Genomic DNA, 57,671 nt, shown 5'->3' with positions numbered 1-57,671 from the left:
ACCAGCGGCGGCATCGCCTTGCCGGCGACGAGCCGGTAGCCGCCGTCCGCGCCGAGGGTCGCCTGCACGGGGTAGCCGAGCTCGCGCAGCCGGTCGATGTCCCGCCGCACCGTGCGCCGGGAGACCCCGAGCCGGTCGGCCAGCTCGCCGCCGGGCCATTCGCGGGGCGTCTGGAGGAGGGAGAGGAGCGTCAGGAGCCGGGCCGGCGTGTCCGTCGTCATGAAACGAGGATGCCGCGCAATTAGGACACGATCTGACCTACTGGGGGAATAACTTCCGGGGCATGAACTCCACCGACACCCCGCAGGCACCGCGGCCCGTCGCGGGCGACCGCCGCCGCTGGTTCGCGCTGGCGATCGTGATGACCGCGGCCTTCATGGACCTCGTCGACGTCACGATCGTCAACATCGCGATCCCGTCGATCCAGCGCGACGAGGGCGCGACCTTCAGCCAGATCCAGTGGATCACCGCCGGCTACGCGCTGGCCTTCGCCGCCGGGCTGGTCACCGGCGGCCGGCTCGGCGACATCCACGGCCGCAAGCGGATCTTCCTCCTCGGCATCGGCGGCTTCACCGTCGCCTCCGCGCTGTGCGGATTCGCCGTGAACCCCGAGATGCTGGTCGCCTCCCGCATCCTGCAGGGCGCCATGGCGGCGCTGATGGTGCCGCAGGTGCTGTCGATCGTGCACGCGACCTTCCCGGCGCACGAGCGCGGCAAGGTGTTCGGGCTGTTCGGCGCGATCGTCGGCCTGGGCGCGGTGTCCGGGCCGTTGCTCGGCGCGCTGCTGACCGAGTGGAACCTGTTCGGCCTGGAATGGCGGCCGATCTTCCTGATCAACCTGCCGGTCGGCGTCGCGGGCCTGGTCCTCGGCAGCCGCTTCATCACCGAGTCGAAGGCGCCGCGCGCCCTGAAGCTGGACCTGGTGGGCGTCGCGCTGGTCACGCTGGGGCTGCTGATGCTGCTCTACCCGCTGACCCGCGGGCGTGAGCTGGGCTGGCCGCTGTGGGGGTACGTGTCGATGGCCGGCGCGCTGGTGGTCTTCGGGGCGCTGGTGGCGTACGAGCGGGTCAAGGGGGCGCGGGACGGCTCCCCGCTGATCGAGCTGTCGCTGTTCCGGGTGAAGAGCTTCGCGGCGGGCATCGCGGTGCAGACGGTGTTCGGGGTCGGCCTCGGCGTCTTCTTCCTGGTCTGGACGCTGTACATGCAGATCGGCCTGGGCTGGAGCGCGCTGCGGGCCGGGCTGACCGGGGTGCCGTTCTCCGTCGCGGTCTCCGTGGCGGCCGGGATGTCGGTGCAGCTGCTGGTGCCGCGCTACGGGCGCAAGGTGCTCCAGGCGGGCGCGCTGGTGATGGCGGCGGGCGTCCTGCTCTACATCTGGGAGTCCGAGCACTACGGCATGGACATCACCTCCTGGCAGATGGCGCTCCCGCTGGCGGTCATGGGCGTCGGCATGGGCCTGATCGTGGCCCCGCTGACGGACGCGGTGCTGTCGGAGGTGCCGCGTGAGCACGCCGGGTCGGCGTCGGGGCTGATCAACACCGTGCAGCAGATGGGGAACGCGCTGGGGCTCGGTCTGGTGTCGGTGGTGTTCTTCGGAGTGATCGACGAGCACCTCGCCCCGGCCGAGGTGGGCCCGGCCTTCGCGGACGGCTTCCAGCACGCGCTGGGCTGGGTGGCCGCGGTGCTGGGTGTGATCTTCCTGCTGATGTTCGCCCTGCCCGAGCGCCCCGCCCAGCACGTGGAGGGGGCGCAGGAGGACCCGACGGTGAAGAAGGAACCGGAGCCGGTGTCCTGAACGGACGCGGGCGACGGACGGGAGGGGCCCGGCACCCAGGGGGTGCCGGGCCCCTCCGGCGTCTCCCGGCACAGAGAACGGACACAATCGGAAGTCCGTTCATGCCCGATCCCTCTTTCTTCCGTTTACTTTCCGGACATCCCCACGTACTCTCCGAGTGAAACCACACGTTCGGGCATGAAGGGACGGGAGGCGGCGGACATGTACGCACCGGAACGCCAGCAGGAGATCCTCCGGCTCGCCCGCGACAGCGGCCGGGTGGACGTGGTCTCGCTGGCCGAGGCGTTCGAAGTGACCGCGGAGACCATCCGCCGGGACCTGAAGGCGCTGGACCGCGCCGGCCTGGTGCGCAGGGTGCACGGCGGGGCCATCCCGGCCGGACGCCTCGACTTCGAGCCGGACCTCGCCGAGCGGGAGACCACCGCGGCCGACGAGAAGGACCGCATCGCCAAGGCCGCCCTCGCGGAACTCCCGGCCGACGGCACGCTGATCGTCGACGCCGGTTCGACGGTCGCGCGGCTGGCCGGATCCCTGCCGGCGGAGGTCTCCCTCACCGTCGTCACCCACAGCCTGCCCATCGCGGCCCGGCTCGCCGACCACCCCGGCATCCAGCTCCACCTCGTCGGAGGTCGCGTACGGCACCGTACGCGCGCCGCCGTGGACGCCTGGGCGCTGCGCGCGTACGCCGAGATCCGCGCGGACGTCCTGTTCGTGGCCGCCAACGGCTTCTCCGCCGAGCACGGGCTGACCACGCCCGACCTCGCCGAGGCCGCCGTGAAGCGCGCGGCCGTGGCCGCCGCCCGCCGCGTGGTGCTGCTCGCCGACTCCTCCAAGCACGGCCAGGAGCACTTCGCCCGCTTCGGCGACCTGAGCGACGTGGACCTGCTGATCACCGACACCGGGCTCGACCCGCGGGACGCCGCCGCGATCGAGCGCGGCGGCACGGAAGTGGTACGCGCATGATCCTCACCGTCACCCCCAACCCGTCGCTGGACCGCACCTACGAGGTCCCCTCGCTGAGCCGCGGCGAGGTCGTCCGGGCCACCGGCGAACGCGTCGACCCCGGAGGCAAGGGGGTCAACGTCTCGCGCGCCGTCACCGCGGCCGGCCGGCGCACGGTCGCCGTGCTGCCCCTGGGCGGCGCGCCGGGCGCGCTGGTCGCCGACCTGCTCGACGCGCAGGGCATCGAGGTCGCTCCGGTCCCGGTCGCCGGCGCCACCCGCTCCAACATCGCGCTCGCCGAGGCGGACGGCGTGCTCACGAAGATCAACGCACCGGGTCCGGAACTGACGCCGGCCGAACAGGAACTGCTCCTCGACACCGTGCGCCGGCAGTCCCCGGGCGCCGACTGGATCGCCTGCTGCGGCAGCCTGCCGCGCGGACTCGCCCCCTCCTGGTACGCCGAACTGGTCGCCCGGGTGCACGCCGCCGGCGTACGCATCGCGCTGGACACCTCCGGGCCCGCGCTGCTCGCGGCCCTGCGCGAGCGGCCCGACGTGGTGAAGCCGAACGCGGGGGAGCTGGCGGAGGCCGTGGGGCGGCCCCTGGTCACCGTGGGCGACGCACTGAAGGCGGCGGAGGAGCTGCGGGGGATGGGCGCCCGGGCCGTCCTCGCGAGCCTCGGCGCCGACGGGCAGCTGCTCGTGGACGACGACGGCGCCTGGTTCGGCACCGCCGCGGTGGACGCCGTCCGCAGCAACGTGGGCGCCGGCGACTCCTCGCTCGCCGGGTTCCTCCTCGCCGGCGGACGCGGCTCCGAGGCGCTCGCCTCCGCCGTGGCCCACGGAGCGGCAGCCGTCCAGCTCCCCGGCAGCGTGATGCCGACCCCGGCCGACCTGGACCCGGCCGCGGTGACCGTCACGGCCGAGGTGCCCGCCGACCGCCCGCTGCGGGAGCCGGCGTCATGAACCACCCCCTCCTCACCCCCGTCCCCCCTTCCGCCCACCCCGCTGCACGGGCGATACGCGTGCGAAGGAGCCCGCGATGAGTGACATGATCACCGCGGAACTGGTCGATCTCGACCTGTCCGCCGAGACCAAGGAGGCGGCGGCGCGCGCCCTCGCCGAGCGCATGGCGGCCCTGGGCCGGGTGACCGACCTGGACGGCTTCCTCGCCGACGTCGCCGCCCGCGAGGCGCAGATGCCGACCGGCCTGGACGGCGGCATCGGCATCCCGCACTGTCGCAGCGAGCACGTCACCGAGCCCACGCTGGCCTTCGGGCGCAGCGCCGCCGGGATCGACTTCGGCGCGGCGGACGGGCCCGCCGACCTGATCTTCCTGATCGCGGCCCCGGCCGGCGCCGACGACGCCCATCTGACGATCCTGTCGTCGCTGGCCCGGCAGCTGATGAACGCCGAGTTCACCGATGCCCTGCGGTCGGTGGGCGACGCGGGGACGGCAGCGGCGCTCGTCCGGGGCGAGGGGACCGGCTGTGAGGACTCCGTGGCGGCGCCGGCGGCGGCCTCCGCCGGCGCCGCCACGGGCACCACCGACCCCGAGGAGGACCGCCCGTTCCGGATCGTCGCCGTCACCTCCTGCCCCACCGGCATCGCCCACACCTACATGGCCGCCGAGTCGCTGCAGAACGCCGGCCGGGAAGCCGGCGTCGAGATCACCGTCGAGACCCAGGGCTCGGCCGGCTTCACCCGGCTCGACCCGGCCGTGATCGCGGCGGCGGACGGCGTGATCTTCGCCCACGACGTCCCCGTGCGGGAGAAGGACCGCTTCGCGGGCAAGCCGACCGTCGACACCGGCGTCAAGGCGGCCATCAACCGCCCTGCCGACCTGATCACCGAGGTCCGCGACAAGGCCGAGCGCGGCGAGGTCACCGCGGCGGCCGCGTCCGGCGGCACGCCCGTCGAGCGGGCCGGTGACAGCGGCGAGGGCTACGGCACCAAGCTGCGCACGTGGCTGATGTCCGGCGTCAGCTACATGGTGCCGTTCGTCGCGGCGGGCGGTCTGCTCATCGCCCTGGGCTTCGCGATCGGCGGCTACGAGATCAACGAGGCGCCGTCGGTGATGGACCACTTCGTGTGGACCCAGGCCGCCAGCTGGGGCGCGCTGCTCTTCCAGATCGGCGGCGTCGCCTTCGGCTTCCTCGTCCCCGTGCTGGCCGGCTACATCGCCTACGGCATGGCCGACCGGCCCGGCCTGGTGCCCGGCTTCGTCGGTGGCGCGATCTCGCTCACCATCGGCGCCGGCTTCCTCGGCGGCCTCGCGGCCGGCCTGATCGCCGGCGGTGTGGTGACCGCGATCCAGAGGGTGCGCATCCCGGCGGCGCTGCGCGGCATCATGCCGGTGGTGGTGATTCCGCTGATCTCCACGGCGGTCGTCGGCTTCCTGATGTTCGTCGTCATCGGCAAGCCCATCGCCGAGGCGCAGCAGGCCATGACGGACTGGCTGAACGGTCTGACCGGCACCAACGCCGTCCTGCTCGGCGCCCTCCTCGGCCTGATGATGACGTTCGATCTGGGCGGTCCGGTCAACAAGGTCGCCTACACCTTCGCCACCGCCGGCATCGCCGTCGCGAGCCCCGGCGACTCCGCGATGAAGATCATGGCCGCGGTGATGGCCGCCGGCATGGTGCCGCCGCTGGCGATGGCCCTGGCCACCACGGTCCGCGGCAAGCTCTTCGACCGCACCGAACGCGAGAACGGCAAGGCCGCCTGGGTCCTGGGCGCCTCCTTCATCTCCGAGGGCGCGATCCCGTTCGCCGCCGCCGACCCGCTGCGGGTGATCCCCGCCTCGATGGCGGGCGGCGCGGTCACCGGCGCCCTGTCGATGTCCTTCGGCGCCACCCTGCGCGCCCCGCACGGCGGCGTCTTCGTGGTCCCGCTGATCGGCAACCCGCTCCTCTACCTGGTCGCCATCGCCGCGGGCGTCTGCGTCACGACGGCCCTGGTGATCGTCCTCAAGGGCCTGCGCAGGCCGGCCCCGGTCACCACGGGCGCGGGCGGGGGGACGGCGGCGCCGCCGACGGAGACCAAGCAGCCGGTGGCCGCGTAGCGGCGCGACGGTGCGTCCGTTTGGGTAGGTGTGCGCGGTTCATGCCTACTGCGATATAGATCACGATCATCACGATCCGGGGTCAAGGCCCCGGATCGTGGTGTGTACTGGGCCGCATGCCTGAGTACACGACGCTCTCGCGGACGACGGGAGCCACCGTCCTCACCCTGGTGGCCGTGGCCTGTGCGGCGGGCCTGGCCGACGCCCTGCGGCGTCGACGCGGACGGACGCGCGCATCCGAACCCCTCGACGAGGCGGTCCGCCCGCGGCACACCGGCCACATCCCCCACGGCACCCCGGTGATCCCGCGCCAGCGGCGGACCGGCTCCCACGGGGAAGCCGTACGGCTCACCCCGGCGGAGCGCGACGCGTTCGCCGTGCTGGTGCGGCGCTTCAGCGAAGGGGAGTGAACCGCGGCCCCGGCCGCCGCGTCAGGAGACCTGCGCCGCCCGGCGCTCCATCGCGTCCCGCGCCGCGTCCTCGCTGGCGTACACCTCGCACATGTGCCGCCCGTCCGGCGTGACCGTGTGCTCGACCTCCCACACGGACAGCTCCGCGCCGTCACCCAGCAGGAACGCGTGCTCGTAGAGCGAGAAGGACAGTCCCGGACGCCCCGCGCGGGACGGGCGGCCGAAGGCCTGCGTGATCCGGTGCGCGCACGCCGTGGCCAGCAGTGCGGCCGTCTCCGCACCCGGCCGGTCCGTGTTCTCCGCCCTGCGCAGTAACCGGCGCGCGTGATCCGCGGAACCGTCCGGCACGTACATGTGCCGCAGCACCGGCGGCGGCGACAGCTGCACCGTCACCGGCAGCTCGAAGTCCGGTGCGTCCGGCGGCAACGGCAGCCTGGCCGTGGCCGTCCTCAGCTCCTCCTCGTCCACGTACACCTCGTGCTGCGGCTCGTCCCCCGGCGCCGTGTTGTGCACGAGCTCCCAGAGCGTCAGCGCCGAACCGTCGGCGAGCAGCCAGGTGTGCCGGTACGTCTCCCGGTGCAGACCCGCACTGTGGTGCGCGGAGTGCAGCGAACCGTCGTGCGCCAGCGCGCAGTCCAGCGACCGGACCGTCTCGTCCGGCAGCTCGAAGGAGTTCAGGGCGCGGCCGAGGAGGCGCGCGAGGTGCTCCTCCGGAGACTCGGGCGAGTCGGATGGTTCGTACGCTGCGGTCTCGTACGGAACGCTCAAGGTTTCTCCCGGCGTTGCTGCATGTCACCTTGTGGGTGCATAACGTAGCCCCTCGGCCGGACGTCGTGTCCAGGAACCGAGAAAACGTATGGCCAAAAACGAGCGGGGCACACGAGGAATTCCCGACGCCGCCCGGACGTACGTCAATTGTTCCTGATCGAACGGTACTTCGGCAGCCGGTCGCCGTCCCCTCCTTTCACCGCCCGCTCACCGCCCGCCGTACAACTCCCCGTACGACGGCCACGAACCGCCCGGACCGTCCACCGGGGTGGCGGTGCGCACCGCCCGTACGATCGCGCGGGTCACCAGGTCCGCGCCCGCCGCGAGGACCTCGTTCAGAGCGAGGGGGTCCGCCGCGTCCAGCGGACGGGCGCCCGTGGCCAGGGTGAAGACGGTGTCGCCGTCGCTGAGCAGATGCACCGGCCGTACGGCCCGCGCGATGCCGTCGTGCGCGGTGCCGGCCAGCTTCTGCGCCTGCGCCTTGGACAGGTCGGCGTCGGTGGCGACCACCACGAGCGTGGTGTTCAGCGGCGGAGCCGCGTTCCGCTCGGCCACCTCCGCGAGCCGTCGCAGCGCGGCGCCGTGCACCTCCGGCTCCGGGTGACGCACCCGGCCCTGGAACAACTCCCCGTACAGCACCCCCGTCCCCGGATCCACCGCCGACCCCGCCGCGTTGGCCACCACCAGCGCGGCCACCGTGATGCCCGACTCCAGCACCGTGCTCACGGTGCCGACGCCGCCCTTCAGCTGCCCGACCACCGCGCCCGTACCGGCGCCCACGCACCCCTGCGGCACCGCCGCGCCCCGCTCGCTCGCCGCCGCCGCCTCGACCGCGGCACGGCCGGTGGCCGCGTCCGGCCGGGCCCGGAAGTCGCCGCCCCGGCCAAGATCGAAGACACAGGCCGCCGGCACCACCGGCACCACCTGCGTGGGATCCGGCCCGACGCGCACCCCGCGCCCCCGTTCCTCCAGCCAGGCCATCACCCCGGACGCCGCGTCGAGCCCGTACGCGCTGCCCCCGGTCAGCACGACCGCCTCGACCTTCCGCACCAGGTTGCGCGGGTCGAGCGCGTCGGTCTCCTTGGTGCCGGGTCCGCCGCCGCGCACGTCCACCGCGGCCACGGCCCCGCCCTCGGGTGCGAGCACGACCGTGGTGCCCGTGAGCCATCCGTCGCCGGTGCGCGTCGCGTGCCCCACGCGCACCCCGGCCACATCCGTCAGAGCGTCAGCTGTCATGGGCCAGTACTGCCCGGTCGGTGACGGCCGTACCCTGGACGCATGAGCACCGCCCCCGATCCCCGCCCGAGCGAGACCGAGCCGGCGCTGGTCTTCGACGACCCGCTGGACCAGCGGTCCTCGGACGACACGGACCGCGGCTGGGGCGAGCGCCCGTCCGGCGACAGCGCCGCCGATCTGAGGCGCTTCCTCGACGAGAAGCCGCCCCACCACCTCTGACCCGCCCGCCGACGGGCCGCCGCTACTTCGGGCCCTGCCCCGTGCCGCGCTGCGCGACGAGGGTGTCGCGGATCTCCTTGAGCACCTCCAGTTCGGTGATCTCGACGACCTCGCGCGTGCCCTCCTTCGCCTTCCGGCGGGCCTCCACCCGGGCCAGGTACTTCGCCATGGGCAGCACCATCAGGAAGTAGACGACCGCCGCGGTGATCAGGAACTGAAGCGTCGCCCCGAGGACCGAGCCCCACAGGATCCTGACCCCGGTCGCGGCATCGCCGGCGCCCTCGCAGGGGCCCTTGAGACACGAGCTGTAGCCGTCCAGGTTCTGGGTGCCGAAGGCCCCCACCAGCGGGTTGATGACGCCCTTCACGACCGCGTTGACGATGTTGGTGAAGGCGGCGCCGATGACCACCGCCACGGCCAGATCGACGACGTTGCCGCGCATCAGGAAGGCCTTGAAGCCCTGCAGGACGCTCGTCTTCTCCTGGTCGCTCACTTCGGGGCCTCATCTCTCGTGCGTAGGTTGCGGAAGAAAGCGCTCCGCAACCTACGTCACGCCGGTGCCGGTCCGTCCAGCCGGGCCGTCCGGCGAAAGGGCCCCGCTCGCGGGCGAGGACCGGAAGGACACCGGTCACCACATCGTCACCGCCAGCCGTGCCGTGGCGCCCGCGCCGACCAGGTCGGCCGCGGTGGTGCGCGGCACCGACAGCACGAGCAGCGCCCCGCCGTCGCCCGTCCCGTCGGCCGTTTCCGGCACCTCGGTCACCCGTACCCCGCGCGCGACCACGCGGGCCTCGCCCCCGGACGCCGTCTCCCCGGCGGCGATCACGTCCACCCGGTCGCCGGGCCGCAGCAGCCGTACCGTGGCCGCGTCGGCGATCCGCACCGCCGCCGTGACCGTCGTGTCCGCGTGCCGCGTGGGGCGGTCTCCGGAGGACGCCGGGGCGGCACGGGCCGCCTCGGGCCCGCGGGGGTGCCCGCGGGACCGGTCCGCGTCCCGCGGTCCCGCCGCCACCAGCGCCGCCGCCGTGACCGCGAGGCCGAGCGCCAGGGCCCGCCTCCGGTGCCGTACCAGCCGGCCGGGGAGGGGCAGGGCGCCGCGCACCCGCACCGGGGCGAAGTGCGGCACCTCGCACGGAGGAGGGACCTCAGGGCTGGGCGGGCGGGGGGAAGTGGCGCCGGGCGGGCGGGGGGAAGTGGCGCCGGGCGGGCGGGGGGAAGTGGCGCCGGGCGGGCGGGGGCCGACGGGGGAGGGGGAGCGGAGTGAGGAGGGAGGACGGGACACGGGGACCACCACCTGCGACGAGGAACCGGTTTGCGACTCCCACGATGAGGCCTGGCGCCGCGCCCCGCAGGGCCCTGTGGACGCACCACGGCCCTGTGGAGAACTCCCCCACCCGAACGGGAAACTCCTCCACCCGAACGGGACGTTCCACCCCGCGAGCGATTACGGCAGCGCGATCCCCGGGTCCATCCCGCCCAGCGCCGACGTGCACAGACAGTTCCGCTCCTCCGTCGCCGGCAGCGCGGCCACCGCGTCGAAGAGCACGCCCCGCAACCGGTCCAGGTTGGCGGAGAACACCCTCAGCACCTCGTCGTGGGAGACGCCCTCACCGGTCTCGGCGCCGGCGTCCAGGTCGGTGACCAGGGTCAGGGAGGTGTAGCAGAGCTCCAGCTCACGGGCGAGCGCCGCCTCGGGGTGGCCGGTCATGCCCACCACCGACCAGCCCTGCGCCCGGTGCCACGACGACTCGGCGCGGGTGGAGAAGCGCGGCCCCTCGACCACGACCAGCGTGCCGCCGTCCACCGGATCCCAGTCCCGGCCCCGTGCCGCCTTCAGCGCCACGGCCCGCCCGGTGGGGCAGTAGGGGTCGGCCAGCGACACGTGGACCACGTGCGGCACCGTGCCGTCGGGCAGCGGCAGCCCGTCGAAGTAGGTGCCCGCCCGGGACTTCGTACGGTCCACGAGCTGGTCCGGCACCAGCAGCGTGCCCGGCCCGTACTCGGGCCGCAGGCCGCCGACCGCGCACGGCCCGAGGACCTGGCGTACGCCGACCGACCTCAGCGCCCACAGGTTGGCCCGGTAGTTGATGCGGTGCGGCGGCAGATGGTGGCCGCGTCCGTGCCGGGGGAGGAAGGCGACCCGACGGCCGGCCACCTCGCCGAGGAAGAGGGAGTCGCTGGGCGCCCCGTACGGGGTGTCCACCTGGACCTCGGTCACGTCGTCGAGGAAGGAGTAGAAACCGGAGCCGCCGATCACGCCGATCCCGGCGTTCGCCTTGTTCGCCATGCTCCGCACCCTAACCGCACCGGGAAACGCCGAGGACCCCGTCGTCGGACGACGACAGGGTCCCGCGAGGAAGCGGCCTTACGCGGCGGTGGTGCCGGCGGTGCTGCTCGAACCGGCGGAGCCGGCCGAGCCGGACGACGAGCTCGAACCCGAGTCCGAGGAGGAGGAAGACGTCGACGACGAGGCGCTCGACGACTTCGACGACGCCGGCGAGCTGCTCGACGAGGAGCCGCGGCTGTCGTTGCGGTAGAAGCCGGAGCCCTTGAAGACGATGCCCACGGCCGAGAACACCTTCTTCAGGCGGCCCTGGCAGCCGGGGCACTCGGTCAGCGCGTCGTCGGTGAACTTCTGCACCGCCTCGAGGCCCTCGCCGCACTCGGTGCACTGGTACTGGTAGGTCGGCACTGTCTTCCTCCTGGCACTCTCACTCGATGAGTGCTAACGACGGTCCATCTTGACGTATTCCGCGGGTTCAGTCCACTGCGGCGGACTCGCGGTGACCGACGCCACGTGCGACGGTGCGCCCGCGCGGGCCCGCGGCCAGCCGCGACCGCAGCGCCAGCAGCGTCACGAGGGCCAGTACCGTACCGGCCATCGGGACCAGGAAGCCGGCGCCGCCCCACAGGCGGTCCTCCAGCTGTCCGGCGACCGTGACGGCCGCCGCCTGGCCGAGCGCGACGGCGCCGGTCAGCCAGGTGAAGGCCTCGGTGCGGGCGCCCGCCGGGACCAGGTTCTCCACCAGCGTGTAGCCGGTGATCAGGGCCGGCGCGATGCACATGCCGACCAGCAGGCCGAGGCCGGCCAGCAGCAGCGCCGAGTGGGCGGTCCACAGGGCGGACGCGGTCAGCGCGAGCGCCGTGTAGCCGATCACCAGGCGCCGCTGCGGGGCGGTCTTCCAGGCGATCGCGCCGCAGGCGATGCCGGAGAGCATGTTGCCCGCGGCGAAGACGCCGTAGAGGACGCCGTTCAGGCCGGGCTCGCCGATCGACTCGGTGAACGCGGCCAGCGAGACCTGCATGCCGCCGAAGACGGAACCGATGCCCAGGAAGGTCACGATCAGCACGCGCACACCGGGGACGCGCAGCGCGGAGACGTGCTCCGCGCGCGCGTGCCCGTCGCGGCCCGCCTCGGGCTGAGTGCCCTTCTGCGCGGCGAACAGCAGACCGCCGACCAGCGTCAGCCCGGCCTCGGTGAGCAGGCCCGCGGCCGGGTCGACGGCCGTGCACAGGGCCGTGGCCAGCAGCGGTCCGACGACGAAGGTGAACTCGTCGGTGACGGACTCGAAGGCCGCCGCGGTGGTCATCAGCGGGGAGTCCTTGAGCCGCACGCCCCAGCGGGCCCGCACCATGGGCCCGATCTGCGGCACCGAGGCGCCCGTGGGCACGGCGGCGGCGAACAGCGCCCACAGGGGTGCGTGGGACAGCGCCAGCGCGGTGAGGGTCAGTCCGGCCACCGTGTGCACCAGGACGCCGGGCACCAGGACGGCGCGCTGCCCGTGACGGTCGGCGAGACGGCCGCTGTAGGGCGCGAACAGCGCCATGGAGACGCCGGTGACGGCCGCGACGGCGCCGGCCGCGCCGTACGAGCCGGTGGTGTGCTGCACCAGCAGCACGATGGAGAGGGTGAGCATCGCGAACGGCTGGCGTGCCGCGAAGCCGGGGAGCAGGAACGTCCACGCGCCGCGCGTGCGCAGCAGTCGGCCGTATCCCGGTCGGGAGGTGGCCGCCGGGTCCTTCGACGTGGTGACCGTGGATGCCACGGCCCGTGCCTTTCCGCCACCTGGTAGCGGCCCGCGCGGTGTACGGGCACGCCGAGAGCTGTCCTCTTGCGCTGACTGCGGTAGATGCCGGCGCCACAGCTCAGGGCGCTCCGGCCGCCATACGGTCGCGCCAGCTCTGCGTCAGGCAGAGTTGGTTCGATCTGGGGTCCCTCGCATCTTACAGGGATCACCTGCCGCCCGCTGTGAGGCCGGGCACCTCGCCGGCGTCCCCCCGCGAGCCGTCAGCCTTCCGTCCGCGGTCCGTCGGAGATCAGCCAGCCGGCCAGCTTGCCGCCCCGGCCGACCGCGCGCAGACGCCGTTCGGCGGCGTCCCGTACCGGGTCCGTGGCGACGACCAGCAGTTCGTCCCCGCGGCGCAGCACCGTCGACGGCAGCGGCACGAAGGACGTGCCCTCGCGCACGACGAGGGTGACGGCGGCCCCGGCCGGCAGCCGCAGTTCGGCGACCTCCACGCCGTGCATCTTCGACCCGGCCGGGATGGCGACCGACAGCAGGTGTCCGCGCAGCCGCTCCAGGGGGGCCGACTCGATGCCGAGGTCGGCTGCGGAGTCCGCGCCCAGGCGCAGTGTGCGGGCCAGCCAGGGCAGGGTCGGTCCCTGGATGAGGGTGTAGACGACGACCAGGACGAAGACGATGTTGAAGATCCGCTCGCTCCCGGCGACGCCCTGCACCATCGGGATCGTCGCCAGGATGATGGGCACGGCGCCGCGCAGTCCCGCCCAGGACATCAGCGTCTGCTCCTGCCAGGGCATCCGGAACGGCAGCAGGCAGACGACGACGCTCAGCGGGCGGGCCACCATGGTGAGCGCCAGCCCGATGACCAGCGCGGGCACGATGTCGTCGCCCAGTTCGTGCGGGGTGACGAGCAGGCCGAGCAGGACGAACATGCCGATCTGGGCGATCCAGCCGAGCCCTTCGGCGAAGCCGCGGGTGGCGGGCCAGTGCGGCAGTTTGGCGTTGCCCAGCACCATCGAGGCGAGGTAGACGGCGAGGAAGCCGCTGCCGTGGGCGATGGCGCCGGCCGCGTAGGCGGCGATCGCGATGGCCATGACGGCGATCGGGTAGAGGCCGGAGGCGGGCAGCGCCACGTGCCGCAGCCCCCAGGCTCCCAGCCAGCCCACCGCGAGTCCGATGGCGGCGCCGATGGCCAGCTCCAGCACTATCTCGCCGACCAGGACGTACCAGTGCTCGACGGGTCCGGCCGTGGAGAAGGCGACGACCAGGATGACGACGGGTGCGTCGTTGAAGCCGGACTCCGCCTCCAGCGCGCCCGTCACCCGCGCGGGGAGCGGTATCCTCCGCAGCACCGAGAAGACGGCCGCCGCGTCGGTCGACGACACCACCGCGCCGATGATCAGTGCCTGCCGCCACTCCAGTCCGACCAGGAAGTGCGCGGCCGACGCCGTGACGCCGACGCTCACCGCGACGCCGGCCAGGGCGAGCGCGGTGGCGGCGGGCAGGATCGGTTTCACCTCCGTCCACTTCGTGCCCAGACCGCCCTCGGCCAGGATCACGACCAGGGCCGCGTATCCGATGACCTGGGTCAGTTCGGCGTTGTCGAAGTGGATGTTGCCGAAGCCGTCCTGGCCCAGGGCGATGCCGATGCCCAGGTAGACGAGCAGGCTGGGGAGCCCGCTGCGCGAGGAGATCCGGACCGCTGCGACGGCGACGAGCAGGACGATCGAGCAGACGAGCAGGAGCTGGTTGAGGTGGTCGACAGTCAGCGGCCGTTCCCTTCCCTGACTCAGGCGCACCGCGCGTGAGCTCACGTACATCGCATGCGATCCACCGCTTCCGCGGCAAACTACTTCGTTACCTTACCTAACTCTTGACGCGTTCTTGACGCTCGCGGGTGCATGATCGAACGTCCGTCCGGGCTGGTTCCCCACTCCGGGTCAAGTGCCGCGGGGCCCTGCGCCTATCGTTGCTCCAGCGCTCAGTTAAAAGCACAGCCCGACCTGCCGCTCGCGTTAGGACAGCAAGGACAGCGATGCCCACCGACACCACCGCCTCCACGGGTCAGCAACCCGGCAAGTCCGGCAGGAAGAAGGGGCGTAAAGCCCGACTGATCGTGCTCGTCCTGGTGCTGGCCCTGATCGGCGGTGTCGCCTACGGGGGGTACTGGTCCGTCAGCACCGTGCGCGCCTCCTTCCCGCAGACCAAGGGCTCGATCACGCTCAAGGGCCTGACCGGGACCGTCGACGTCAAGCGGGACGGCTACGGCATCCCGCAGATCTACGCCTCCTCCGACGAGGACCTGTTCATGGCGCAGGGCTACGTCCAGGCGCAGGACCGGTTCTACGAGATGGACGTGCGCCGGCACATGACCGCAGGGCGCCTGTCGGAGATGTTCGGCGAGGGCCAGGTCGACAACGACGAGTTCCTGCGCACCCTGGGCTGGGACCGGGTCGCGAAGGAGGAGTACGAGAAGAAGCTCTCCCCCGCCACGAAGAAGTATCTCGAGGCGTACGCCAAGGGCGTCAACGCCTACCTGGAGGGCAAGGACGGCGAGGAGATCTCCCTGGAGTACGCGGCCCTCGGCTTCGAGAACGACTACAAGCCCGGGAAGTGGACCCCGGTCGACTCCGTGGCCTGGCTGAAGGCGATGGCCTGGGACCTGCGCGGCAACATGCAGGACGAGATCGACCGCGCGCTGATGACCAGCCGCCTCGGCCCGCAGCAGATCGCCGACCTGTACCCGGCGTACCCGTACAGCCGGAACAAGCCGGTGGTCCAGGAGGGCGGGTACGACCAGCTCACCGGGGCCTACGAGCAGGGCGAGAACACGGACGGGACGGGCACCGGCATGGGTACGGGCACCGGCACCGGCATGGGTACGGGCACCGGCACGGGCACCGGCACAGGCACCGGCACAGGCACCGGCACCGGAGGTTCCGCCCTGGAGGGCCAGCTGACCGGCCTCCAGCGGGTCCTGGAGGACCTCCCCACCGCCGTGGGCGTCAACGGCGACGGCATCGGCTCCAACTCCTGGGTGGTCTCCGGGAAGCACACCATCACCGGCAAGCCGCTGCTCGCCAACGACCCGCACCTGTCGGCCTCGCTGCCGTCCGTCTGGTACCAGATGGGCCTGCACTGCCGCAGCGTCTCCGCCGAGTGCCAGTACGACGTCACCGGCTACACCTTCGCGGGCATGCCGGGCGTGATAATCGGCCACAACCAGGACATCGCCTGGGGCCTGACCAACTCCGGCGTCGACGTCACCGACCTCTACCTGGAGAAGATCACCGGCGACGGCTACCAGTACGACGGCAAGGTGGTGCCGTTCAAGACCCGCGAGGAGACCATCGAGGTCGCCGGCGGCAGGGCGCGGAAGATCGTCGTGCGGGAGACCAACAACGGCCCCCTGCTCTCCGACCGTTCCGACGAGCTGGTGAAGACCGGCAAGAAGGCCGCCGTCGACAGCGCCGCCCCCGACCGGGGCGACGGCTACGGCGTCGCGCTGCGCTGGACCGCGCTGGACCCGGGACGCACCATGGACTCCGTCTTCGCGATCAACCGCGCGAAGGACTGGGAGGACTTCCGCGAGGCCGCCGCCCTGTTCGAGGTGCCCTCGCAGAACCTCGTCTACGCGGACACCGAGGGCAGCATCGGCTACACGCTCCCCGGGAAGATCCCCGCCCGTGCGGAGAACCACGACGGTTCCCTCCCCGCCCCCGGCTGGGACCCCGACTACGAGTGGGCCGGCTGGATCGACCAGGACGCGCTGCCCTACGAGTACAACCCGGAGCGCGGCTACATCGTCACCGCCAACCAGGCCGTCGTCGGCGAGGACTACCCGTACACGCTGACCACCGACTGGGGTTACGGCGCCCGCAGTCAGCGGATCACCGAACTGATCAAGTCGAAGATCAAGGACGACGGCAAGATCTCCACCGACGACATGCGGCAGATGCAGCTCGACAACTCCAGCACCATCGCCAAGCTGCTGGTGCCGCACCTGCTCAAGATCGACACCGAGGACGCGGACGTCCGCGAGGCGCAGAAGCTGCTGGAGGGCTGGGACTACACCCAGGACGCCGACTCGGCGGCCGCCGCCTACTTCAACTCCGTCTGGCGCAACATCCTCAAGCTCGCCTTCGGCCACAAGCTGCCCAAGGAGCTGCGGGTCAAGGGCCAGTGCCTGTGGGTCGAGCCGGTCAACACCACCGGGCCCGCCGACGAGGCGGGCAAGGTCCGCGAGTGCGGTCAGCGCGACGCCGACCAGGCGCAGCCCGACGGCGGCGACCGCTGGTTCGAGGTGGTCCGCAAGCTGATGGACAAGGAGGACAGCGACTGGTGGAAGACCCCCAAGTCGGGCACCCGCCCCGCCGCGGACAACCGTGACGAGCTGTTCAAGCGCGCCCTGATCGACGCCCGCTGGGAGCTGACCGCCAAGCTCGGCAAGGACATCGACAGCTGGAGCTGGGGCCGGCTGCACCGCCTGTTCCTGAAGAACCAGACCCTCGGCACCGAGGGCCCGGGCTTCCTGCAGTACCTCCTCAACCGCGGCCCGTGGAAGCTCGGCGGCGGCGAGGCCACCGTCAACGCGACCGGCTGGAACGCCGCCGGCGGCTACGGCGTCGTGTGGGTGCCGTCCATGCGGATGGTGGTCAACCTCGGCGACCTCGACAAGTCCCGGTGGATCAACCTCACCGGCGCCTCCGGACACGCCTACAGCTCCCACTACGTCGACCAGACGGACAAGTGGGCCGAGGGCGAACTGCTGGAGTGGCCGTACTCGGAGAAGGCGGTCGCGGACAGCACCGGCGACACCCTGCTGCTGAAGCCCTGATCCCGGTCCCCGCCGTCGGAAGCGGCCTCCGCGCGCACGCGGAGGCCGCTTCCGCGTGTGCGGGGGCGCTCAGTTGAACCGGCGCACCCCGGACGGCGTCACCACCGCGTGCACCGGCCGGTCGTGCGGTTCCACGGGGACGCGCGCGACGACCTCCGCGTCGTACAGCAGCACCACCAGCGCCGGATGCGCGCCCGCGCGGTCCAGCCGGGCGAGGACCCGGTCGTAGGAGCCGCCGCCGCGGCCCAGGCGCATCCCGTGCGCGTCGACGGCGAGGCCCGGCAGCAGGACGACGTCCGTCTCCGTGACGGCCTCCGGTCCGAGGCGCGGCCCCGCGGGCTCGAGGAGCGCCGTCTTCGCGCCGTGCCGCACGCGCACGAGTGATTCCCCGCCCTCGTACACCCCCCAGTCCAGGTCGTTGTCGGGCAGCAGGGCGGGCAGCAGGACGCGTGCGCCCCGCGCGCGCAGCGCGTCGAGCAGCGCGAGCGTGCCGGGTTCGCTGCCCACGGAGACGTACGCCGCCACCGTGCGCGCGTGCGCCAGCTCGGGCAGTCCGAGCGCCTGCCGGGCCAGGGCGGCCGCGGATTCCCGCACGTCGTCCGCCGTCAACCCGTTCCTCACCGTGAGGAGATCCCGGCGCCATCTCCGTTTGTCAGGCTCGTTCGTGCTCTCTTCGTGTCTCAAGTCTGTTCCCGTACCGTTCCAATATGCTCATATGATCGGTAATTGACCGGAGCCTCAGATTCGAAGCAAAGCGGCCCGATATGGTGTCGGGCATGTCTCAGTCACACCCTCGGATCAGCAAGGCTGTCATCCCCGCGGCCGGCCTCGGCACCCGGTTCCTGCCGGCCACCAAGGCCACTCCCAAGGAGATGCTGCCGGTCGTCGACAAGCCGGCGATCCAGTACGTGGTCGAAGAGGCCGTCTCCGCCGGTCTCGACGACGTCCTCATGGTGACGGGCCGCAACAAGCGCCCCCTGGAGGACCATTTCGACCGCAATTACGAGCTGGAGTCCGCCCTCCAGAAGAAGGGCGACGCCGACCGTCTCGCCAAGGTCCAGGAGTCCAGCGACCTCGCCACCATGCACTACGTCCGCCAGGGCGACCCCAAGGGCCTCGGCCACGCCGTGCTGTGCGCCGCCCCGCACGTCGGCGACGAGCCCTTCGCCGTCCTCCTCGGCGACGACCTGATCGACCCGCGCGACCTCCTGCTCCAGCGCATGATCGAGGTCCAGCAGCGGCACGGCGGCAGCGTCGTCGCGCTCATGGAGGTGGCCCCCGAGCAGATCCACCTCTACGGCTCCGCCGCCGTCGAGACCACCGCGGACACCGACGTCGTCAAGGTCAGCGGTCTGGTCGAGAAGCCCGCCGCCGAGGACGCCCCCTCGAACTACGCCATCATCGGCCGTTACGTCCTCGACCCGGCGGTCTTCGACGTCCTGCGCAAGACCGAGCCCGGCCGCGGCGGCGAGATCCAGCTCACCGACGCCCTCCAGCAGCTCGCCACCGACGAGAAGGCCGGCGGCCCGGTGCACGGCGTCGTCTTCCAGGGCCGCCGCTATGACACCGGCGACCGCGGCGACTACCTGCGTGCCATTGTCCGGCTCGCGTGCGAACGTGAGGACCTGGGCCCGGACTTCCGGACCTGGCTCCAGCAGTACGTCACCGAGGAGATGCAGCGACGTTGAGCACCGCAGCGCCCCGCACCGCAGGACCGGACCGCCTCTGGTCGGTGGACGAGCACCTGGACGACATCCTCGCGACCGTCCGGCCCCTCGAACCCATCGAGCTGCACCTCCTCGACGCCCAGGGCTGCGTCCTGGTCGAGGACGTCACGGTGCCGGTCTCCCTGCCTCCGTTCGACAACAGCTCCATGGACGGGTACGCGGTACGGGTCGCGGACGTCGCGGGCGCGAGCGAGCGGTACCCGGCGGCCCTCGAGGTCGTCGGGGACGTCGCCGCGGGCGCGGACGGCCTCCTCCGGGTCGGCCCCGGCCAGGCCGCCCGCATCATGACCGGCGCCCCGCTCCCGCCGGGCGCCGAGACCGTCGTCCCCGTCGAGTGGACCGACGGCGGCCTCGGCGAGGGCCCGGCCACCGGGATGCGCGCCCGCAGTCTCGCCCCCGAGGGCGCCACCGGGCAGGTGAACGTGTACCGCCCGGCCGAGGCACGCGCGCACGTGCGCGCCGAGGGCAGCGACGTCAAGGCCGGCGACCGCGCCCTGGCGGCCGGCACCGTCCTCGGCCCGCCGCAGATCTCCCTGCTCGCCGCGATCGGCCGCGGCACGGTGCGCGTACGCCCGCGCCCGCGCGTGGTGGTGCTCTCCACCGGCAGCGAACTCGTCCAGCCCGACGGGGAACTGGGCCCGGGGCAGATCTACGACTCCAACAGTTTCGCCCTCACCGCCGCCGCACGGGACGCGGGCGCGATCGCCTACCGCGTGGGCGCCGTCGCCGACGACGCCACGACCCTGCGGGACACCATCGAGGACCAGCTGGTGCGCGCCGACCTGATGGTCACCACCGGCGGCGTGAGCGTCGGGGCGTACGACGTCGTCAAGGAGGCGCTGTCGTACGCCGGGGACGAGGACGAGCCCGGCAGCGGTGTCGAGTTCCGCAGGCTCGCCATGCAGCCGGGCAAGCCCCAGGGCTTCGGCTCCATCGGCCCCGACCACACCCCGCTGCTGGCCCTGCCCGGCAATCCGGTCTCCAGTTACGTCTCCTTCGAGCTGTTCGTCCGTCCCGCCATCCGCACCCTGATGGGCCTGACGGACGTCCACCGGCCGAGGACCCGCGCGAAGCTCACCGCGGACCGGGCGCTGACCTCGCCCAGGGGCCGCCGCCAGTTCCTGCGCGGCCGGTACGCCGACGGCGCGGTGACGCCCGTGGGGGGCGCCGGTTCCCACCTGGTGGCGGCCCTCGCGCGGGCCGACGCGCTGATCGTCGTCCCCGAGGACGCCGAGTCCGTCGTGCCCGGCACCGAGGTCGAGGTGGTCCTGCTCGGCTGAGCGCGACCGGTTGGCGGTACCGTGTCGCGCACAGCAGGCCCGTGCGCCGCACCGCGACGGGCCAGGACCGGGAGCGCCACACGATCATGACCGTGCCTTCCCGGGGGGAGACCCCCGGACCCTCCGAACCCGCCGGGCAGTCCCGTCTGACCCACATCGACGCGGCGGGCGCCGCCCGCATGGTCGACGTGTCCGGCAAGGACGTCACCGCGCGCACCGCGCGGGCCACCGGCCGCGTCCTCGTCTCACCGCGCGTGATCGAGCTGCTGCGCGGCGAGGGCGTCCCCAAGGGCGACGCGCTGGCCACCGCGCGCATCGCGGGCATCATGGGCGCCAAACGCACCCCCGACCTGATCCCGCTGTGCCACCCGCTGTCGGTCTCCGGTGTGAAACTGGACCTGTCGGTCGCGGACGACGCCGTGGAGATCGCGGCCACGGTGAGGACGACGGACCGTACGGGCGTCGAGATGGAGGCGCTCACCGCGGTCTCCGTCGCCGCGCTCACCGTGATCGACATGGTCAAGGCGGTCGACAAGGAGGCGGTCATCACGGACGTCCGGGTCGAGGAGAAGACGGGCGGCAAGTCGGGCGACTGGAGCCGGGCATGACTCCCGACGCGACTGCCGGCGGCGCGCTGCTCGCTCCGTACAGCGCGCTCGTCGTCACCGCCTCCAACCGGGCCGCCGCCGGCGTCTACGAGGACAAGGGCGGCCCGCTGGTCGCGGAGGGCCTGCGGCGCTTCGGTTTCGCGGTCGACGGCCCTCGGGTGGTCCCCGACGGCGACCCCGTGGCGACCGCCCTGCGCGCGGGCGTCGACGCCGGGTACGACGTCGTCGTGACCACCGGCGGCACCGGCGTCTCACCCACCGACCGCACCCCCGAGGCGACCCGCCGGGTCATCGACCGCGAGGTCCCCGGCATCGCGGAGGCCATCCGGGCGTACGGCCGGGACAAGGTGCCCACGGCCGCCCTCTCCCGGGGCATCGCGGGGGTCGCGGGCTCCACGCTCATCGTCAACCTGCCGGGGTCCAGCGGCGGGGTGAAGGACGGTCTCGCCGTCCTGGAGCCGCTGCTGAAGCACGCCGTGGACCAACTGCGCGGCGGGGACCACCCGCGACCGGACGCCACGGGCGGGGGTGCGAGCTGAACACCCCGCACTGGCCGGCCGAGCTGGTGGACGGCGACATCGTCCTCCGGCCGATAAGGCTGCGCGACCAGAAGGCCTGGCGCGAGGTCAACCGGCGCAACCGCGACTGGCTGCGGCCCTGGGAGGCGACGATCCCGCCGCCCACGCCCAGCGGACCGGTCATCCACCGGCCGACGTACCGTCAGATGGTCCGCCACCTGCGCTCCGAGGCGAACGCGGGCCGGATGCTGCCGTTCGTCATCGAGTACCAGGGACGTCTCGTCGGCCAGTTGACGGTCGCCGGGATCACCTGGGGCTCGATGTGCTCGGGCCACGTCGGCTACTGGGTGGACGAGGCGGTGGCCGGCCGAGGAGTGGTGCCGACGGCCGTGGCGATGGTCGTGGACCACTGTTTCCGCACGGTCGGACTGCACCGCATCGAGGTCTGCATTCGCCCCGAGAACGGACCGAGCCGCAGGGTCGTGGAAAAACTCGGATTCCGCGAGGAGGGCCTGCGCGCGCGTTATCTGCACATCGACGGGGCCTGGCGCGACCATCTCGTCTTCGCGCTCACGGCGGAAGAGGTCCCCGACGGTTTGCTCGCCCGGTGGCGCCGGGCACGCTCCCAGGGGCCCTCCGGCCACGAGCGGCGCAACCCGGAAATCCCGCACGGCCCCGGAATTGAATAAACGTTCGAATTCAAGGGGGAGGCGACCGTCTTCGGGCGCGGAATTCCCGGTTCAGGTGGTTCCCTGATCGCGTCGATCACAAGAAAAGTTCGAAATATCAGCCAGATCGTGCGACACACCGGTCCAATTGGCGGATGCCCCCGTGCACATCCCTCTACCGTGTGGGACGTGAGCAGCAGCGGCCTCATCTACGCAGTCATCGTCGGGGCCTGGGCCGCCTACTTGGTGCCGATGTGGCTCCGTAGGCAGGACGAGCTGAACGAGGCCCGTCCGACGGAACGCTTCAGCACCGCCATCCGATTGCTGTCCGGACGGGCGGGCATGGAGCGCCGGTACGCCAAGGACCTGCGGGCGCGCTCCGCCGACGAGGGGGAGCGGAGCGTCCACGACCCGGACGCGGTCACCGACACGGTGGACGTCCGGGCCTTCGCCGTGTCCCAGACCCGCCCGCAGACCCAGGCGCCCCTACCGTCACCCTCCGAGGAGCGGCCGGAACCGGCATCCGGCCGGCCCCCGCGCGAGCACGCGGAACGGCGGGCGCCCGAACCGGCCGCCGCGCGGGGACGTGTTCCGGCCGCCCGCCGCGGACCGGACGCCCAGCGGGCCCGGGCGGCGCAGGCCGCCGCACGCGCCCAGCGCTCGAAGGCGCTCGCCCGCCGCCGGCGCACCACCACGATGCTGTTCATCGCCTTCACGCTCGGCGCGGTCGTCGCGGCGGTCGGCGGACTGGCCTTCCTCTGGGCGCCCGGCGTGCCGGCCGTACTGCTGAGCGCGTACATCGCCTATCTCCGCTCCCAGGAGCGCCGCCGCTTCGCCTACCAGATGGACCGCCGCCAGGCCGAGATCGCGGCGCAGCGGCTGCGCGAGCGGGAGCGCCAGCCGCGCCGCCGTCCCTCCGTGGAGGACGCCGACCCCGACGAACCGGAGGGGCCGGAGGCGGGAGTCGATCCCGACCCGGGCCTGACCGCGCTCGCCGCGGACCGGCGCGCGCTCGTCGAGCAGACCGACCACGCCGAGTGGGTCGACCAGCAGCGCGAGCGGCAGCGGCGGCCCGGCCAGGGCGGCGACAGCTGGGACCCGGTCCCGGTACCGCTCCCCACGTACGTCACCGCCCCGGTCGCCCCCCGCGCCTCCGGCGACGTGGACCTCGGCGCCCCGGACACCTGGAGCTCGGCCCGCTCCAGCGCCGTGCCGGCGGACGAGACGCAGGATCCGTCCGACGAAGCGGACCCGGACCCGGAGGCCCCCGCGGACGCCCGCAGCGACGCCCGCCGGGCCGCCTCCGCCCGACGCTCCCGCGAACGCGGCCGCACCCCCCTCTTCGACCAGTACGAGGACGGGGAGCGCCCGAAGGCCGCCAACGAGTAGGGCCGGGCCGATGGATTTCCGGGCACCCCGATCGGGATGCTAAAGTTTCACTCGTTGCAAGGGCCTGTGGCGCAGTCCGGTAGCGCACCTCGTTCGCATCGAGGGGGCCAGGGGTTCAAATCCCCTCAGGTCCACGCAGCTCGAAGCCCCGGTCGGTATTCACCGACCGGGGCTTCGACATGTGGTGCGGGAGGTGTTCCGGGCCCTGCTGACGCCCCACCACTTCCGGGCCGGCGCCCGGTCGCACCGGCCGGCCGGATGCCGAACGCCCCCGGTCCGGGATCGGGCCGAGGGCGTGGTCACGGCGGGCCGTGGGGTCAGGCGACCGTCCACTTCTGGTTGGCGGCGCCGGTGCACGTCCAGATCTGCAGGGGCGTGCCGTCGGCAAAGGAGCCGCCCTTGGCGTCCAGACACTTGTCCGCACCGATGTTGACCAGATCACGGGCGGAGGTGTGGGCCCACTGCTGGGCCTTGGTGCCGTTGCAGGTGTAGAGCTGTACGGGCGTCCCGTCCGCGGTGGAAGCGTCGCGGACGTCGAGGCACTTGCCGAGGGCGCGTACGGTGCCGTCGCCGCCCAGGGTCCACTTCTGCGCGTCGACGCCGGTGCAGTCGTGCAGCTGGATCGGGGTCCGGTCCGCGGTCGAGGCGCCGGCGACGTCGACGCACATGCCGCCGATGCCCTCGACGGCGCCGGTCCGGGCGGTGCCGCCGTCCCCGGAGGAGCCGCCGGAGGCGGAGACGCGTACGTAGTCGACGGTCATCGTCTGCGGGAACGCGGTGGAGGCGTCCGGGCTGCCGGGCCAGTCGCCGCCGACGGCGAGGTTGAGGATGAGGAAGAACGGGTGGTCGTAGACCCACTTCCTGCCGCCCAGGTCGGCCGGGGTGCGGGTCTGGTAGGTCTGCCCGTCGACGGACCAGGTGATCTCCTCGGGGCTCCAGTCGACCGCGAAGACGTGGAAGCCGTCGGCGAAGGCCGCGCCGCCCGGGAGCGTGTACGAGGCGCCGATGCCGCCGCCACCGGAGTAGCCGGGGCCGTGGACGGTGCCGTGGACGATCCCGGGTTCGTGGCCGACGTTCTCCATGATGTCGATCTCGCCGCTGTCGGGCCATCCGGCCGTGCCCAGGTCGTCGCCGAGCATCCAGAACGCGGGCCACATGCCCTGACCGCGGGGCACCTTGATGCGTGCCTCGAAGCGACCGTAGGCCTGGGTGAAGGTCTTGGCGGTGTTGAGGCGGGCGGAGGTGTACTGGCAGGGGCCGTACCAGCACCGGAGCCCGGTGTCGGTGTTCTTGCGGGCGGTGATGACGAGGTTGCCGTCGCCGTCGAGGGCGGCGTTGTCCCTGCTGTCGCGGTAGTACTGCAACTCGTGGTTCCCGTTGCCGCTGCCGCCGGTCTCCAGCGTCCACTTGCCGGGGTCCGGGGCGCTGCCTGCCGGGCCGTCGAACTCGTCGGACCAGGTCGGCGCGGTGGTGGCGGCGCCGGCCCGGTCGGCGGACGGTCCTGTGGTGAGGAAGGCGAAGGCGGCGACGACCGCGGTGGAGACCAGCAGGACGAGCCCGCCGAGCGACCACCGGCGTGCGCGGTGAGCGGCCATGGGTGAACACACCTTGTCTGTGGGGAAGTTGCGTGGGGGTGGGGGTGGGGGGAAGTGGATCGTGGGGGAGCCCCGATGCTACGGACGGTTGACGGTGCAACCAACTGCCCGGTTTGTGCTTCAAGCGGCCCTGAACTGCGATTACTTGATGCCATAAGGTCCTCGGCCGATCGCTTAATGAGCGTTTAAGGGCGGCTTAAGCGAGCGGAGGCGGAACGGACCGTCAGCGACGCGAGCCGGCAGGCCTTCTGCGTGACCCGTGGAATGGGATGATCCCGTCCAAGGGATCGGCTGAACGTTTCTCGGGGGATCGAATGGGCGCGGACGGATGGCAGGGAAACGAGGGCCGCGCGGAACGCGTCGGACCGTATGCCATCGAGCGCACTCTCGGCGAGGGCGGCATGGGGACCGTGTATCTGGCCCGGTCACGCGGAGGGCGTGCCGTCGCTGTGAAGGTCGCGCGGGGCGAGCTCGCCGCCGACCCCGACTTCCGCGCCCGGTTCCGTGCCGAGGTGACCGCGGCACGCGCCGTCGGCGGCTTCCACACGGCGCCGGTCGTCGACGCGGACCCGAACGCGAACCCGCCCTGGCTGGCGACGGCGTACGTACCGGGGCCGACGCTCGCCGAGCGCATCCGGTCCCAGGGCCCCATGGGCGTAAGGGACCTGAAGGCACTCGGTGCGGCGCTCGCGGAGGCTCTGGAAGCCATCCACAACTGCGGTCTGGTCCACCGTGACCTGAAGCCCGGCAACATCATCATGGCCGAGGACGGGCCCCGCGTCCTCGACTTCGGGATTGCGCGGGCGGTCGAGTCCACCCGCCTGACGGCGACGGGCCACGCCTTCGGCACACCGGGCTTCCTTGCGCCCGAGCAGGCGATGGGCGCCGACGTCACGGGCGCGGCGGACATGTTCGCGTTGGGCGCGGTCCTCGTGGCGGCGGCGGGCGGCAGTGCGTTCGGGGGAGGCACGCCGATGGGGTTGATGTACCGGTCGGTACACGAACCGCCCGACCTGAGCGCCGTCCCACCGGCGATGCGTGAGGTGGTCGCGTCCTGCCTGGCCAAGGAACCGGAGCTGCGTCCTGGTCCGACACGGTTCCTGGATCTCCTCGACGAGTTGGCGGACGGGGAGACGGTGACGTCATATCCTCTCGTGCCCCCGCGCCCGCTCGTGCCTCTGCCGCCGTCCGTTCCCCCCTACGTGCCCACGGTCGTCGACGCGGCGGCGGACGCCCGCCCGGGGCGAGGGACGGCCTCGGACGACGGCGAGGCGTTCATCGCCGCGGATGTAGACTCCAGCATCGTGGTCGATGCCGACGGAGTGCTGCTGACACTCCACGGACGCGGGCTGCCGCTCGACCAGGTGGAGACCGACGAGGACCTCGACCGGGACGGTGTCGAGATCAACTTTTCCTGGCCGGAGATCGCCGGCATCGTCCCCCGCACCGTCCGCCGCACCTGGCTGCATATCACGGTCACGCTGCACGACGGCTCGGTGTTCGAGAGCGAGATCAAGGCTCCCCGCGCTGCCCGCACCCAGGAATGGCACCGTGATCTGGCCGGGGCGATCGCCCGTTATCGGCGGAACTGACGACCGCGGCCGAGGTCCTGTCGCCGCTCTTCGAGGGGTGGCCTCACCAGGCCGCTCACGGGCGCCAGTGCCCGCGAAGTCGAGCCGTGTCAACGGCGGCGAGGGTTTTTTCGTATCGCTCACAGGCTCCCGCAGTCCAGTGGTGGCCGTCACGCGTGTCTTCGTTACCGCCCATGGGGCTCCGCTCGTCAGGCCGTCACACTCGCGGGTTCCGCCATCCTCGGCTCAGGAACAGCACCGACTAGGATGCCCGGGCGGGACTCGGGCAAAGCGCGATCAAGCACTTAGTGAAAGCTGCTCGTGCTGCTGGCCTGCAGCGTGAGACGCACGGCCCGCACGATCGAGTCCGGTAATGATCATGCAGGAGGTTTCGGTGGCGTCAGCCGCGCGGCCGTCGGTTCCGAAGCCCGGTCCCCCCGCGAGCCGCGAGCGCTGGTTCCAGCCGCGGCGTTCCGGTCATGCGTGGGAACAGGAGGGGCTCGACCACATCAGGCAGCGGATGCCGAGGGCCGAGCCCTACCGGGCATGGGCGACGTTCCAGTTCACCGGCCCCTCGGGACGGGTCAACGAGTGCGACCTGCTCATCGCCGTGCCCGGTGGCGTGTACCTGCTGGAGCTGAAGGGCCACCCCGGCCGGGTGGTGAACCACGGGGACACCTGGCAGTTCCACAACGACCGGGTGCGCACCCTGAAGAACCCGCTGCACCTCACCGACCTCAAGGCCAAGGAGCTCAAGGAGCAGCTGGCACGGGCGGCGCGCGGCATGAAGGAGGACCCCAGAAGGGTGCCCTTCATCAAGCCGGCGGTCTTCCTGCACGCCCCCGGCCTGGTGAGCGACCTCGACGACTTCCAGCAGACCGGGGTGTACGCACGGGACGGCGGCGGGATCGGGCTCCCCGGCATCTGGGACGAACTGCTCGGACTGCCGCCCGAGCGGGAGAACTGGCGGATCACCCCGCAGACCAGCGCGCTGCTCGAAGAGCTGATGAAGCGCATCGGCGTCAGCCACTCGACCGCTCATCTGCGGTTCGGGGACGACTGGCGGCTGCAGCCGCGGGCGCTGGACGCCGGTCCCGGCTGGGAGGACCGGCTGGCCGAGCGGGACGACGGCCTCGTGCAGGAGAACGGCCGGGTACGGATCTACCTGGCCGGTGAGGCGGCCTCGCCCCAGCAGAAGCAGCAGGTGGACCGGGCGGCCCGCCGCGAGTACCAGGTGTTGCAGGGCATCAACCACCGCGGCATCGTGCAGGCGGTCCAGATACGCGAGCACCTGAGCGGCCCGGCGATCCTGTTCCGGCACCGGACGTCGGACCTGCGGCTGGACGCCTACCTCGACGCGTACGGAGGGCGGCTCACGCCTGAGACCCGGCTGGACATGGTGCGTCAGCTCGCCGAAGCCGTGCGGTACGCCCACAACCGCTCCCTCTACCATCGCGCCCTGTCCGCCCGGTCGGTGTACGTGTCGGCGGGCGAGGACGGCAGCGACCCGGTGCTGCGCATCGCGGACTGGCAGACCGCCGCCCGGGACTTCGAGACGACACTGCACCGCACCCTCGGGGACACCCCGCTGGACGCCAACCTGATCGCGGACGTCGCCCAGGTGTACCTCGCCCCGGAGACCGACCAGGAGTTCGCCGACCCGGTCGACCTCGACGTGTTCGGGCTGGGCAGCCTCGCGTATCTGCTGCTGACCGGGCGCCCGCCCGCCGACCGGCGCAGCGCCCTGCTGGACCGGCTGCGGGAGGAGGGTGGCCTGCACCCGTACGCCGTTGCCGACGGCGTGTCCGAGGCTCTGGACCTTCTGGTCTTCCAGGCGACCGCGGCGGACGTGCAGGACCGCATGGCGTCGGCGGACGAGTTCCTGCGGCTGCTGGACGCGGCGGAGGCGGACGCGGCGACGCCCGAGCCGTCGGGCGCGGCGGCCCCGGACCCCTTGACGGTCCAACCGGGCCAGTCCCTGGACGACACCTGGACCGTGACCCGCGTCCTCGGCACGGGTGCCACGGCCCGGGCCCTGCTGGTGCGTCGCACCGAGAGCGAGCCGGGCGGCGAATCGGATTCTCCGCGGGTGTTCAAGGTCGCGCTGGACCATGAGAAGGATGCCCGGCTGCAGGCGGAGGCCACCGCGCTGAAGGAGGTCGGCGGGGGCCGCATCGTGAAGCTGCTCGCCGAGCCGCGCCAGCTCGGTGGGCGCATGGTCCTGGAGATCGAGTACGCGGGCGGTTTCCGTCCGCCCGGCGACCGGGAGCCGGTCAGCCTCGGCTCGCGGCTGCGCGGCGAGGGAGCGCTCGGCTACGACCAGTTGGAGCGTTTCGGCAACGACCTCTTCGAAGCCCTGGACAGCCTCTCCGCGCGCGGGGTACGGCACCGCGACATCAAGCCCGACAACCTGGGGCTCTTCAAGCGCAGTGACGGGTCCTGGCAGCTCATGCTGTTCGACTTCTCGCTGGCCGACGCGCCCGACCAGGATCTGCACGCGGGCACGCGCGGCTATCTCGACCCGTTCCTGGGCGGCAGCCGACGCGAACGCTACGACGACCACGCCGAGTGGTACGCGGCAGCGGTGACCCTGCACGAGATGGCCACGGGCGAGCGGCCGGTGTGGGGTGACGGCCAGGGGAACCCGCTCACCGTGCCGGACGCCGAACTGCACATCGCGGACGAGCTGTTCGACCAGGCCCTGCGCGAGGGACTGACCGCGTTCTTCCAGCGGGCCCTGCACCGTGACGTCGAGGAGCGCTTCGACAGCCTGCGCGAGATGCAGGAGGCGTGGCGCCGACTGTTCCGTACGGCGGACAAGGCGCCGCCGGCCACCACCCCCGCCACGGTCGGCATGACGACCGAGGACATCGAGGACGCCCGGGACCAGGCCGCCGCCGCCGCCGGTCCGAAGACCCCGCTGGATGCGGCGGGTCTGTCCCCCCGGGCCGTGTCCGTCGCCGCGGCTCTGGGCGCGTCGACCGTGGAGGCCCTGCTCGACATCCCGCCGCATACGATCTCCCGCGCCCGTGGTGCGGGCAACGTGATCCGCAAGGAACTCAACCGCCGGCACCGCCAGTGGACGCACGCCCTGCGCAGGCGTCCCGCGTCCCGTCCGCCCGTGGCCGTCCCCGTGGACGCCGCCGAGGACGTGCTGGAGCCGGTGGAGACACTGGCGGCACGGCTCACGCCCCCGGACGGCAAGCGCCGCACCAAGCCGCGCCCGGACGTCGTCCTCACCACGCTCCAGCTGCCCGGCGGCGAGCGGCTGGATCCCTGGCCCGCGCAGCCCGCCATCGCCAAGGCGCTCGGCATCAGCCAGCCCACGGTCTCCCAGCACCAGCAGGCCGCGATCGAACTGTGGGCGGCGCTGCCCTGGCTGCGCCGTGTCCGGGACGAACTGGTGGCGATCCTGTCCGAGCAGGGCAGGGTCGCGACCGCCGAGGAGCTCGCCGCCGAGCTGCGCGCCCGGCACGGTGCGGGAGACGGGGATCCCGCCGACACGCTGGCCCTGGCCCTGGCCGTGGTGCGGGCGGCGGCGGAGGCGGAGTCGCGCAAGCGGGACGAGGACCCCGGCCTCGACGGCGAGCCCCCGGTCCGGCTGGCCGTGCTGCGGCGCGGCGGGCGCATGGTGCTGGCTCTGGAGGACCAGCCGGGCAGCGACGACCCCACACCGGCCGAACTCGCGGACTACGCCGCCGCCCTGGGCGAGGCGGCTGTGGGGGTCGCCGGCCGCGACCCGCTTCCGGGCCGGGCGACGGTGCTGCGGGAACTGCGCGCGGTGACAGCACCAGAGGGCATGGCGTCCATGGCCGACACCCGGTTGGTCGACCTGGCGGCGGCCATGGGGGGCGGCGTCGCCGTCTCCCCCCGGCTGGAACTCTTCCCGCTGGATATGGACCTGGTCCGTGCGCTGCGCATCTCCCAGGCACCCGCGGGGGTGCGCGCCGACACCGGCATAAGCGCCGCCGACCTGGTGGCCCGCGTCCGGGCACGCTTCCCGGGCCTGACCGTGCTGGCCGACACCACGTACGTGGAACTCGAGGAAGCGCTGGCCCAGACCGACTTCCCGCTCGCCTACGACGGGCAACGCAAACGGTTCATGCCCCGGGGGCGCGACCAGGCCGACAGCCGGTACGAGCCGTCGGTCTCCATGCTGACCAGCACCGGCACCCTGATCGCCGCCGCGCAGAGCGAGCTGGCGCTGGGCAGGGACCCGCGCCGGCTCCTGACGGCACGACTCCAGGCGGCCCGCCGGCGCGGCGGCTTCCTGGCACTCACCGTCAAGGCGCCCGAACTGCCGGGTGTGGCGGAGCGGCTGGCGGAACGCATGGACGTGGTACGGGTCTCGTTGGACGATCTGTTCCTTGCGGCCCTTCGGGACCTGGCGACGGAGCAGGGCGTCGAGTGGGCGGCGCTGCTGCGCGCGGACGCCGTGTTCGCCGCCTCGGGCACGCTCGGTGCGGGCCTCGCCTCCTACGCGCGGGCCGCATGCGAGAGGGTTCTCGCCCGCGCGGTGGCGCTGGCCGAGCAGTCGGGTCCGCGTACCGTGCTCTTCGTCCACGAGGCCGCGCTCACCGCCCGTTACTGGTCGGCGGGCGGGCGTGAGCTGCTGGTGACGCTGCAGGAGGCCGCCCGTCACCCGGGGGGTGTCCCGCATGGCTTGTGGTTGCTCGTGCCCATGGAAGACCCGGAGGCTTCGCCGGCCTTGGACGGCCGCACGGTGGACGTCGTGGACCGGGCGAGCGAATGGGAGCCGCTCACAGGACTGTTCCTGAAGGACCTCAAGGCCTGAGGACGTGGCGGTGCTTGGTCGGCGGCGCTGCAACTTGCGGTTGCTCGTTGCCGGTTCGAGTCCGGGGATGAGGAGTCACGACTAAGATCCGTTGTGTGCCGGAGACCTTACAAGAGGATCAGTTCGCGAAGGCCGCGACGCGTCACTTCCACGACGCGGACTACCTCCACACCGACAGCCGCCTGCCGTCCGCGGACCACCTGTACGGCTTCGCGGCGGAGTGCGCGACGAAGAGCCTGCTGCTGCGGTTCACGGATGTGGCGATCGGGCCGTCCAGGAAGCCGGAGGTCGTGGATCCGGCGGACCCAGAGAAGCCCCTGCAGTTCGGCCACGTCGACCAGTTGGTCCGTGAGGTGAGGCTGTGGGCGCACGGACGGGGAGGGGCAGCCCTGCACTCGGTACTCGAAGGCGACCTCCATGCGTTCAAGAGGTGGAGTGTCAGCACCCGGTACTCCGACGGAACGTACGCCCAGTCCGATGTGGTCGAGCGGCGCCGGGACGCGGCGCGTCGCATACTCTGTCTGCACGAACAGGCCCTGCTAAACGGGAAGTTGCCGTGACGGCACCGGTGGATCCCGTCCGGTTCGACGAAGCTCGCACGCGCGCGTTCGACACCGCGCGCGAGGTGGCCCGGCAGGGCTATCACGTCGTACTGGTGCGGGACGTGCTCGGCCGCTTCTCCCTCGTCGTCGACGACAGGGAGAAGCAGAAGGAGGCCGTGCTCAAGCTCGTGCAGGGCTGGGAGAGGTTGCTCGCCGACCGGCTGGGCCCGTACCGGACAGGTCATCCGGTGTTGCTGGCCTCGAAGATGTTCTCGTCGGACACCCTGCTGGCGTCCCCGCGCGCGGTCGCGGATCCCGAAGGAACGTCCGAGAAGGGCTCCGTGCGCTTCCTCGACAACACCGTGGTCGGTGAGGACTGGGCGAAGGTGTCCCCGCTCGTCGACGGGGCGAGCAGTACGCGTGCCCACCGCACCGCGCTGTACGGGTTCAAGGGCGGCGTGGGCCGTACGACCGCCACGGCCGTGCTGGCACGCGCCCTGGCCGACCGGGGCCACGTGGTCCTGGTCGTCGACCTGGACCTGGAATCCCCGGGCGCTGGCCCGCTCCTCATGGGACAGGACCTCCCCCCGCACGGACTGGTGGACCACCTCGTGGAGGCCGCCGTCGGCAGCGCCGACGGCCTGGAGATGGTGATCCGCACCCTCTACGACCCGCCCCGCGCGGACGACGGCCGGTTCGGGGAGCTGTGGGTGGCGCCGGCCCGGGGAGGGGGTGGCGGAGACGCGTCCTACTCGTACGCCGACAAGCTGAACCGCGTCTATGCGAATACCGTCGACGCGTCCTTCGCGGAGCGCCTGGAGCAGGCCGTGTGCGCCTGCGAGGAGGCGGTGGAGCGGGACAGCGACACCGGCCACCGCCCGGACGTGGTCCTCCTGGACAGCCGGGCCGGCATCCACGACGTCGCCGCCGTGACCATCTCCCGGCTGTGCGACCTCGCCCTGCTGTTCGGCGGGAACAACGAGCAGACGTGGATGGGCTACGGCGACCTGTTCGCCGCCTGGCACTCGCTGGGGCAGGCGCCGCACATCCGGGAGAAGCTGCGCATGGTGGCCTCGATGGTGCCGGACTCGGTGCACTATCCGATGGACGCCTATCTGGAGGCCTTCCGGGAACGGGCGTTCGAGTGCTTCGAGGTGCTGTACGACACGGTGGCGCCGGTCGACGTGGGAGCCGAGGGCGCCTCCGCGGACGGGATCGCCACGGCGCGGGACGACGAGCAGGCACCCCACTTCGCCATCCCGATCCTGTTCGAGCCGGGCCTGGTCGGCATGGATGCGAGCAACGCACCGGGCTGGCAGGAACGCGCCTTCGTGCAGGCCGCGTACCGTGACTTCCTCGACGGAGTCATCACGCTGATCGAGGCGGCACTGGAGGCCGGCCGGGAAGAGGAAGGGGCGCGAGCGACATGACGGACGAGATCCCCCTCACCGCACACGAGTACCGGGACCTGCTGTCGTCGGCCCTGGAGGACTCCCTCCACGCCGACACCCGGACGCCGACCGCGCACACCCTGTTCATGCCGGACTCGCACCGCACCGCCCTGTACGTCGACAACGTGGTGGTGCCCGGCGGGCGGGGCGTCGGCAAGACGTTCTGGTACCAGACCCTGCTCGACGAACGGCTGCGCGAGGTCGCCGCGGCCGAGTACCGCATCAACCGGCTGCGCCGGCTGCGGGTCCATCCCGGGCACGGGATGAACCTGGACCACGACCACTATCCGGGGCCGCCGACCCTGCGGGGCCTGGTCGAGGCCGGGGAGGACCCGTACGACATCTGGTACGCGGTCCTGCTAACGGCGCTCGGGCAGGAGGACCTGCGCGGCCTGTCCGAGTGGCGGGACAGGGTGGTGTGGGTGCGCACCCACACGGACGAGGCCCAGCGCACGGTGGAACGGGCGGACCGGGAGGCGCACGGGGCGAACATCGTCCACCTGCTGCTCTTCGACGCGTTGGAGCACCTGCACGCCGACCGGGCCCAGGCGGACCGGCTGGTCGTCGGCATCCTGCGGCTGGCCCTGCAGATGCGGTTCGGCACGCGCAACATCCGGCTCAAGGTGTTCATCCGCCCCGACATGTTCGAGGCGGCCACCCTCACCTTCGCCGACGCCTCGAAGCTCTCCTCCGGTTACGCGTCGAGCCTGGAGTGGACCCACACCGACCTGTACGGGCTGCTCTTCCACTGTCTGGGCAACGAGGACGACGACCAGGCCGGTCTGGCGCGGCGGTTCCGGGCGGCCACCGGCGGCTGGGCGACCGACGAGACGGTCGGCCGGCACGAGCCGCCCCTGTCGCTGCGCAACGTCGCGGAGGTCCAGGAGAAGCTCTTCACGGAGATCGCGGACCCGTTCATGGGCGGAAACTACCGCAAGGGGAAGCCCTACACCTGGCTGCCGAACCACCTCAAGGACGGCAACGGCAAGATCAGTCCGCGCAGCTTTCTCCAGGCCCTGGTGACGGCCGCCGAGGCGACCCGCTCAGGGCACCACGCCCACGACCGGGCCCTGCACCACGAGGCGATCCGCGCCGGGGTGCAGGCCGCATCGAAGCGGCGGGTCGACGAGGTCGGGGAGGACACCCCGTGGGTGAAACTGGCGATAAAGCCGCTCGCCGGCTGCCAGGTGCCCATCGCGGAGCCGGCGGTGCTCCACCGGTGGAAGGAGGAGGACCTGCCGGTGGCGCTGGCCGAGGACGTGGCCCAGTACGCCCAGGCCGACCGGCCCTCCCTGGTCCGTACCGGCCCCCGCCACCCGGACGACCTGCCCCGGCTGGTCGAGGAGCTGATCGAACTGGGCGTGATGACCCGGCGCCGCAGCGACGGCCGGCTGGACCTGCCCGACGTGTACCGGATCGCGTTCGGGCTGGGACGCATGGGAGGGGTGCCGCGGCCGAAGGCGTAGCCGCCGCCGGGCGCCGTCGGGTCCCGGTGGACCTCATATCCCTGTCAGGTTTACAAAGTCAACCTGGCAGGATGGGCTGACATGCCGTGTCCACAGTCCACACGGTGGGTCGGTCGGGATGGAGAGAATCGCCGGTGTCGTCTGAGGAAGTCCGTGCCGTGGAAGCGCCTGCGGGTGTGGTGCCGCGGCAGGGCGTGCTGCTGAAGGAACTGCAGAAGCAGGTCGTGCTGCTGGAGGAGGACCTCAGGCAGCGGTCGGCCACCGAGGAGTTCGCGCCGTCCCTCCTCGCCGAGTACGAGCGGGCGAGTGGCGAGGGCGGCCGGACGGGCGTCGGCTATGAGACCTGGCTCGACGAACGGCTGGTGCAGATCGCCGCCGCCTGGGTCCTGGCCTGCGTCTTCGTCCGGTTCAGCGAGGACAACGGACTGATCCCGGAGGCCTGGCTGTCGGGCCCCGGCGAGCGGCTGTCCGAGGCGCAGGACCGCCACGACGACTACTTCCGCAAGCACCCGGAGCACAACGACCGCGACTGGCTCCTGGAGGCGTTCGGCGCGCTGCGTGACGCCCACCCTACGGCCGCGGGCCTGTTCGACAAGCGGTTCAACCCGCTGTGGGAGGTCACCCCCTCCTATGTCGCCGCCACCCGACTGCTGGGCTTCTGGCGCGAACGGGACGCGGAGGGCCGCATCCGCCACGACTTCACCGACCCCGAGCTGGACACCCGCTTCCTCGGCGACCTCTACCAGGACCTCTCCGAGCACGCCCGTAAGACCTACGCGCTGCTCCAGACGCCGACGTTCGTCGAGTCGTTCATCCTCGACCTGACGCTGGAACCGGCGGTGGAGGAGTTCGGCCTGGACCCGGTGTGGAAGCGCCGGCCGGAGGGCTGGCGCGGGGAGGTCGACGAGGACGGCCGGGTGCACGGCCTGCGCTGCATCGACCCCGCGTGCGGCTCCGGGCACTTCCTGCTCGGCCTGTTCGACCGGATTTACAAGAAGTGGCGTGTGCTGGAGCCCGGTGTGGACAAGTGGGTGCACATCCGGCGCGCCCTGGAGTCCGTCCACGGCGCGGACAAGAATCCGTACGCCGCCTCGATCGCACGGTTCCGGCTGCTGGTCGCCGCGCTGAAGGAGGGCGGCGTACGGGAGCTGCGGCGCGCGCCGGCCATGCCCATCCGGGTGGCGGTGGGGGACTCGCTGCTGCACGGACGCGAGGCGGGCCAGGAGGCCGACCGGACGCTCGACGACGCGGCCCGTGAGGAGGTCTTCACGTACCGGACGGAGGACGTCAAGGAGTACGTGCGGGAAGTGGACCTGCTGGGACGGGGCTCGTACCACGTGGTGGTGGCGAACCCGCCGTACATCACGGTTAAGGACAAGCAGGAGAACCAGAACTACCGGGACGTGTACTGGGCCTGCTCGGGCAAGTACGCGTTGTCGGTGCCGTTCGCGCAGAGGATTTTCGAGCTCGCGCTGCGGGCGAGTGGTAGCCGTCAGGACGGCGGTTTCACCGGGCAGATCACGGCGAACTCGTTCATGAAGAGGGAGTTCGGCAAGGTTCTGATCGAGTCGTTCTTCCACGGGGGTCCCTACAAGGACCCGAAGAGCAAGCGGAAGCGTGACTTCGGTGGCGTGGATCTGACGCATGTGATCGATACGTCGGGGGCTTACATTCCGGGGCACGGTACGCCGACGGTGATTCTGGTCGGGCGGAACCAGGTGGCTCGGCAGGCTAAGCCCATCCGGGCTGTGTTTGGGGTTCAAGGAGAGCCCGGTCCACCGCCTGATGCTGCACAGGGGAAGGTATGGCGGGCGATCGTTGGGCAATTGAGTAAGGTTGGCAGCGAGTCGGATTGGGTGAGCGTTGAGGATGCTGCGCGAGGAAGGTTTTCGAAGCATCCGTGGTCGCTGAGCGGGGGTAGTGGCCCGGTGATGGACATCATTGAGGCTGCTGCAGTGCAGAAGCTGTCGGATCTTGTCGAAGCGATCGGGATCACCGCGGTTACAGGAGAAGATGATCTGTATCTCCTGCCTCGTAACGGCGCGGCTTCGCGGCTAGGCGTTGCGGTGACGCGCCCAATCGTAACGGGTGACGTAATTCGTGACTATATGGCGCAACCTGAACTTGACTCGATTTGGGTGTACGGCCATGATTTTGGCGCGCTTCCTTGGGATAGTATTGGAACAACGCGTCGCGTATTGGTTCCGTATCGTTCCGCTATTTCTGCGCGCAGGCGATTCGGTGTGCCGATGCTCGAAAAGGGTATGTCGTGGTATGAGTGGCAAGAGGTGTATCCGAACAAGCTTAGCACTGCATTGTCGATTACGTATGCTGAAGTTGCTACTCACAACCACTTTGCTCTGGATCGAGGTGGTAATGTATTCAAGCAGACGGCTCCGGTGATTAAGTTTCCTGAAGGGGTTGATGAAGAGTCTTATCTGCAAATCTCGGGGCTTCTGAATTCTTCGTCCGCATGCTTCTGGATGAAGCAATCCAGTCATGCAAAGGGTGGTAGCGGGATAGGGCGAGGCGTGCAAGATGAGGCGTGGGAGAATAGGTACGCTTTCAATGCGACAAGGTTGAAGGAATTTCCTATTCCCGAATCAATTCCTCCTCGCTTTTCGAGAGTTATTGATGCTCTTGCTCGGGAATTTTCAGAAAATGACCCTTGTGCTGTTGCTGCAACTGGAACCCCTACTCGAACTGTCCTGCACGAAGCCCGTAAGTCCCAGGCTCGTATCCGTTCAAAAATGATCCTCCTCCAGGAGGAGCTTGATTGGGTTGTATACGGCTCATACGGGCTGCTCACGACTAAGGAAGTCGCCCGAGCGACACTGTCAGGCGACCCCGCCGAGCTGGCCGACAATAATGCGCTTCAACTCGCTCTCGGTCAGCGTGCCTTTGAGATCGTGCTTAGGCAGAAGGTTGACGCCGGAGAGATCAAGACCGCCTGGTTCGAGCGGCATGGATCCACCGACACTGCCGTCGCCGGCATCCCCACCGAATGGCCCGAGGAATACAAGAAGGTCGTGCAGGCGAGGCTCGACATCATCGCTTCCAACAAGGAAATCCGGCTGCTCGAACGCCCTGAGTACAAGCGGCGTTGGTCCATCGAGGATTGGGAGAAGCGGGAAGCCGCCGCTCTCCGGGCCTGGCTGCTGGACGCGGCCGAGCGTGAGGAGCTGTGGTTCGAGGAGCGGGGTGACTACACCTCTCCCCGTACTCTTACCGTCTATCAGCTTGCCGACGCCTTGCGGCATGATGGTGAGGTGGAGTCGGTTCGCGCCCTGTACGCGGCCGACCACCTCAAGAAGCCCGAGGCGTCCCTCGCCACCGTGCTCCAAGCCGTCATCGAGAACGAGCACGTGCCTTATCTAGCTGCACTCCGCTACAAGGAGTCCGGTCTACGCAAGCGCGCTCAGTGGGAACACGTCTGGGAGCAGCAGCGCAAGGAGGACCGCGACGGCGTGCACCTGGACATCAAGGTCCCGCCGAAGTACAGCGGTGCCGACTTCCTCCGGCACTCCTACTGGTCGAACCGCGGCAAGCTCGACGTGCCGAAGGAGCGGTTCATCTCCTACCCCGGTGCCTCTACCGACGGTGACCCGTCCCTGCTGCTCGGCTGGGCGGGCTGGAACCACAAGGACCAGGCCGAGGCCCTCGTCAACCTCATCAACGATCGTACGGAGGAGGGCTGGCAGGTTGAAGACCCACGGTTCGTGCCGCTGCTGGCCGGGCTCATGGAGGTCATGCCCTGGGTCCACCAGTGGTACGACGAGTACGACGAGGAGTGGGGCGACAGCCCCGCCCGCGAGTTCCAGACGGCGCTGAACAAGGGCCGCACCGTTCGTGGGCTCTCGGAGGCCGACCTCCGCGACTGGCGCCCGGAGAAGCGGCGGGGCGGACGGGCGAAGGCCGCCGAGTAGCAGTGAGACGGGACTGTCAGTCGGCGGTCCCGTCTTCATTTGCCGGTGCGTTGATGGAGGGTGCTTCAGGGCGTACGAACGTTCCCTTGATGGGAACGGTGATGACCAGCCCTTGGTCGCGTAGGTCGCGGACGGCTCGACGGATGGTGTTGACGGCTACGCCGTACTGCTCCGCGAGATCGCGTTCAGCAGGGAGACGTGCGCCCGCGGGGAGCCGCCCGGTACGGATCTGCTCAGCGATGTGGTGCACGACCTGTAGGTACACGTAGACATGACTTGCCGGGTCGGGTCTCCACTCACGCTCATCAGACATGGATGCACGCTAAAGCGGGGAAAAGCAGCGCACCACGTACGGGTGCAACCGTATGCTTCCTATTGCTACCTAACGCATCCTGCGGCAAAGTGGCGGACAAGAGACCCCGGCGAGGTGGCTAGACCTCCCGGGGCGCGGCCAACGCTGTAAAGGAGCGTCGACATGCACGACCTTATCCGCCGCCTCACCCATTGGCTGGGTCTTCTCTTCGGTCCCGGCACCGGCACCCACCGCGCGGGTGACCTCCGTCCCGTGCACCTCACCACTGGCCCCGCCCTCGCCACCGACTCTGTCTGCCTCCCCCTCCACCGCTCCCCGTACTGCCTGCACCTCCCCCTCGACGGCGTCGACTCCCGCCTCGTCCGCCCCTACCTCACCGCCCACGAACAGGAACGCGCACGTCAGCGGCGTCGCCGCAGGGTCACCCTCGTCCTCGCCGCCGACTTCGGGATCGACCTCGACCAGCACCTCCTCGGCGCGGGGAAGGTGGCCGCGTGATGGAGTCGTACCCCTCGCTCCGGCTGCTGCCCTGGTCCACGCCGGACGGAAAGCCCTGCTTCCTCGCCAACGGTGAGGACGACGGATACGTCTCGCGGCTGGCCGACGAGATGGAGGCCCAGCAGCTCGCCGACGGCCTGGACGTGCTCGAGCGTGCCCGGCGCGTGCTGGAGGATCCGCTGTCCCCGCACGTCGAGGTGCGGTACGGCGCCATCCGGCTCACCGAGTGCCTCGCCGACGCCCTGCGTATCGCGGAGTCCCGCGGGCGACGTCTGCCCCGGCCCGCCGCCGAAGGCGACGACCACGACGTCACCACTCCCGGCGACGACCCCGAGGCCGCCCCCTCCCCGGAGCAGTCCCCCTGACCGGCACCCCTGCCACCCCGCTCCCGCGCACCATCCACCCCCGCCCCGCCGAGCTGGCAGGATGGAAGGGTTGTGTGCGGGGTGCGGGTGACCGCTGGGCCCCGCCGGACAGCCGGCCGGGTGGCGGTCGGGCGGGACGCTGTGGGAAGCAGGGGCGGTTGATGGCCAGGGGCGGAAACGTCGTACTGAAGGACGTCCTCGACATCAGGGAAGACGCCCAGGCGGGCGACTTCAAGGTCGAGCTCTCCCAGGGATTCGGCGGCTCCTCGGCCGGCTCCGTGGCGGACTACGTCGTCACCGAGCAGCTGGCCAAGGAGTTCGACAAGGCGTTGCGGATGGTGCGCGGCGCCGTGCGGAAGAACACCTCGTACGCCGCCTACCTGCACGGATCGTTCGGTTCCGGTAAGAGCCACTTCCTGACCGTGCTGCACGCCGTGCTCAACGGCGACCCGGACGTCCGGACCAAGCCCCGGCTGCGCGAGGTGATCGCGGAGCACGGCGACTGGCTGCCGGGCCGGAAGTTCCTCATGGTGCCGTACCACCTGATCGGTTCCGCCAACCTGGAGTCGGCCCTGCTGGGCGGCTACGTCAAGACCGTGCGGTCCCTCCACCCCGAGGTGCCCGTTCCCACGGTCTACAAGTCGGACGCGCTGCTGGAGGACGCCCGCACGCTGCGGCACTCGCTCGGCGACGACGCGTTCGTCCGGCTGCTGCCCAGCGCGGGAACGACCGCCCCCGCCCCCGTCGCCGCGGACGGCCTCGCCCCCATCGGCGCCGTCGCCCCCACACCGTGGACCGCCGCCGAGCTGGACGCCGCCTTCGCCGCACCCGCCGGCGACCCGGGGCGCGAGCGCCTGGTGACGGCCCTGATCAACGGGCCCATGAAGTCGTACGCGGCCAGCGCGGCCGGCGGCGCCGACACGTTCGTCTCGCTCGACGACGGCCTCAGCACGGTCAGCAAGCACGCCCGCTCACTCGGCTACGACGGCGTGGTGCTGTTCCTGGACGAGCTGATCCTCTGGCTCCAGGCCCGGATGCGGGAGCGGACCTGGGTCAACGAGGAGATCCAGAAACTCGTCAAACTGATCGAGTCGGACAACCCCGACCGGCCCGTGCCGATCATCTCCTTCATCTCCCGCCAGCGGGACCTGTCCCAGCTCGTCGGCAAGGACATCCTCGGCTCCGACGTGCAGAACATGGAGAACGCGCTCGAGTACCTCAGGAAGCGCTTCACCGTGATCAACCTGGAGGACCGCAACCTCCCGGAGATCATCAAGGAGCGGGTGCTCAAGCCCCGGCCGGGACAGGAAGAGGTCCTGCAGGCCGCCTTCCGCGGTATCGACAAGTCCAACCAGCAGGTCAAGGACGTCCTGCTGGACGAGGAGGGCACCACCCGCGCCGACTGGGAGGACTTCCGGGCCGTCTACCCGCTGTCGCCCGCGCTGCTGAACGTGCTCGTCGCGCTGTCCGGCGCGCTCCAGCGCGAGCGCAGCGGTCTGCAGCTCGTCCAGCAACTCCTGGAGAAGAACGCCGACGCCCCCCTCGGCCGGCTCATCCCGCTCGGCGACCTGTGGGACGTCCTCGACGACGAGACTGGGGCCGCCTTCACCGACCGGCTCGCGCACGAGGCCGACGTGGCGAGGAAGTTCCACGGCAAGGCCCGCGAGTTCCTGCTCGGCAAGTACGGCCGCGCCGACCACCCCGAGTTCGCCGCCGACGAGCGCTTCGTCAAGACACTGCTGCTCGCCGCCCTCGCGCCCGAGGTGCCCGCACTGCGCCGGCTCACCGGCGCCCGGCTCGCCGCCCTCAACCACGGCTCCGTGCACTCGCGGACCGTGCCCGTGGGCGACAAGGTCGCCGAGCGGATGGCGGCGCTGCAGGGCAAGTTCATCACCGAGATCCGCAGCGAGGGGGAGACCGACCCCGTCTTCTCGCTACACCTGTCCGACCTGGACGTCGAACCGATCCTCGACGCGGTCGCCGGCGAAGACCGGGACGGCGTGCGCCGGGTGTGGGTGCGCGACCGGCTGTGGGAGCTCCTCGGCGTCAGGCAGGGTGAGATCTTCGACCAGAAGGACATTGTCTGGCGCGGCACCAAGCGCACGGTCGAGTTCGTCTTCGGTAACGTCTGCGACTCCCGCAGGATGCCCGACGAGCAGTTCGGCCCCGGCACCCGGGGCCACGTCCGCATCGTCGTCGACTACCCGTGGGACGAGGACGACAGCCGCCGCCCGTCCTACGACTACCAGCGGGTCATGGAGCTGAAGGACAACGGAGTAGAAGAGCCCACCCTGGTGTGGCTGCCCGACTTTTTCTCCGAGCAGCGCAAGGCCCAGCTCGGCCGGCTGATGCGGATCTCCTTCCTGCTGGAGCGCAACCGGCTCGACGAACACACCCGCACCCTCGCCCCGGACGACCGCGCCAAGGTCCGCCGCCAGCTGGAGATGGGCCGCGACAACCTCACCGGCACCCTGGTGCAGTCGCTTGGCGAGGTCTACGGCATCGCCGCACCCAGGGAGGGCACCAAGGGCGCCGAGGTCGTCGACGGTCGTCACGTGCTGTCGCTGTGGCCGAAGTTCCCGCGGCCCGAGCCCGAGGGCGGCAAGACGTTCGCCGACAACGTGCTCCACCTCGCGGACGGTCTGTTCGGCGCGCTCCACGACAAGCACCCCGACTTCGGCCCCGACGCCCGGGGCCAGCGCAAGGCCGTCACCGCGGGGGAGCTGCGCACCACCCTGGAATGGATCACGCGGGCCATGGACGAGGAGGGCCGCGTCGAGATCCACAACAACAGCGAACTGGCCACCGTCAAGCGCATCGTGGAACCGCTGGAACTCGGCACCGTCCACGACGGCCCGCTCGTGCTGCGCGCGGAGTGGCGCACCCGCATCAACCAGGTCGCCGCCAGGCACGGGGAACGCGAACTGCTGAAGGCCGAGGACATCCGCCGCTGGATCGCCGAGGACCTCGGCCACACCGGCCTCGACCGGGGCGTGGAGAACCTGCTCATCGCCGTGTATGCGCTGCTCGACGACCGGGCCTGGGTGTACCACTCCGGCCCGGAGACCGCGGCGCCCGACCTGATGTCCATCGGGCCCGGCTGGGCCCTGCGCGCCCAGCCGCTGCCCTCCAAGGAGGCGTACGAGGCCGCCCGGGACCAGGCCGCCCGCCTGTTCGGCGTCCCCGCCAAGCCCAACCCCTACGCCCGCCACGTCAGCAAGCTCGCCGAGGACGTCCGCGCCAAGGCCGGGAAGCTCGAGGAGGACGTGGTGGCCGTACGCGCCACCCTAGAGCGGCACGCCGCCCTGCTCGGACTCGACGGCAGCGAGCCCGCCCCGCGCTCAGCCGTGCTGCGCGAAGCCGCCGGGCTGCTCGCCCGGCTCGGCCGGCACACCACCGACGCGACCGCCCTGGTCGAGGAGCTGGCCGCCGTCTCCTACGGGACACCTGCCCGCGAACTGGCGCACGCCATGGAGAGCGCCGCCGACGTCCTGGCCGCCCTGGACGCCACCGACTGGCGGCTGCTGACCAGCGTCCGCGAGCTCGCCGGGCGCGACGACAGTGTCGGCGACCGGGCCGGACGGCTCCTCGCCCAGATCACCGAGGCCGCCCGCGCCCCAGAATACGAACGGCCCCTGGTGCCGGTGCTCGGCGGCGTCCGGGACACAGCGATGGCGATCGTCGACGCGGCCCTCCGGGTGGAACGGACCGCGCCGTTGCCGCCGGTCCCCCCCGCCCCGCCCGCGCCGGGCCCGGAGCAGGTGCCACTGACCGACCACGGGAACCCGCCCGTGCCCTCGCAGCCGGTCCTGCCGCGCCCCACCGAAGGAGAGCCCACCCTGCCGCCCGCGGGAGCCGAGGCCAGTACGACCGCTCCCGGCGGCGCGACCGGAGCGGCGGCCGTCTCCGGTCGGGGGGTCCGCCGGGTCATCGGCGCCGGGAGCAGCGGCCTGGAGAGCCTGCTGACCGAGCTGGCCGCCGTACGGCAGGAGATCGAGCAGTTCCGCGCCGGGAACCCGGACACCGAGGTGGAGATCATCTGGCGGACGGCCGACGGCACCGGCCGGGAGGCCGACCGGGAGACCGGTGGCGCGGACACCGGAGGTACGCGGTGACGCCTTCGCGTCCCGTCGTCGGACGGCGCGCCATCGAGGTGCTGCTGCAGGCCGAACTCCCGAAGGCCGAGGGACAGCGGCTCGTCCTGGTCGACGCCGCCTACGAGGCCCGCGGCCGGGAGACCGAGTTCAGCCTGCGCGTCGACGGCCGGACCCGCCGGATCCGCATCAGCGACCAGGACTCCGTGCTCGGCGTCGTGGACGCCTGGCGGCACCACCGCGCCGAGGCTGACCCGGACGGCGCCGACGTGCTGGTCGTCACCGGACACGTCCCCGCCGACCAGCTCGGCTGGGACCTGCGCGCCCACGCCGTGCGCCACCACCCCCTCGCCGTCGACCGCGCCGACATCGTCAAGCAGCTCTTCGGCGCCACCGACCTCGACAGCCGCATGGCCGGGGAACGGTGGCTCCTCGACGCCCTCCTGGAGGCCGAACCCGTCGACGGCTGGCCCCGCGCCGGCACCGTCCTCACTCGCGACCGCGCGGTGCGGGCCCTCATCGCCGCACGACTCGGACTCGGCGACACCACCGCCGACACCCTCGACCTCGACCCCGACACCCTGTTCATCTGGACCCGCACCCCGGACGGACCGGAACGCTTCGCCGCCCTGCCCCCCGCCGAACGCGAGGGGATCGGCGAATGGCTCGCCCAGACCGTCGGGTTCGCCGCACCCACCCTGCTCGCCCTCGCCGCCGACGGCCGCGGCACGGACGCCCTGCCGCTCGGGGCACTCGCGTCGGCGGCGCTCTCCTCCTCCTCGGCCGAAGCCGCCGGATTCGCCCTCGGCACCCTCTTCGGCCCCGCCCTGCCCTCCTTCGACGCGCTGCGGCCCTTCGCCAACGCCGCGACCGGCGTCCTCAGCCGCTGGATCGCCCAGGCCGAGGGCAGCGGCCCCCAGCGAGCCGAGGCCCGCGACCGCGTCCTCGACGTCCTCCACCGCGCCGACCAGCTCGCCGCCGAAGTGCGGCTGAGCCCGCTGCTCGGCGCCGACCGGCTGCTCCCCTCCGGCTACCAGGCCCGGCTGCGCCGGCTGGCCGGCCTCCTCGACGGACCGGCCGCACCCGCCGAAGCCGCCCTGCACGACCTGACGGAACACCACCTCAGCGGCCTCTACGCCGAGCGCACCGAGACGGCCCGCACCGCCGTCCGGCTGGTGCGCTGGACGCAGACCCCCCTGCCGCCGGTCGAGTCGGTGGCCCAGGGCGTCCGTTCCCACCTGGCCTCCTCCGGCTGGGCCGACCTCGCCGTGGGCGTCCTAGCCGAAGGGGAGACGTCCCGGGACCCCGCCGTCGCGGACGCCTACCAGCGGCTCATCGAGGCCGTCCGCACCCGCCGCACGCGGCTCGACGAGGCGTTCGCCCGACGGCTCGCCCGGTGGACGGAGACCGCGTCCCAGCAGGCGCCCGGTGGCGCCCTGCTGATCGAGGACGTCCTCGCGGAGGCCGCCGCACCCCTCGCCCGCGACGGCGGTAAGCCGCTGATCCTGGTCCTGGACGGGATGAGCGCCGACGTCGCCGTCCAGCTCGCCGGTGAACTCGACCGGCGGGTGTGGACCGAGGTCGTCCCCAAGCCCCGGCCCGGCGCCGAGGCCGCCCGGCAGGCGGCGGTGTCGATGCTCCCGTCCGTCACCCGGACCAGCCGCGTCTCCCTGCTGTGCGGGCAGCCGGCCGACGGCGGACAGGACAGGGAACGCGCGGGCTTCACCACCTTCTGGAAGAAGCGCCACCGGGGCGCCCACCTCTTCCACAAGGGCGGCTACGAAGGACCGCCCGGCCACCGACTGGCCCCAGAGCTCCTCCAAGTCCTGGCCGGCGATGACATCGTCGCGGTCGTGCTCAACACCATCGACGACGCGTTGACCGACGGTCGGGAAGGCGCCCGCGGCCGGTGGTCGCTCGGCGACGTCGCCAAGCTGCCCGACCTGCTGAACGCCGCCCGCGACTACGGACGGCCCGTCGTCCTTGTCTCCGACCACGGCCACGTCCTCGACCGCACCCCGCGCGGGCAGCAGATGCCTGCCGCCGACGGCGTCCAGGGCGCCCGGTGGCGCACCGGAACCCCCGGCGACGGCGAGATCGCAGTGGCCGGACCGAGGGTGCGGACCGACGGCGGGCGGGCCGTCCTGCCATGGCGGGAGGACCTGCGTTACACCGCGCGGCAGGCCGGCTACCACGGTGGGGCCTCCCTCGCCGAGATCACCGTGCCCGTCATCACCTTCGTGCCGTCCACCGACCGGATCCCCGCCGGATGGACCCTGCTCCCCGCCGAACGCGTCGCGCCCGGCTGGTGGCACGGGGGAGACGAGGGCTCGCCCTCCGTCTCCGGAACCGAGGCCGCTCCCGTCGCCGTCCGGACATCCCTGCCGCAACCGGAGCCGCGCACCGCGGACCGCGCCTCGGCCCCCGGCCGGGCCACGCTCGGAGAGCGGACCGTGCAGTCGACCTCGTACAAGGCACAGCGCGAGTTCGTCCGGCTCGCCCCGGCCGACAAGGCGGTCGCCGCCGTCCTCGACGCCCTGCTCGCCGCGGGCGGGAAACTGTCGCCCGGTGCGGTGGCCGCAGCGGCCCAGACGGCCACCGGCAAGTCGCAGCGCAACCCCGAGCGGTTCGCCACCGTGCTGGAACGCCTGCTCAACATCGACGGCTACCCCGTGCTCCAGCTCGTCGAGTCCGGGCGCACCGTCCAGCTCGACAAGGCGCTGCTCACCCAGCAGTTCCTCGGAGACACGGCATGACCACACCCGGACCGGACATCAGCCTCGCCCGCCGACGGGACGTCATCGACGCCCTCAGGCGCGGCACCGTGCCCCAGACCGGACTCGGCCTGTTCGCCGTCGGACTCGAACGCTTCGAAGCCGCCCTCGACGACGACCTCGCCACCGTGGCCCGCGGCGGTGCGGCCTTCCACGCGCTGCGCGGCGAGTACGGCTCCGGCAAGACGTTCTTCGCGCGCTGGCTCGCCGAACGGGCCAAGCGCCAGGGGCTCGCCGTGAGCGAGGTGCAGATCTCCGAGACGGAGACCCCGCTGCACCGCCTGGAGACCGTCTACCGCAGACTCGTCGAACGCCTCACCACCGCCACCCACCCGCCCTCCGCGCTCCGGGCCGTCGTCGACTCCTGGTTCTACGCCCTGGAGGAGGAGATCCTCGACGGCGGCGACATCGCCGACGACGACGAGGACGCACTCGCGAAAGCCGTCGACGAACTGCTGGAGCGCCGCCTCGCCGAGGTCGCCCGCACCACCCCGGCCTTCTCCGCGGCCCTGCGCGGCTACCGGCGAGCCGTGGCGGCCGGGGACGGCGCACACGCCGAGGCGATGATCTCCTGGCTCGGCGGTCAGCGGTCCGTGGCCGCGTCCGCGAAACGCGCCGCCGGCGTGCGCGGCGACCTCGACCACTTCGGCGCACTCGGCTTCCTGCAGGGCCTGCTCACCGTCCTGCGGGACTGCGGACACCCCGGACTGCTCCTCGTCCTCGACGAGGTGGAAACCCTTCAGCGGGTCCGCAGCGACGTCCGGGAGAAGTCCCTCAACGCGCTCCGCCAGCTCCTCGACGAGATCGACGCCGGCCGGTTCCCCGGACTCTTCCTCGTCATCACCGGCACTCCTGCCTTCTACGACGGGCAGCAGGGCGTCCAGCGCCTGGCTCCGCTGGCCCAGCGCCTGGCCACCGACTTCACCACCGACCCGCGCTTCGACTCCCCACGGGCCGTGCAGCTGCGGCTGCCCGGATTCGACCTCACCGCATTGGGAGAACTCGGGCGCAAGGTACGCGACCTGTACTCGGGAGCAGCCCGTCACCCCGCGCGCCTCACCGAGCGGGCCGACGATGCCTACCTCGACGAACTGGCCCGTGCGGTCACCGGCTCCCTCGGCGGCAAGGTCGGCATCGCGCCCCGGCTCTACCTGCGCAAGCTCGTCGCCGACGTACTGGACCGGATCGACGAGTTCGCCGACTTCGACCCGCGCCTGCACTACGCGCTCACCCTGCGCGGCTCGGAGCTGACCGAGACCGAGCGGAACGCGGTCGCCCGTGCCGGGGACATTGAGCTCACCCTCGACCCGGACCCGTCGTGAGCGCCGTCCCGGAACCGGCCGAGGACGTCTTCGACCTCCTCGATCCCGTCCTCGGCCACCACATCGTCAACTCCCTCGGCTGGCGCTCCCTGCGCCCGCTGCAGGAGACGGCGATCGCACCGCTCCTGGCCGGAGAGGACGCGCTCCTGCTCGCCCCCACCGCCGGAGGCAAGACCGAGGCGGCGGCCTTCCCGCTGCTGACCCGCATGAGCCGGCACGGCTGGAAGGGCACCAGCGTGCTGTACGTGTGCCCGCTCAAGGCACTGCTCAACAATCTGCACCCCAGACTGGCGACCTACACGGAATGGCTGGGCCGCACCGCCGAACTGTGGCACGGCGACGTCACCTCGCCCCGGCGGCGCCGCATCCTCGCCCGGCGTCCCGACGTCCTGCTCACCACACCCGAGTCCCTGGAGTCGATGCTGGTGAGTATCAACGTCGACCACCGCTCCTTCTTCTCCGGACTGCACACCGTGGTCGTCGACGAGGTGCACGCATTCGCCGGTGACGACCGGGGCTGGCACCTGCTGGCCGTCCTGGAGCGCCTGACGCGAGTCGCCGGGCGCCCGCTGCAACGCGTCGGTCTGTCGGCGACCATCGGCAACCCGGAGGAGCTGCTGGCCTGGCTCCAGGGTTCAGGGAAGGGGCGTCGCCCCGCCCGGGTCGTGGCACCCGGCCTGCCCGGGAACGCGGGCGCAGACCGGGTGGAGGAGACGGCCCATGGGACCGGAGCGGTGGCCCCCACGGCACCGCCGCCCGGGGACATCGAACTCGATTACGTCGGCTCCGTGGCGAACGCCGCGACCGTGATCGCAGCCCTCCACCGCGGTGAGAAACGCCTCGTCTTCTGCGAAAGCCGGCGCCTCGTGGAGGAACTGGGCGCCCAGCTCCGGGCGAAGGGCGTCACCACGTTCCTCTCCCATGCCTCCCTCTCGGCCGACGAGCGGCGGCGCGCCGAAGCCGCCTTCGCTGAGGAGCGCGACTGCGTGATCGTCTCCACCAGCACACTGGAGCTCGGCATCGACGTGGGAGACCTCGACCGGGTGATCCAGCTGGACGCGCCGTCCACCGTCGCCTCCTTCCTGCAACGCCTCGGCCGCACCGGCCGACGCCCCGGCACCACGCGCAACTGCCTTTTCCTGGCGGTCCGCCCCGAGGGACTGCTGTCGGCGGCCGCACTGCTGCTCCAGTGGTCCCGGGGCTGGGTGGAACCCGTCGTCGCGCCGCCCGACCCCCGCCACCTGGTCGCCCAGCAACTCCTGGCCCTGTGCCTGCAGGAGAACCGGGTCGGAGAGAGCCTGTGGCGGGAATGGTGGGGTGACATCGGCCCCTTCGGCGCCGGCGCCGAACCCGTCGTCCGCCACCTGACCGAGCAGGGGTACCTGGACCGGGACGGCGGACTCCTCTTCATCGGCCCCGAGGCCGAACGCCGTTATGGCTACCGGCATTTCATGAACCTGACGGCGGTGTTCACGGCACCCCCGGAGTTCACCGTCCTCAACGGCCGCACCGAGATCGGCCGTACGGACCCCGATCTGCTCACCGAGCAGATCGACGGCCCCCGGAAACTGCTCCTCGCGGGCCGCAGCTGGCTCGTCACCTACATCGACTGGAGCCGCAAGCGCTGCTTCGTGGAACCGGCGGATGGCGGGGGACGGGCCCGCTGGAGCGGCTTCGGCGCCGAACGGGTCCGTTCCTTCGCCCTCGCCCGCGCAGCCCGTGACGTTCTCCTGGGCGAGGACCCACCCGTGCGGCTGACCCAACGAGCCACGGTCAAACTCGCCGAGGCGCGCGACGAGAACCTCCACACCGTTCATCCGGGAGGGACGGTGGTCACCCGCTCCGACGGAGACACCCGCTGGTGGACCTGGGCGGGACACCGGGCCAATGCCACGCTGGCCGCCTCACTGCCGTCGGTCGCGGTCCCGCACCGGCGCGCCAACGGCGAGTGGATACGGGTCCGCGACGACGTCACCGCCGAAGGTTGGCGGACGGCCCTCGCGGACACCCGCGCGGGTCTGTGCCTGCCCGATGTCGACGGACACGCCGTCCGCGGCCTGAAGTTCGGTGAGGCCCTGCCGCCCCGGCTCGCCGAGACAACGCTCGCCGTGCGCGGGGCGGACGAGGAAGGCGCCGGCAAGGTCCTTGCGGAGCCGGTGCGTTTTGTGACGCTCGGCAACATGTAGCGCGGGTCTCGGTTCCCGCGACAGCCAGTCAGAGTGCCGATGCCGCGCAGGGGACGATACTCAGCAGCGGAATCCGCGGTCCCTGTCTCTGGACTCGGAGCCCGGATACGCTGTGAACCAATCCTTCCACAGGTCTTCTTCGATGGTCCCTGCATCCAGGAAGTGCTTTACCTCGTCATTCGTGGCGAATTCCCCACTCGCGAGGAATTCCCAGTCGTTGTCGTAACGGGAAGCGGGGAGCTCTCGATAGGCCGCATGCTCGTACACGGAGTCGTCGAGCGTGCTACCCAGAAGGTCAGAGACCATGTAACCAAGTGCCACGCTTTCTCCCAGGCAGCGAGGCTTCGGAACTCTGCCGATGAGCAGGTCGTTGGCGAGATCGTCGTAGGCCCGGGCGCAGTGGAGCAGGAACCAGTCCGACTGGGAATCGACGCTGTCCGGGACGCCGTACTCCCACAAGCCGAACCGGACCGTCAGGTAGGTGCTGTCTGCCTTCTGCCTGAGCTCGTGGTGGAGCACGTACGCGGTCCTGGGGGTGACCTCGACGATGCCGCAGTTCTCGCATCCGCGGCCGTCATCGTCACAGACAGGGCACTCGGAGCAGTCCTCTGCGACGGTGCAGCCGCACATTGAACAGTTGCCGCAAGCCGTCGTGGGAAAAAGCGAGAGCAGTGCGAAGCCGGGGTGCTCCAGGTTCGCCGCGAAGGTGCGAGCAGCCTTGTGGGCCGTCCGGGCTCCTTCCGCATCACGATGCCTGGCCTCGATGTCCTCCACAAGGTCGGCGATGGCCTTGCCCCGAGGTCCCCCCTGGGAGGTCGCGCACCGGTGAAGCCATGACATCGCGTCGTCTCCGCCCTGCAGGGCAGCGTTCAGGGCAGCGGCGACCATGTGAGCCTCGGAGGGGGCACCGAACGTCGCAACAGCGTTCAAGGTCGGTCCATGAGCTGTCTCGTGGACGCTGAAGAGTACGGTTCCCTTTGCCTTGTGCTGAGTCAGGAAAAGGCGGTACGGGAAACCCGATTCTGCCGACATGGCTGAACCTCCAGATAATGCACAGGCGTCAACACGGAAGCGGGATTCCCGCCATCGGATGGCGTCCGGGTGCGAAAATTGGGGTGACAGAGATGCCGGTTGTCCGGGTGCGACCGCGGACTCCTTGGCTGAATAGCGGCTGGTGATCTGGCGACGGACGAGATCCCGTTGCTGCCTGGCGATCAGGGTGCCACAGAAGACACCTTCAACGCCAGGCGTTGGTGCCGTTTAACGCATGAGAGGCAGGCAATGGCTGTGCGGTGGGTGAGGCACACCCCTGGTACGCCTCACCGCAGCGCCTTGGCGTAGCAGAGGCTCTCCTCGTGGAAGCGGTAGTAGCCGAACTTCTCGCAGGGCTCGTAGCCGCTGGAGGCGTACAGGGCGATGGCCTCCGGCTGCTTGGTGCCGGTCTCCAGGACCATGCGGACGCGGCCGGCGGCGCGGGCGTCCTCCTCCAGGGCGGCCAGGATGCGGCGGGCCAGGCCCCGGCCGCGCATCTGCTCGATCACGTACATGCGCTTCAGCTCGGCGTCGCCGTCCCGGTTGCCCTCGTCGTTGGCGTCCTGCGCGCGCCAGCCGCCGGAGGCCACGGGGACGCCCGCCTCGTCGTACGCGATCAGGTAGACGCCGTTCGGGGGCCGGAAGTCCGCCGGGTCCATGGGGGTGGCGTCGCCGCCGTCGCCGTAGCGGACGTGGTACTCGGCCTGGACTTCGGCGTCCAGCTTCACGGCGTCGGGGTGGTCGTAGGGGACCGGGCGGATTTCCATGCCGAATACCGTAAAACACGCCCGGACGTGGAGTGTCGTATCGTGCCCTGATGCTCACTGTGACCTCCGTCAATGTGTCCGGGGAGGGGCCGACAGTGAGGGCTGGGAGTGTGTTTTGTTCACTGTGACCTCCGTCAACGTCAATGGACTGCGGGCCGCCGCCAAGAAGGGCTTCGTGGAGTGGCTGGCCGGGACCTCCGCCGATGTGCTGTGCCTGCAGGAGGTGCGGGCGGAGGCGAAGCAGCTGCCGGAGGAGGTGCGGGAGCCCGAGGGGTGGCACGTCGTGCACGCCCCCGCCGCCGCCAAGGGGCGTGCGGGGGTGTCCCTGTACACCCGGCGTGAGCCCGAGCGCGTTCAGGTGGGGTTCGGGTCGGAGGAGTTCGACGACAGCGGGCGGTACGTGGAAGCCGATCTGCCCGGGGTGACCGTCGCCTCGCTGTACCTGCCGTCCGGGGAGGTCGGGACCGAACGGCAGGAGGAGAAGGTCCGGTTCATGGACCAGTTCCTCGTCCACCTGAAGGGTCTGCGGGAGCGGGCCGCCGCCGACGGGCGGGAGGTCGTGGTCTGCGGGGACTGGAACATCGCCCACGAGAAGGTCGACCTCAAGAACTGGCGGGGGAACACCAGGAGTTCCGGGTTCCTGCCGGAGGAGCGGGAGTGGCTCTCCCGGGTCTTCGCCGCGGACGACGGCGGGTACGTCGACGTCGTGCGGGCGCTGCATCCGGATGTGGACGGGCCGTACTCCTGGTGGTCGTACCGGGGGCGGGCCTTCGACAACGACACGGGGTGGCGGATCGACCTCGCCGTGGCGACCCCGGGGCTCGCGGCCCGCGCGGTGGAGGCCTACGTCGAGCGGGCCGCCACGCACGCCGAGCGGTGGTCGGACCACGCGCCCGTGACGGTCGTCTTCGAGCAGGCGGCCGGCTGATGCGGGTGCCCAGGCGGGCCGCCCGGGTCGCGGTGCTGGATCCGGACGGGGCCGTCTTCATGTTCCGGTACGACAACGACGAGGTCGGCGTCCACTGGGCGATGCCCGGCGGCGGCATGGAGCCGGGGGAGACGCCCGAGCAGGCCGCGCGGCGGGAGCTGCGCGAGGAGACCGGCTGGGACGACATCGCGCTCGACGGCACCGTGCTGTGCCGGTGGGAGCACGACTTCACCCGGGCCGGTGTCCCGGTGCGGCAGAGCGAGCACATCTTCCTCGCGCACGGCCCCCGGCGCGACCTCACGGGGGACCTCGCCGCCGCGCACGCCGCCGACCGGATCCTGCGGTGGCGCTGGTGGTCGCCGCAGGAGCTGGCGGGGGACACGGAGCCGCTGTGGCCGCCGCAGCTGCCGAAGCTGCTGGCGGACGTGCGGCGGAACGGTCCGCCGGCGGCGCCGGTCGACCTCGGGTACGTGAGGAACGCCTAGTCCCGCTTGTTCAGGCGCCGGTCCAGCGCCAGGGAGAGTTCCGCGTCCACCACGCCGCGGGCCAGCGGGCGCAGGCGGTGCAGGGAGTCCTCGGGGGCGTGGCGGAGGATCAGGGTGGCGAAGAGGTCGGCCAGGGTGTCGGCGTGGGTGCGGACCTCCGCGCCGGCGCGGAGCACCTCCGCGAGCGGGATGCCCTCGCGGACCAGGGCCGACGACACGTCCAGCAGGCGGCGGCTGATGTGGACGATCTCCTCGCCGTCGACGCCCAGGTAGCCGAGGTCCAGTGCGGCGGCCAGGTTCTCCGGGGTGACCTCCCCGGAGAAGTGGTCGGCGAGTTCCTCGGGGGTGAGGCGGACCGGGGTCTCCTCGGTGGGGGTGTCCATGCCGAGGAGCTCGCCGACGTCCCGGCCGTGGTCGAAGGCCTCGGCGAGCTCCGCTATGCCGTTCAGGGTGTGGCCGCGCTCCAGCAGCGCCGTGATCGTGCGCAGACGGGCCAGGTGGTGGTCGTCGTACCAGGCGATGCGGCCCTCGCGGCGCGGTGGCGGGATCAGCTTGCGTTCGCGGTAGAAGCGCAGGGTGCGCACCGTGATGCCGGCCAGCCGGGCCAGCTCGTCCATGCGGTACTCGCGCCGCTCACCAGGGTCCGCGTTGTCCTCTGCCACAGGAGCAGCCTAGGGCGTACCGACGGTAACTTTCCTTGTCGGCCCCCTACCCCTCAGTACGGAGCTGCTCTACTCTCCCCATTGCGCCAGTGTTCACTGGCGGAGTTCTGAGCGATGCGTGGAGGCTTCGGGATGGCCGAGCACGAGCACGGACAAGGGCACGAACACGTACGGGTGGCGGTGGTCGGGTCGGGATTCGGCGGACTCGGGGCCGCCGTGCGGCTGCGGCGCGAGGGGATCACCGACTTCGTCGTCCTGGAGCGGGCGGGCAGCGTCGGCGGCACCTGGCGTGACAACAGCTATCCCGGGTGCGCGTGCGACGTGCCGTCCCACCTGTACTCGTTCTCCTTCGCGCCCAATCCCGACTGGCCCCGCTCCTTCTCCGGGCAGCGGCACATCCGCGCCTACCTGGAGCACGTCACCGACGTCTTCGGGCTGCGGCCCCACATCCGCTTCGACTCGGAGGTGAAGCGGATGGTGTGGGACGGCGAACGGCTGCGCTGGGAGATCGAGACCAGCAGCGGGAGTCTCAGCGCGGACGTGGTCGTGTCGGCCACCGGGCCGCTGTCCGAGCCCAGGCTGCCGGACGTCCCCGGCCTCGACACCTTCCCCGGCACGGTGTTCCACTCCGCCCGCTGGGACCACGACTACGACCTGCGCGGCAAGCGGGTCGCCATGGTCGGCACCGGCGCCTCGGCGATCCAGATCGTGCCGGCCGTCCAGCCGCTGGTGTCACGGCTGACCCTCTTCCAGCGCACCCCCGCCTGGGTCCTGCCCCGCGTCGACCGGCCCATCAGCGGGGCCGAGCGCGCCCTGCACCGGGCGCTGCCCGTCACCACCAAGCTGCGCCGCGGACTGCTCTGGGGCATCAGGGAGCTGCAGGTCCAGGCGTTCACCAAGCACCCCGGCGAGCTCGGCTTCGTCGAGCAGCTGGCCAAGCGCAACATGGGCCGCGCGATCAAGGACCCGGCTCTGCGCGCCAAGCTCACCCCCGACTACCGCATCGGCTGCAAGCGGATCCTGCTGTCGAGCACCTACTACCCGGCGCTCGCGCGGCCCAACGTGGACGTCGTGGCCGGCGGGCTGAGCGAGGTGCGCGGATCGACCGTCGTCGGGGCCGACGGGACCGAGGCCGAGGTCGACGCGATCGTGTTCGGGACCGGCTTCCACGTCACCGACATGCCCATCGCCGAGCGGGTCGTCGGCGCCGAGGGGAAGACCCTCGCCGAGAGCTGGGCCGACGGGATGCAGGCGCTGCGCGGCGCCTCGGCCGCCGGGTTCCCCAACTGGATGACGATCATCGGGCCCAACACCGGCCTCGGGAACTCCTCCATGATCCTGATGATCGAGTCCCAGCTGAACTACCTGGCCGACTACCTCCGCCAGCTCGACGTCCTCGGCGGCAGGGTCGCCCTCGACGCCCGGCCCGGCGCCGTACGGGCCTGGAACCACCGGGTGCAGGAGCGGATGAGGCGCACGGTGTGGAACACCGGCGGCTGCACCAGCTGGTACCTCGACGAGAGCGGGCGCAACACCACCATCTGGCCCGGCACCACGAGTGAGTTCCGGCGGGAGACCCGACGGGTCGACCTCGCCGAGTACGCCGTGCTCCGCGGCGTCCCGTCCGCGGCGGAGCACGACCGGGAGAACGCCGGGGCGGCCGCGTGAGCCGCCTCGCCCACGTCACCTCCGGGCCGTACGCCCCGCCCGCCGCCGCCCGTGAACTGACCGTCCGCTCCGCCGACGGCGCCCGGCTGCACGTCGAGGTGCACGGTCCCGAGCGGGCGCCCGCGGTCGTCCTCGCCCACGGTTGGACCTGCTCGACCGCCTTCTGGGCCGCGCAGATCCGCGAACTGGCCGCCGACCACCGGGTCATCGCCTACGACCAGCGCGGCCACGGACGCACCCCCGCGAGCCCGGCGTGCAGCACCGACGCGCTCGCCGACGACCTCGAGGCCGTCCTCGCCGCCACCCTCGCGCCGGGGGAACAGGCCGTGGTCGCCGGGCACTCCATGGGCGGGATGACGGTGATGGCCGCCGCCGGCAGGCCCGCGTTCCGCGCGCACGTGGCCGCCGTCCTGCTGTGCAGCACGGGCAGTTCGCGGCTGGTCGCCGAGTCGACGGTGCTGCCGCTGCGGCCGGGACGGCTGCGGAGCCGGCTGACCGGCCGCGTCCTCGGATCCCGGGCCCCGCTCGGCCCGGTCACGCCGCTCGCCGGCCGGATCCTCAAGTACGCGACCATGGGCCCCGCCTCCGCCCCGGACATGGTCGAGGCGTGCGCCCGCATCGTGCACGCCTGTCCGCGCGCGGTGCGCCACGCCTGGTCGCACGTGCTCGACGGGCTCGATCTCGACCACGCACTGGCCCAGTTGCGGGTACCGGTCGAGATCGTCGCCGGTGGCGCGGACCGGCTCACCCCGCCCGTGCACGCCCGTTCGCTGGCCGCCGCGCTGCCGAACTGCCTCGGCGTCACCGAGCTGCCCGGCGTCGGCCACATGACGCCCGTCGAGGCTCCCGGCCTGGTCACCGGGAAGATCCGCGCCCTGGCCGCCGCCCGCATACCCGCCGTACCCGCCGTACCCGCCGTACCCGCCGTACCCGCCGAGGAGAGCGCATGAGCAGGGTCAGTCTCGAAGGAAAGGTCGCCGTCGTCACCGGAGCGGCGCGCGGCGTCGGGGAGTTGCTGGCGCGCAAGCTCTCCGCGCGCGGGGTGAGGGTGGCGCTGGTCGGGCTGGAGCCGGACGCGCTCAAGGACGTCTCCGCGCGGCTGCACGGCGACAGCGACCACTGGTACGCGGACGTCACCGACCACGAGGCGATGGCCCGGGTCGCCGAGGAGGTCCGGGAGCGGTTCGGCCGGGTCGACATCGTGGTCGCCAACGCCGGTGTGGCGACGGGCGGTCCGTTCGCCGACTCCGATCCGGAGTCCTGGCGGCGGGTGATCGAGGTGAACCTGATCGGATCGGCGGTCACCGCGCGGGCGTTCCTGCCGCTGCTCACCGAGAGCCGCGGGTACCTGCTGCAGATAGCCTCGCTCGCCGCGATCGTCCCCGCGCCGATGATGACGGCGTACTGCGCCTCCAAGTCCGGTGTGGAGGCGTACGCGCACGCACTGCGGGCCGAAGTCGGCCACCGGGGCGTGAAGGTGGGCGTCGGGTACCTGTCGTGGACCGACACCGACATGGTGCGCGGGGCCGATCAGGACGACGTGATGCGGGAGTTGCGGCAGCGGCTGCCGTGGCCGTCGAACAAGACCTATCCGCTGGGGCCCGCGGTGGACCGGCTGGTGGCCGGCGTCGAGCGGCGGGCGAGCCATGTGTACGGGCAGTGGTGGCTGCGCGGGATGCAGGGCGTGCGCGGCTGCCTGCCCGCGGTCGTCGGGACGGTCGGACAACGGGAGATGCGGCGGTTCGGGAA

The 57,671-nt window shown here is 71.7% G+C and carries 45 protein-coding genes and 1 tRNA gene (2 of these 46 running past the window's edge); 31 read left to right on the top strand and 15 right to left on the bottom strand.

Translation table 11 applies throughout. The annotated features are described in order from the left end of the window. Nucleotides 1–221, bottom strand: partial view of a helix-turn-helix transcriptional regulator gene (locus ACZ8ZB_RS14565; protein WP_470738152.1) — the beginning only. 772 nt of this gene lie to the left of the window's left edge; only the first 221 of its 993 coding nucleotides appear in the window; it begins with the start codon at nucleotides 219–221; its stop codon lies off the left edge, out of view. A 62-nt stretch (nucleotides 222–283) separates the two neighbouring features. Here ACZ8ZB_RS14565 and ACZ8ZB_RS14560 point away from each other — a divergent pair, with 62 nt between their 5' ends. The 5 genes from ACZ8ZB_RS14560 (at nucleotide 284) to ACZ8ZB_RS14540 (ending at nucleotide 6,210) form a co-directional block, all read left to right on the top strand. Beyond that, nucleotides 284–1,795, top strand: a complete 1,512-nt coding sequence (locus ACZ8ZB_RS14560) for an MFS transporter (RefSeq protein ID WP_470738151.1) — start codon at nucleotides 284–286, stop codon at nucleotides 1,793–1,795. A gap of 201 nt (nucleotides 1,796–1,996) precedes the next feature. After that, complete coding sequence (locus tag ACZ8ZB_RS14555; RefSeq protein ID WP_470741482.1) at nucleotides 1,997–2,758, top strand: DeoR/GlpR family DNA-binding transcription regulator; 762 nt, start codon at nucleotides 1,997–1,999, stop codon at nucleotides 2,756–2,758. Next, nucleotides 2,755–3,702: a 1-phosphofructokinase gene (gene pfkB / locus ACZ8ZB_RS14550; protein WP_470738150.1), complete on the top strand. Its 948-nt coding sequence runs from the start codon at nucleotides 2,755–2,757 to the stop codon at nucleotides 3,700–3,702. The genes ACZ8ZB_RS14555 and pfkB overlap by 4 nt, the downstream gene beginning before the upstream one ends. 76 nt (nucleotides 3,703–3,778) lie before the next feature. Then, entirely contained in the window at nucleotides 3,779–5,800 is a 2,022-nt protein-coding gene (locus ACZ8ZB_RS14545; protein ID WP_470738149.1) for a PTS fructose transporter subunit IIABC, read from the top strand. A 116-nt stretch (nucleotides 5,801–5,916) separates the two neighbouring features. After that, on the top strand, nucleotides 5,917–6,210 hold the full coding sequence (locus ACZ8ZB_RS14540; protein ID WP_470738148.1) for a hypothetical protein: 294 nt from the start codon (nucleotides 5,917–5,919) through the stop codon (nucleotides 6,208–6,210). A gap of 21 nt (nucleotides 6,211–6,231) precedes the next feature. Here ACZ8ZB_RS14540 and ACZ8ZB_RS14535 read toward each other — a convergent pair whose 3' ends face one another. Both ACZ8ZB_RS14535 and ACZ8ZB_RS14530 read right to left on the bottom strand, forming a co-directional pair. Further along, a complete protein-coding gene (locus tag ACZ8ZB_RS14535) occupies nucleotides 6,232–6,978 on the bottom strand; it encodes a DUF6227 family protein (RefSeq protein ID WP_470738147.1) in 747 nt (248 codons plus the stop codon). A gap of 207 nt (nucleotides 6,979–7,185) precedes the next feature. Then, nucleotides 7,186–8,214 (bottom strand): P1 family peptidase, encoded by a 1,029-nt coding sequence (locus tag ACZ8ZB_RS14530; protein WP_470738146.1) that lies wholly within the window; start codon nucleotides 8,212–8,214, stop codon nucleotides 7,186–7,188. 42 nt (nucleotides 8,215–8,256) lie between these two features. On the opposite strand from ACZ8ZB_RS14530, the gene ACZ8ZB_RS14525 reads away from it, so the two are divergent. Next, the gene (locus ACZ8ZB_RS14525; RefSeq protein ID WP_470738145.1) at nucleotides 8,257–8,433 is read left to right on the top strand and encodes a hypothetical protein; all 177 of its coding nucleotides are present in this window, start codon (nucleotides 8,257–8,259) and stop codon (nucleotides 8,431–8,433) included. A gap of 22 nt (nucleotides 8,434–8,455) precedes the next feature. Here ACZ8ZB_RS14525 and mscL read toward each other — a convergent pair whose 3' ends face one another. The 6 genes from mscL to ACZ8ZB_RS14495 form a co-directional block, all read right to left on the bottom strand. After that, nucleotides 8,456–8,926 (bottom strand): large conductance mechanosensitive channel protein MscL, encoded by a 471-nt coding sequence (gene mscL, locus ACZ8ZB_RS14520; protein WP_470738144.1) that lies wholly within the window; start codon nucleotides 8,924–8,926, stop codon nucleotides 8,456–8,458. A 135-nt stretch (nucleotides 8,927–9,061) separates the two neighbouring features. Next, nucleotides 9,062–9,559 carry a hypothetical protein gene (locus ACZ8ZB_RS14515; protein ID WP_470738143.1) on the bottom strand — a complete coding sequence of 166 codons (498 nt, stop codon included), beginning with the start codon at nucleotides 9,557–9,559 and terminating at the stop codon, nucleotides 9,062–9,064. A gap of 318 nt (nucleotides 9,560–9,877) precedes the next feature. Next, nucleotides 9,878–10,720, bottom strand: a complete 843-nt coding sequence (locus ACZ8ZB_RS14510) for an S-methyl-5'-thioadenosine phosphorylase (protein WP_470738142.1) — start codon at nucleotides 10,718–10,720, stop codon at nucleotides 9,878–9,880. Between the two features lie 78 nt (nucleotides 10,721–10,798). Continuing rightward, nucleotides 10,799–11,125: an FmdB family zinc ribbon protein gene (locus ACZ8ZB_RS14505; protein ID WP_470738141.1), complete on the bottom strand. Its 327-nt coding sequence runs from the start codon at nucleotides 11,123–11,125 to the stop codon at nucleotides 10,799–10,801. 67 nt (nucleotides 11,126–11,192) lie between these two features. Next, entirely contained in the window at nucleotides 11,193–12,479 is a 1,287-nt protein-coding gene (locus ACZ8ZB_RS14500; protein WP_470738140.1) for an MFS transporter, read from the bottom strand. Between the two features lie 242 nt (nucleotides 12,480–12,721). Next, complete coding sequence (locus ACZ8ZB_RS14495) at nucleotides 12,722–14,275, bottom strand: potassium/proton antiporter (protein WP_470738139.1); 1,554 nt, start codon at nucleotides 14,273–14,275, stop codon at nucleotides 12,722–12,724. A gap of 215 nt (nucleotides 14,276–14,490) precedes the next feature. On the opposite strand from ACZ8ZB_RS14495, the gene ACZ8ZB_RS14490 reads away from it, so the two are divergent. Then, a complete protein-coding gene (locus ACZ8ZB_RS14490; protein ID WP_470738138.1) occupies nucleotides 14,491–17,292 on the top strand; it encodes a penicillin acylase family protein in 2,802 nt (933 codons plus the stop codon). A gap of 69 nt (nucleotides 17,293–17,361) precedes the next feature. On the opposite strand, the gene ACZ8ZB_RS14485 is transcribed toward ACZ8ZB_RS14490, so the two are convergent. Then, entirely contained in the window at nucleotides 17,362–17,976 is a 615-nt protein-coding gene (locus ACZ8ZB_RS14485) for a 5-formyltetrahydrofolate cyclo-ligase (RefSeq protein ID WP_470738137.1), read from the bottom strand. 92 nt (nucleotides 17,977–18,068) lie between these two features. Between ACZ8ZB_RS14485 and galU the strand changes: the two genes are divergently transcribed. The 7 genes from galU to ACZ8ZB_RS14450 all read left to right on the top strand — a co-directional run bounded on the left by galU (nucleotide 18,069) and on the right by ACZ8ZB_RS14450 (nucleotide 23,616). Then, nucleotides 18,069–18,980 carry a UTP--glucose-1-phosphate uridylyltransferase GalU gene (galU, locus tag ACZ8ZB_RS14480; protein WP_470738136.1) on the top strand — a complete coding sequence of 304 codons (912 nt, stop codon included), beginning with the start codon at nucleotides 18,069–18,071 and terminating at the stop codon, nucleotides 18,978–18,980. Beyond that, on the top strand, nucleotides 18,977–20,299 hold the full coding sequence (gene glp, locus ACZ8ZB_RS14475) for a molybdotransferase-like divisome protein Glp (protein ID WP_470738135.1): 1,323 nt from the start codon (nucleotides 18,977–18,979) through the stop codon (nucleotides 20,297–20,299). Before galU ends, glp begins: the two co-directional genes overlap by 4 nt. 86 nt (nucleotides 20,300–20,385) lie before the next feature. After that, nucleotides 20,386–20,907: a cyclic pyranopterin monophosphate synthase MoaC gene (gene moaC, locus ACZ8ZB_RS14470; protein WP_470738134.1), complete on the top strand. Its 522-nt coding sequence runs from the start codon at nucleotides 20,386–20,388 to the stop codon at nucleotides 20,905–20,907. Further along, complete coding sequence (locus tag ACZ8ZB_RS14465; RefSeq protein WP_470738133.1) at nucleotides 20,904–21,446, top strand: MogA/MoaB family molybdenum cofactor biosynthesis protein; 543 nt, start codon at nucleotides 20,904–20,906, stop codon at nucleotides 21,444–21,446. The genes moaC and ACZ8ZB_RS14465 overlap by 4 nt, the downstream gene beginning before the upstream one ends. Nucleotides 21,447–21,469: 23 nt before the next feature. Next, nucleotides 21,470–22,114 carry a GNAT family N-acetyltransferase gene (locus ACZ8ZB_RS14460; protein ID WP_470741481.1) on the top strand — a complete coding sequence of 215 codons (645 nt, stop codon included), beginning with the start codon at nucleotides 21,470–21,472 and terminating at the stop codon, nucleotides 22,112–22,114. A 168-nt stretch (nucleotides 22,115–22,282) separates the two neighbouring features. Further along, nucleotides 22,283–23,482, top strand: a complete 1,200-nt coding sequence (gene sepX / locus ACZ8ZB_RS14455; RefSeq protein WP_470738132.1) for a divisome protein SepX/GlpR — start codon at nucleotides 22,283–22,285, stop codon at nucleotides 23,480–23,482. A gap of 60 nt (nucleotides 23,483–23,542) precedes the next feature. Beyond that, nucleotides 23,543–23,616 (top strand) — tRNA-Ala (locus tag ACZ8ZB_RS14450). 183 nt (nucleotides 23,617–23,799) lie between these two features. On the opposite strand, the gene ACZ8ZB_RS14445 is transcribed toward ACZ8ZB_RS14450, so the two are convergent. Further along, on the bottom strand, nucleotides 23,800–25,077 hold the full coding sequence (locus tag ACZ8ZB_RS14445; RefSeq protein WP_470738131.1) for a family 16 glycosylhydrolase: 1,278 nt from the start codon (nucleotides 25,075–25,077) through the stop codon (nucleotides 23,800–23,802). A gap of 314 nt (nucleotides 25,078–25,391) precedes the next feature. Between ACZ8ZB_RS14445 and ACZ8ZB_RS14440 the strand changes: the two genes are divergently transcribed. The 6 genes from ACZ8ZB_RS14440 to pglX all read left to right on the top strand — a co-directional run bounded on the left by ACZ8ZB_RS14440 (nucleotide 25,392) and on the right by pglX (nucleotide 38,828). Beyond that, nucleotides 25,392–26,669 (top strand): serine/threonine-protein kinase, encoded by a 1,278-nt coding sequence (locus ACZ8ZB_RS14440; RefSeq protein WP_470738130.1) that lies wholly within the window; start codon nucleotides 25,392–25,394, stop codon nucleotides 26,667–26,669. Between the two features lie 352 nt (nucleotides 26,670–27,021). Then, nucleotides 27,022–31,443 (top strand): BREX system serine/threonine kinase PglW, encoded by a 4,422-nt coding sequence (gene pglW, locus ACZ8ZB_RS14435; protein ID WP_470738129.1) that lies wholly within the window; start codon nucleotides 27,022–27,024, stop codon nucleotides 31,441–31,443. Nucleotides 31,444–31,538: 95 nt separating this feature from the next. Continuing rightward, on the top strand, nucleotides 31,539–32,003 hold the full coding sequence (locus tag ACZ8ZB_RS14430; RefSeq protein ID WP_470738128.1) for a hypothetical protein: 465 nt from the start codon (nucleotides 31,539–31,541) through the stop codon (nucleotides 32,001–32,003). After that, complete coding sequence (locus tag ACZ8ZB_RS14425) at nucleotides 32,000–33,415, top strand: KGGVGR-motif variant AAA ATPase (RefSeq protein ID WP_470738127.1); 1,416 nt, start codon at nucleotides 32,000–32,002, stop codon at nucleotides 33,413–33,415. Before ACZ8ZB_RS14430 ends, ACZ8ZB_RS14425 begins: the two co-directional genes overlap by 4 nt. Next, nucleotides 33,412–34,902: a hypothetical protein gene (locus ACZ8ZB_RS14420; protein WP_470738126.1), complete on the top strand. Its 1,491-nt coding sequence runs from the start codon at nucleotides 33,412–33,414 to the stop codon at nucleotides 34,900–34,902. The genes ACZ8ZB_RS14425 and ACZ8ZB_RS14420 overlap by 4 nt, the downstream gene beginning before the upstream one ends. A gap of 158 nt (nucleotides 34,903–35,060) precedes the next feature. Further along, nucleotides 35,061–38,828, top strand: a complete 3,768-nt coding sequence (gene pglX, locus ACZ8ZB_RS14415; protein WP_470738125.1) for a BREX-2 system adenine-specific DNA-methyltransferase PglX — start codon at nucleotides 35,061–35,063, stop codon at nucleotides 38,826–38,828. A 16-nt stretch (nucleotides 38,829–38,844) separates the two neighbouring features. Here the strand turns inward: pglX and ACZ8ZB_RS14410 are convergent, their stop codons facing one another. Continuing rightward, nucleotides 38,845–39,141: a GntR family transcriptional regulator gene (locus ACZ8ZB_RS14410; RefSeq protein WP_470738124.1), complete on the bottom strand. Its 297-nt coding sequence runs from the start codon at nucleotides 39,139–39,141 to the stop codon at nucleotides 38,845–38,847. 162 nt (nucleotides 39,142–39,303) lie between these two features. On the opposite strand from ACZ8ZB_RS14410, the gene ACZ8ZB_RS14405 reads away from it, so the two are divergent. The 6 genes from ACZ8ZB_RS14405 to ACZ8ZB_RS14380 all read left to right on the top strand — a co-directional run bounded on the left by ACZ8ZB_RS14405 (nucleotide 39,304) and on the right by ACZ8ZB_RS14380 (nucleotide 50,380). Further along, on the top strand, nucleotides 39,304–39,639 hold the full coding sequence (locus ACZ8ZB_RS14405; protein WP_470738123.1) for a hypothetical protein: 336 nt from the start codon (nucleotides 39,304–39,306) through the stop codon (nucleotides 39,637–39,639). Continuing rightward, nucleotides 39,639–40,004: a hypothetical protein gene (locus ACZ8ZB_RS14400; protein WP_470738122.1), complete on the top strand. Its 366-nt coding sequence runs from the start codon at nucleotides 39,639–39,641 to the stop codon at nucleotides 40,002–40,004. The genes ACZ8ZB_RS14405 and ACZ8ZB_RS14400 overlap by 1 nt, the downstream gene beginning before the upstream one ends. 161 nt (nucleotides 40,005–40,165) lie before the next feature. Beyond that, complete coding sequence (locus ACZ8ZB_RS14395) at nucleotides 40,166–44,119, top strand: BREX-2 system ATPase PglY family protein (protein ID WP_470738121.1); 3,954 nt, start codon at nucleotides 40,166–40,168, stop codon at nucleotides 44,117–44,119. Continuing rightward, on the top strand, nucleotides 44,116–46,854 hold the full coding sequence (gene pglZ / locus ACZ8ZB_RS14390; RefSeq protein WP_470738120.1) for a BREX-2 system phosphatase PglZ: 2,739 nt from the start codon (nucleotides 44,116–44,118) through the stop codon (nucleotides 46,852–46,854). Before ACZ8ZB_RS14395 ends, pglZ begins: the two co-directional genes overlap by 4 nt. Next, a complete protein-coding gene (gene brxD, locus ACZ8ZB_RS14385) occupies nucleotides 46,851–48,194 on the top strand; it encodes a BREX system ATP-binding protein BrxD (RefSeq protein WP_470738119.1) in 1,344 nt (447 codons plus the stop codon). The genes pglZ and brxD overlap by 4 nt, the downstream gene beginning before the upstream one ends. Then, the gene (locus ACZ8ZB_RS14380) at nucleotides 48,191–50,380 is read left to right on the top strand and encodes a DEAD/DEAH box helicase (RefSeq protein WP_470738118.1); all 2,190 of its coding nucleotides are present in this window, start codon (nucleotides 48,191–48,193) and stop codon (nucleotides 50,378–50,380) included. Before brxD ends, ACZ8ZB_RS14380 begins: the two co-directional genes overlap by 4 nt. Nucleotides 50,381–50,440: 60 nt before the next feature. Here the strand turns inward: ACZ8ZB_RS14380 and ACZ8ZB_RS14375 are convergent, their stop codons facing one another. Beyond that, nucleotides 50,441–51,412 carry a hypothetical protein gene (locus ACZ8ZB_RS14375; RefSeq protein WP_470738117.1) on the bottom strand — a complete coding sequence of 324 codons (972 nt, stop codon included), beginning with the start codon at nucleotides 51,410–51,412 and terminating at the stop codon, nucleotides 50,441–50,443. Nucleotides 51,413–51,699: 287 nt separating this feature from the next. Next, nucleotides 51,700–52,179, bottom strand: a complete 480-nt coding sequence (locus ACZ8ZB_RS14370) for a GNAT family N-acetyltransferase (RefSeq protein WP_470738116.1) — start codon at nucleotides 52,177–52,179, stop codon at nucleotides 51,700–51,702. Between the two features lie 115 nt (nucleotides 52,180–52,294). On the opposite strand from ACZ8ZB_RS14370, the gene ACZ8ZB_RS14365 reads away from it, so the two are divergent. Together ACZ8ZB_RS14365 and ACZ8ZB_RS14360 are read left to right on the top strand one after the other, a co-directional pair. Continuing rightward, nucleotides 52,295–53,107: an exodeoxyribonuclease III gene (locus ACZ8ZB_RS14365; protein ID WP_470738115.1), complete on the top strand. Its 813-nt coding sequence runs from the start codon at nucleotides 52,295–52,297 to the stop codon at nucleotides 53,105–53,107. After that, complete coding sequence (locus tag ACZ8ZB_RS14360; protein ID WP_470738114.1) at nucleotides 53,107–53,592, top strand: NUDIX hydrolase; 486 nt, start codon at nucleotides 53,107–53,109, stop codon at nucleotides 53,590–53,592. The genes ACZ8ZB_RS14365 and ACZ8ZB_RS14360 overlap by 1 nt, the downstream gene beginning before the upstream one ends. On the opposite strand, the gene ACZ8ZB_RS14355 is transcribed toward ACZ8ZB_RS14360, so the two are convergent. Beyond that, complete coding sequence (locus ACZ8ZB_RS14355; RefSeq protein ID WP_470741480.1) at nucleotides 53,589–54,209, bottom strand: MerR family transcriptional regulator; 621 nt, start codon at nucleotides 54,207–54,209, stop codon at nucleotides 53,589–53,591. The genes ACZ8ZB_RS14360 and ACZ8ZB_RS14355 overlap by 4 nt on opposite strands. Nucleotides 54,210–54,386: 177 nt before the next feature. On the opposite strand from ACZ8ZB_RS14355, the gene ACZ8ZB_RS14350 reads away from it, so the two are divergent. The 3 genes in view from ACZ8ZB_RS14350 to ACZ8ZB_RS14340 are tightly spaced (each overlapping or abutting the next) and all read left to right on the top strand, a layout consistent with a single transcriptional unit that may run on beyond the window. Continuing rightward, entirely contained in the window at nucleotides 54,387–55,922 is a 1,536-nt protein-coding gene (locus ACZ8ZB_RS14350; RefSeq protein ID WP_470738113.1) for a flavin-containing monooxygenase, read from the top strand. Beyond that, nucleotides 55,919–56,872 carry an alpha/beta fold hydrolase gene (locus ACZ8ZB_RS14345; RefSeq protein ID WP_470738112.1) on the top strand — a complete coding sequence of 318 codons (954 nt, stop codon included), beginning with the start codon at nucleotides 55,919–55,921 and terminating at the stop codon, nucleotides 56,870–56,872. Before ACZ8ZB_RS14350 ends, ACZ8ZB_RS14345 begins: the two co-directional genes overlap by 4 nt. Further along, nucleotides 56,869–57,671, top strand: the 5' portion of a protein-coding gene (locus tag ACZ8ZB_RS14340; protein ID WP_470738111.1) for an SDR family oxidoreductase. 82 nt of this gene lie beyond the right edge of the window; 803 of the gene's 885 nt are visible here — the first part of the coding sequence; it begins with the start codon at nucleotides 56,869–56,871; its stop codon lies beyond the right edge, outside the window. Before ACZ8ZB_RS14345 ends, ACZ8ZB_RS14340 begins: the two co-directional genes overlap by 4 nt.

This window comes from Streptomyces sp. 12E (assembly GCF_055633275.1).
Note: the sequence above shows the minus strand (reverse complement) of the source record. Positions and strands in the feature narration are given on the sequence as shown.

What these genes read in the sequence shown, in the direction of transcription:
- pglW (WP_470738129.1), top strand. Translation starts at nt 27,022, where the DNA reads ATGATCATGCAGGAGGTTTCGGTGGCGTCAGCCGCGCGGCCGTCGGTT.
- ACZ8ZB_RS14360 (WP_470738114.1), top strand. Translation starts at nt 53,107, where the DNA reads ATGCGGGTGCCCAGGCGGGCCGCCCGGGTCGCGGTGCTGGATCCGGAC.
- ACZ8ZB_RS14445 (WP_470738131.1), bottom strand. Translation starts at nt 25,077, where the DNA reads ATGGCCGCTCACCGCGCACGCCGGTGGTCGCTCGGCGGGCTCGTCCTG.
- brxD (WP_470738119.1), top strand. Translation starts at nt 46,851, where the DNA reads ATGACCACACCCGGACCGGACATCAGCCTCGCCCGCCGACGGGACGTC.
- ACZ8ZB_RS14545 (WP_470738149.1), top strand. Translation starts at nt 3,779, where the DNA reads ATGAGTGACATGATCACCGCGGAACTGGTCGATCTCGACCTGTCCGCC.
- ACZ8ZB_RS14495 (WP_470738139.1), bottom strand. Translation starts at nt 14,275, where the DNA reads ATGTACGTGAGCTCACGCGCGGTGCGCCTGAGTCAGGGAAGGGAACGG.
- pfkB (WP_470738150.1), top strand. Translation starts at nt 2,755, where the DNA reads ATGATCCTCACCGTCACCCCCAACCCGTCGCTGGACCGCACCTACGAG.
- ACZ8ZB_RS14560 (WP_470738151.1), top strand. Translation starts at nt 284, where the DNA reads ATGAACTCCACCGACACCCCGCAGGCACCGCGGCCCGTCGCGGGCGAC.
- ACZ8ZB_RS14350 (WP_470738113.1), top strand. Translation starts at nt 54,387, where the DNA reads ATGGCCGAGCACGAGCACGGACAAGGGCACGAACACGTACGGGTGGCG.
- ACZ8ZB_RS14395 (WP_470738121.1), top strand. Translation starts at nt 40,166, where the DNA reads ATGGCCAGGGGCGGAAACGTCGTACTGAAGGACGTCCTCGACATCAGG.
- ACZ8ZB_RS14440 (WP_470738130.1), top strand. Translation starts at nt 25,392, where the DNA reads ATGGGCGCGGACGGATGGCAGGGAAACGAGGGCCGCGCGGAACGCGTC.
- ACZ8ZB_RS14465 (WP_470738133.1), top strand. Translation starts at nt 20,904, where the DNA reads ATGACTCCCGACGCGACTGCCGGCGGCGCGCTGCTCGCTCCGTACAGC.
- ACZ8ZB_RS14490 (WP_470738138.1), top strand. Translation starts at nt 14,491, where the DNA reads ATGCCCACCGACACCACCGCCTCCACGGGTCAGCAACCCGGCAAGTCC.
- ACZ8ZB_RS14530 (WP_470738146.1), bottom strand. Translation starts at nt 8,214, where the DNA reads ATGACAGCTGACGCTCTGACGGATGTGGCCGGGGTGCGCGTGGGGCAC.
- ACZ8ZB_RS14510 (WP_470738142.1), bottom strand. Translation starts at nt 10,720, where the DNA reads ATGGCGAACAAGGCGAACGCCGGGATCGGCGTGATCGGCGGCTCCGGT.
- ACZ8ZB_RS14410 (WP_470738124.1), bottom strand. Translation starts at nt 39,141, where the DNA reads ATGTCTGATGAGCGTGAGTGGAGACCCGACCCGGCAAGTCATGTCTAC.
- ACZ8ZB_RS14355 (WP_470741480.1), bottom strand. Translation starts at nt 54,209, where the DNA reads ATGGACGAGCTGGCCCGGCTGGCCGGCATCACGGTGCGCACCCTGCGC.
- ACZ8ZB_RS14375 (WP_470738117.1), bottom strand. Translation starts at nt 51,412, where the DNA reads ATGTCGGCAGAATCGGGTTTCCCGTACCGCCTTTTCCTGACTCAGCAC.
- ACZ8ZB_RS14400 (WP_470738122.1), top strand. Translation starts at nt 39,639, where the DNA reads ATGGAGTCGTACCCCTCGCTCCGGCTGCTGCCCTGGTCCACGCCGGAC.
- ACZ8ZB_RS14370 (WP_470738116.1), bottom strand. Translation starts at nt 52,179, where the DNA reads ATGGAAATCCGCCCGGTCCCCTACGACCACCCCGACGCCGTGAAGCTG.
- ACZ8ZB_RS14405 (WP_470738123.1), top strand. Translation starts at nt 39,304, where the DNA reads ATGCACGACCTTATCCGCCGCCTCACCCATTGGCTGGGTCTTCTCTTC.
- moaC (WP_470738134.1), top strand. Translation starts at nt 20,386, where the DNA reads ATGACCGTGCCTTCCCGGGGGGAGACCCCCGGACCCTCCGAACCCGCC.
- ACZ8ZB_RS14555 (WP_470741482.1), top strand. Translation starts at nt 1,997, where the DNA reads ATGTACGCACCGGAACGCCAGCAGGAGATCCTCCGGCTCGCCCGCGAC.
- ACZ8ZB_RS14420 (WP_470738126.1), top strand. Translation starts at nt 33,412, where the DNA reads ATGACGGACGAGATCCCCCTCACCGCACACGAGTACCGGGACCTGCTG.
- ACZ8ZB_RS14540 (WP_470738148.1), top strand. Translation starts at nt 5,917, where the DNA reads ATGCCTGAGTACACGACGCTCTCGCGGACGACGGGAGCCACCGTCCTC.
- galU (WP_470738136.1), top strand. Translation starts at nt 18,069, where the DNA reads ATGTCTCAGTCACACCCTCGGATCAGCAAGGCTGTCATCCCCGCGGCC.
- ACZ8ZB_RS14525 (WP_470738145.1), top strand. Translation starts at nt 8,257, where the DNA reads ATGAGCACCGCCCCCGATCCCCGCCCGAGCGAGACCGAGCCGGCGCTG.